Source organism: Mariprofundus sp. EBB-1 (genome assembly GCF_003665155.1).
Taxonomy (GTDB): domain Bacteria; phylum Pseudomonadota; class Zetaproteobacteria; order Mariprofundales; family Mariprofundaceae; genus Mariprofundus.
In genome coordinates this window covers 1-47,859 of the sequence record NZ_RCFQ01000022.1, presented here as the reverse complement: position 1 = coordinate 47,859, position 47,859 = coordinate 1, and the positions used below count along the sequence as shown (strand labels likewise).

Annotated in this window: 43 protein-coding genes; 32 read left to right on the top strand and 11 right to left on the bottom strand. The window is 47.8% G+C overall.

The window, feature by feature from the left end:
- Nucleotides 1–34: 34 nt before the first annotated feature.
- Both D8Y20_RS09625 and D8Y20_RS09620 read right to left on the bottom strand, forming a co-directional pair.
- The gene (locus D8Y20_RS09625; protein WP_236075380.1) at nucleotides 35–727 is read right to left on the bottom strand and encodes a thermonuclease family protein; all 693 of its coding nucleotides are present in this window, start codon (nucleotides 725–727) and stop codon (nucleotides 35–37) included.
- Nucleotides 728–767: 40 nt separating this feature from the next.
- Nucleotides 768–1,709 carry a dihydroorotate dehydrogenase gene (locus D8Y20_RS09620; protein ID WP_121543150.1) on the bottom strand — a complete coding sequence of 314 codons (942 nt, stop codon included), beginning with the start codon at nucleotides 1,707–1,709 and terminating at the stop codon, nucleotides 768–770.
- A 147-nt stretch (nucleotides 1,710–1,856) separates the two neighbouring features.
- On the opposite strand from D8Y20_RS09620, the gene D8Y20_RS09615 reads away from it, so the two are divergent.
- From D8Y20_RS09615 to D8Y20_RS09555, 13 genes are all read left to right on the top strand, one after another.
- Complete coding sequence (locus tag D8Y20_RS09615) at nucleotides 1,857–2,648, top strand: PqqD family peptide modification chaperone (protein ID WP_121543148.1); 792 nt, start codon at nucleotides 1,857–1,859, stop codon at nucleotides 2,646–2,648.
- The gene (locus tag D8Y20_RS09610; RefSeq protein ID WP_121543146.1) at nucleotides 2,645–3,754 is read left to right on the top strand and encodes an ATP-grasp domain-containing protein; all 1,110 of its coding nucleotides are present in this window, start codon (nucleotides 2,645–2,647) and stop codon (nucleotides 3,752–3,754) included. The genes D8Y20_RS09615 and D8Y20_RS09610 overlap by 4 nt, the downstream gene beginning before the upstream one ends.
- A complete protein-coding gene (locus tag D8Y20_RS09605; protein ID WP_121543144.1) occupies nucleotides 3,744–5,159 on the top strand; it encodes an alanine racemase in 1,416 nt (471 codons plus the stop codon). Before D8Y20_RS09610 ends, D8Y20_RS09605 begins: the two co-directional genes overlap by 11 nt.
- Before the next feature lie 3 nt (nucleotides 5,160–5,162).
- The gene (locus D8Y20_RS09600) at nucleotides 5,163–7,334 is read left to right on the top strand and encodes an urea transporter (RefSeq protein ID WP_121543142.1); all 2,172 of its coding nucleotides are present in this window, start codon (nucleotides 5,163–5,165) and stop codon (nucleotides 7,332–7,334) included.
- A 63-nt stretch (nucleotides 7,335–7,397) separates the two neighbouring features.
- Nucleotides 7,398–8,300 (top strand): hypothetical protein, encoded by a 903-nt coding sequence (locus D8Y20_RS09595; RefSeq protein ID WP_147434055.1) that lies wholly within the window; start codon nucleotides 7,398–7,400, stop codon nucleotides 8,298–8,300.
- Nucleotides 8,301–8,323: 23 nt separating this feature from the next.
- Complete coding sequence (locus D8Y20_RS09590) at nucleotides 8,324–8,944, top strand: lipopolysaccharide assembly protein LapB (RefSeq protein WP_121543138.1); 621 nt, start codon at nucleotides 8,324–8,326, stop codon at nucleotides 8,942–8,944.
- Between the two features lie 39 nt (nucleotides 8,945–8,983).
- Nucleotides 8,984–11,701, top strand: a complete 2,718-nt coding sequence (locus tag D8Y20_RS09585) for an ATP-binding protein (protein ID WP_201265606.1) — start codon at nucleotides 8,984–8,986, stop codon at nucleotides 11,699–11,701.
- Between the two features lie 60 nt (nucleotides 11,702–11,761).
- On the top strand, nucleotides 11,762–12,031 hold the full coding sequence (locus tag D8Y20_RS09580) for a VF530 family DNA-binding protein (protein WP_121543136.1): 270 nt from the start codon (nucleotides 11,762–11,764) through the stop codon (nucleotides 12,029–12,031).
- Nucleotides 12,032–12,053: 22 nt separating this feature from the next.
- Nucleotides 12,054–12,284 (top strand): DUF6868 family protein, encoded by a 231-nt coding sequence (locus D8Y20_RS14045; RefSeq protein ID WP_201265605.1) that lies wholly within the window; start codon nucleotides 12,054–12,056, stop codon nucleotides 12,282–12,284.
- A 199-nt stretch (nucleotides 12,285–12,483) separates the two neighbouring features.
- Nucleotides 12,484–13,620 carry an FIST N-terminal domain-containing protein gene (locus D8Y20_RS09570; protein WP_121543134.1) on the top strand — a complete coding sequence of 379 codons (1,137 nt, stop codon included), beginning with the start codon at nucleotides 12,484–12,486 and terminating at the stop codon, nucleotides 13,618–13,620.
- Nucleotides 13,617–15,740: a PAS domain S-box protein gene (locus D8Y20_RS09565; RefSeq protein ID WP_161957616.1), complete on the top strand. Its 2,124-nt coding sequence runs from the start codon at nucleotides 13,617–13,619 to the stop codon at nucleotides 15,738–15,740. The genes D8Y20_RS09570 and D8Y20_RS09565 overlap by 4 nt, the downstream gene beginning before the upstream one ends.
- A 143-nt stretch (nucleotides 15,741–15,883) precedes the next feature.
- Nucleotides 15,884–17,029: a PilT/PilU family type 4a pilus ATPase gene (locus tag D8Y20_RS09560; RefSeq protein ID WP_121543131.1), complete on the top strand. Its 1,146-nt coding sequence runs from the start codon at nucleotides 15,884–15,886 to the stop codon at nucleotides 17,027–17,029.
- A 74-nt stretch (nucleotides 17,030–17,103) separates the two neighbouring features.
- A complete protein-coding gene (locus D8Y20_RS09555; protein ID WP_121543129.1) occupies nucleotides 17,104–17,739 on the top strand; it encodes a carbonic anhydrase in 636 nt (211 codons plus the stop codon).
- Nucleotides 17,740–17,773: 34 nt separating this feature from the next.
- Here D8Y20_RS09555 and tsaE read toward each other — a convergent pair whose 3' ends face one another.
- The 4 genes from tsaE to D8Y20_RS09535 all read right to left on the bottom strand — a co-directional run bounded on the left by tsaE (nucleotide 17,774) and on the right by D8Y20_RS09535 (nucleotide 21,181).
- Nucleotides 17,774–18,211 (bottom strand): tRNA (adenosine(37)-N6)-threonylcarbamoyltransferase complex ATPase subunit type 1 TsaE, encoded by a 438-nt coding sequence (tsaE, locus tag D8Y20_RS09550; RefSeq protein WP_121543127.1) that lies wholly within the window; start codon nucleotides 18,209–18,211, stop codon nucleotides 17,774–17,776.
- Between the two features lie 6 nt (nucleotides 18,212–18,217).
- Nucleotides 18,218–18,685: a CBS domain-containing protein gene (locus D8Y20_RS09545; protein WP_121543125.1), complete on the bottom strand. Its 468-nt coding sequence runs from the start codon at nucleotides 18,683–18,685 to the stop codon at nucleotides 18,218–18,220.
- Between the two features lie 219 nt (nucleotides 18,686–18,904).
- The gene (thiC, locus tag D8Y20_RS09540; RefSeq protein ID WP_121543123.1) at nucleotides 18,905–20,770 is read right to left on the bottom strand and encodes a phosphomethylpyrimidine synthase ThiC; all 1,866 of its coding nucleotides are present in this window, start codon (nucleotides 20,768–20,770) and stop codon (nucleotides 18,905–18,907) included.
- A gap of 120 nt (nucleotides 20,771–20,890) precedes the next feature.
- The gene (locus tag D8Y20_RS09535) at nucleotides 20,891–21,181 is read right to left on the bottom strand and encodes a DUF6172 family protein (protein WP_121543121.1); all 291 of its coding nucleotides are present in this window, start codon (nucleotides 21,179–21,181) and stop codon (nucleotides 20,891–20,893) included.
- A 321-nt stretch (nucleotides 21,182–21,502) separates the two neighbouring features.
- Here D8Y20_RS09535 and D8Y20_RS09530 point away from each other — a divergent pair, with 321 nt between their 5' ends.
- Nucleotides 21,503–24,994 carry an FAD-dependent oxidoreductase gene (locus tag D8Y20_RS09530; RefSeq protein ID WP_201265604.1) on the top strand — a complete coding sequence of 1,164 codons (3,492 nt, stop codon included), beginning with the start codon at nucleotides 21,503–21,505 and terminating at the stop codon, nucleotides 24,992–24,994.
- 256 nt (nucleotides 24,995–25,250) lie between these two features.
- Here the strand turns inward: D8Y20_RS09530 and D8Y20_RS09525 are convergent, their stop codons facing one another.
- Nucleotides 25,251–26,108, bottom strand: coding sequence for a thiamine pyrophosphate-dependent enzyme (locus tag D8Y20_RS09525; protein WP_121543119.1), 858 nt, complete (start codon nucleotides 26,106–26,108; stop codon nucleotides 25,251–25,253).
- 9 nt (nucleotides 26,109–26,117) lie between these two features.
- A complete protein-coding gene (locus D8Y20_RS09520; protein WP_121543117.1) occupies nucleotides 26,118–27,833 on the bottom strand; it encodes a 2-oxoacid:acceptor oxidoreductase subunit alpha in 1,716 nt (571 codons plus the stop codon).
- Nucleotides 27,834–28,112: 279 nt separating this feature from the next.
- Here D8Y20_RS09520 and D8Y20_RS09515 point away from each other — a divergent pair, with 279 nt between their 5' ends.
- Nucleotides 28,113–29,228, top strand: coding sequence for an HDOD domain-containing protein (locus D8Y20_RS09515; RefSeq protein ID WP_161957615.1), 1,116 nt, complete (start codon nucleotides 28,113–28,115; stop codon nucleotides 29,226–29,228).
- Nucleotides 29,229–29,438: 210 nt separating this feature from the next.
- On the opposite strand, the gene D8Y20_RS09510 is transcribed toward D8Y20_RS09515, so the two are convergent.
- Entirely contained in the window at nucleotides 29,439–30,164 is a 726-nt protein-coding gene (locus D8Y20_RS09510) for an SDR family NAD(P)-dependent oxidoreductase (protein WP_121543113.1), read from the bottom strand.
- Nucleotides 30,165–30,323: 159 nt separating this feature from the next.
- On the opposite strand from D8Y20_RS09510, the gene D8Y20_RS09505 reads away from it, so the two are divergent.
- From D8Y20_RS09505 to pgl, 17 genes are all read left to right on the top strand, one after another.
- On the top strand, nucleotides 30,324–31,091 hold the full coding sequence (locus tag D8Y20_RS09505) for a DUF547 domain-containing protein (RefSeq protein WP_121543111.1): 768 nt from the start codon (nucleotides 30,324–30,326) through the stop codon (nucleotides 31,089–31,091).
- 65 nt (nucleotides 31,092–31,156) lie between these two features.
- Nucleotides 31,157–31,738 carry an electron transport complex subunit RsxA gene (gene rsxA, locus D8Y20_RS09500; protein ID WP_121543109.1) on the top strand — a complete coding sequence of 194 codons (582 nt, stop codon included), beginning with the start codon at nucleotides 31,157–31,159 and terminating at the stop codon, nucleotides 31,736–31,738.
- A gap of 21 nt (nucleotides 31,739–31,759) precedes the next feature.
- The gene (gene rsxB / locus D8Y20_RS09495) at nucleotides 31,760–32,344 is read left to right on the top strand and encodes an electron transport complex subunit RsxB (RefSeq protein WP_121543152.1); all 585 of its coding nucleotides are present in this window, start codon (nucleotides 31,760–31,762) and stop codon (nucleotides 32,342–32,344) included.
- Complete coding sequence (rsxC, locus tag D8Y20_RS09490; RefSeq protein WP_121543107.1) at nucleotides 32,328–33,914, top strand: electron transport complex subunit RsxC; 1,587 nt, start codon at nucleotides 32,328–32,330, stop codon at nucleotides 33,912–33,914. The genes rsxB and rsxC overlap by 17 nt, the downstream gene beginning before the upstream one ends.
- Nucleotides 33,914–35,008, top strand: a complete 1,095-nt coding sequence (locus tag D8Y20_RS09485; RefSeq protein WP_121543105.1) for an RnfABCDGE type electron transport complex subunit D — start codon at nucleotides 33,914–33,916, stop codon at nucleotides 35,006–35,008. Before rsxC ends, D8Y20_RS09485 begins: the two co-directional genes overlap by 1 nt.
- Complete coding sequence (locus D8Y20_RS09480; protein ID WP_121543103.1) at nucleotides 35,008–35,634, top strand: RnfABCDGE type electron transport complex subunit G; 627 nt, start codon at nucleotides 35,008–35,010, stop codon at nucleotides 35,632–35,634. Before D8Y20_RS09485 ends, D8Y20_RS09480 begins: the two co-directional genes overlap by 1 nt.
- Entirely contained in the window at nucleotides 35,631–36,308 is a 678-nt protein-coding gene (gene rsxE / locus D8Y20_RS09475) for an electron transport complex subunit RsxE (protein WP_121543101.1), read from the top strand. The genes D8Y20_RS09480 and rsxE overlap by 4 nt, the downstream gene beginning before the upstream one ends.
- Entirely contained in the window at nucleotides 36,305–36,547 is a 243-nt protein-coding gene (locus D8Y20_RS13730) for a hypothetical protein (RefSeq protein ID WP_121543099.1), read from the top strand. The genes rsxE and D8Y20_RS13730 overlap by 4 nt, the downstream gene beginning before the upstream one ends.
- Complete coding sequence (locus D8Y20_RS09465) at nucleotides 36,547–36,885, top strand: phenylpyruvate tautomerase MIF-related protein (RefSeq protein ID WP_121543097.1); 339 nt, start codon at nucleotides 36,547–36,549, stop codon at nucleotides 36,883–36,885. Before D8Y20_RS13730 ends, D8Y20_RS09465 begins: the two co-directional genes overlap by 1 nt.
- The gene (def, locus tag D8Y20_RS09460) at nucleotides 36,885–37,427 is read left to right on the top strand and encodes a peptide deformylase (protein ID WP_121543095.1); all 543 of its coding nucleotides are present in this window, start codon (nucleotides 36,885–36,887) and stop codon (nucleotides 37,425–37,427) included. The genes D8Y20_RS09465 and def overlap by 1 nt, the downstream gene beginning before the upstream one ends.
- A 56-nt stretch (nucleotides 37,428–37,483) precedes the next feature.
- On the top strand, nucleotides 37,484–38,416 hold the full coding sequence (fmt, locus tag D8Y20_RS09455; protein WP_121543093.1) for a methionyl-tRNA formyltransferase: 933 nt from the start codon (nucleotides 37,484–37,486) through the stop codon (nucleotides 38,414–38,416).
- A 3-nt stretch (nucleotides 38,417–38,419) separates the two neighbouring features.
- Nucleotides 38,420–38,842, top strand: coding sequence for a PaaI family thioesterase (locus D8Y20_RS09450; protein WP_121543091.1), 423 nt, complete (start codon nucleotides 38,420–38,422; stop codon nucleotides 38,840–38,842).
- A 52-nt stretch (nucleotides 38,843–38,894) separates the two neighbouring features.
- Complete coding sequence (gene pepN, locus D8Y20_RS09445) at nucleotides 38,895–41,525, top strand: aminopeptidase N (RefSeq protein ID WP_121543089.1); 2,631 nt, start codon at nucleotides 38,895–38,897, stop codon at nucleotides 41,523–41,525.
- 72 nt (nucleotides 41,526–41,597) lie between these two features.
- A complete protein-coding gene (locus tag D8Y20_RS09440) occupies nucleotides 41,598–43,289 on the top strand; it encodes a sulfotransferase (protein ID WP_121543087.1) in 1,692 nt (563 codons plus the stop codon).
- A gap of 175 nt (nucleotides 43,290–43,464) precedes the next feature.
- Nucleotides 43,465–44,391 (top strand): phosphogluconate dehydrogenase (NAD(+)-dependent, decarboxylating), encoded by a 927-nt coding sequence (gene gnd / locus D8Y20_RS09435; protein WP_121543085.1) that lies wholly within the window; start codon nucleotides 43,465–43,467, stop codon nucleotides 44,389–44,391.
- Nucleotides 44,391–45,911: a glucose-6-phosphate dehydrogenase gene (gene zwf, locus D8Y20_RS09430; protein ID WP_121543083.1), complete on the top strand. Its 1,521-nt coding sequence runs from the start codon at nucleotides 44,391–44,393 to the stop codon at nucleotides 45,909–45,911. The genes gnd and zwf overlap by 1 nt, the downstream gene beginning before the upstream one ends.
- Entirely contained in the window at nucleotides 45,904–46,557 is a 654-nt protein-coding gene (gene pgl / locus D8Y20_RS09425) for a 6-phosphogluconolactonase (protein ID WP_121543081.1), read from the top strand. Before zwf ends, pgl begins: the two co-directional genes overlap by 8 nt.
- A 101-nt stretch (nucleotides 46,558–46,658) precedes the next feature.
- Here the strand turns inward: pgl and D8Y20_RS09420 are convergent, their stop codons facing one another.
- The gene (locus tag D8Y20_RS09420; protein ID WP_121543079.1) at nucleotides 46,659–47,441 is read right to left on the bottom strand and encodes a hypothetical protein; all 783 of its coding nucleotides are present in this window, start codon (nucleotides 47,439–47,441) and stop codon (nucleotides 46,659–46,661) included.
- Between the two features lie 2 nt (nucleotides 47,442–47,443).
- Nucleotides 47,444–47,859 (bottom strand): hypothetical protein (locus tag D8Y20_RS13665; protein WP_161957614.1); only part of this gene is annotated, 416 nt, incomplete at its 5' end.

Below are 47,859 nucleotides of genomic sequence, written 5' to 3'. Positions count from 1 at the left end.
ATTTTCAACCAATCTTAATACGATTAGCCTGCTTTCATTTCGGGCGCAGGTCATAAGGGGAGTGTAAACTCAAATATAGATTACCCATGGATGACATGCGAATCACCCCTGCAATGGTCACCTTCTGCCCGGCCTTGGGAAGATCGGAGGGTACAAACCATTGTCGTGCAACGCGCGGTACACTGATCGAGAGTTTTCCCAGTCTAAAACGCCATGGCCGAACGCCATCTACATAACCACGCACCAGATGGAACTGGCCAATGTGATGGTTCTTAACATCAGAGGCATCGAGTACACGCCATCGGGTCGATTTCCACATGCCACGCATCTCATTTCTGGCAGCCAACTCACTCTTTAACAGTGCATCCGTCCAATAGAAATTAGGTGCAAAGGTATATACATGCGCCAAACCTTCTCGCACCATGATCTCATTCACCCAGCGACCATCACGCAAATAGACTTGCGCCAATGTACGACCATATTTATCACGCTTTTCTCTGTCCAAACGCAATTGCACCAATTGATTAGAAAGCAATGCCTTCAGTTGCCGTTTTGCCTGTTCACTATAAAGCTGTGCAGCTTGTTTTCCATGTGCAATTTCCGGGCTATTGATGCCCAACAGACGCACCTTTTCACCGCCACGGGTACGAAAGGTATCGCCATCAAACACGTATGCCACCTGCACCCAACGCGATTGACCAACAACTGAGAGTGTACCTGCCTGCACAGCGGCTGCGTGAAAACACAACAGCCCTACGCATAAGAGCCTAAGCAGGTTGCGTAACAAGAGATCCTACGAGATCAGTGTAAGTATTCATATCATGCTGCTCGAGATATTCAGACATACCATCGAGTAACTTCTTGCACATCAACGGATCATAAAACAGGCCAGTGCCAACACCTATCGCATCCGCACCCACAATGGCAAATTCAATCGCATCTTTGGCATTGGAAATACCACCCTGTCCCAGAATAGGGATGCCATGTTTGGCAGCTACAGCGCGTGTCTGATGAATTTTCCATAGCGCTACCGGTTTAATCGCAGGACCGGACAGACCGCCGGATACATTATCAATGATCGGCTTGCGACTATGAACATCCACGGCCATACCCACCAAGGTATTAATCACAGAGAGACCATCACTACCCGCCTCAATCACTGCACGGGCTGTTTCAGCAATATCAGCATTATTCGGTGAGAGCTTGGTAATCAACGGTTTTTTCGTCATCGGACGCATCGCTTCTACCACACGTGCTGCCATGGCCGGATTATTTCCAAAATGCACGCCACCCTCTTTTACATTCGGGCAGGAGATATTGATCTCAATCGCTGTCACCGGCGAATCATCAAAGATACGCGCCATTTCAGCATACTCTTCAGGGCTGGTGCCATTGGCATTGGCCCAGAACTGTGTTTGGTCATGTGGCAAATGTGGCAGAATTTCATCAATCACATAACGCGCACCGGGATTCTGCAAACCAATGGCATTGAGCATACCCGATGGTGTTTCATACAACCGACGCGGCGCATTACCCATGCGTGGCTCCAGCGTCGTACCTTTAAGAATCACCGCACCAATATCACAGTTATTCCAGCCTTCAATATGGGTGTATTCCTCACCAAAACCGACACAGCCGGATAATAGCACCAAGGGTGTTTGCAGTTGAAGGCCTGCAAAAGAAACGGAGAGATCTGTATGTAGTGTCATAGCCCAAGCATAGCGCCGAATATAGATTCAGCCTATGATGTTTTTTGCCAAAGCCTTAAGCTCTTCGATGAATCGAAAAAAAAGGTGCAAATAATGCTTGTGAAAGTAAACACTCTCATTTTTTATTCGCCCCATGGGTGATCAAAAGTGAAAACAAAGACCGCACAAACGCGTTGGAAACAGGTGCTCAGGGCTATCGATGTAATCGCAGCCAAGGATCAACTGGCGTTTTTAACCACGCAGCGGATATCACAGCAGTCCGGTATATCCGATGGTGTATTGTTTCGTCACTTCTCTTCTAAAGAAGCCATGCTGACGGCCTGGATAGAGACACGAGCAGAGCAATTACGCCTATTACTCGATGCAATGCCTGCCGGCCGAGGTGGACTGATCTATCTGCAACAACAACTGCTTCAACAGGATCCCCTGTTAAGTTTCTTGTGTTGCCAGCCAATGGATACGCCATATTTGCGTCAGGCTTTGGATGCAAGTCGGCTTCAATTCGTCAACGTCGTACAAACTAGAATTGAATTGATGAGTTCAACACCCATAGGAATTACATCAGATGTACTTACCGATCATTTGATGCAATCGATTTATCGTGCCTGGAATCCCGACAACAATGATCGGGACAGGCAAAAGGAGCGTCTTATGAGTCAATTACCATGGGAAAAGAACAAACCAAACGATACCACCTTTCCAGCGCCTGAAGTGATGCAGAGACTAGCCTTGAATGACAGTGGCTTTGTCTTTGATCCGGTCAATGGAAAAAGCTTCACCGCCAATGAAACATGCATTTATGCCTTGCGCTTTCTGCAACACAGCAATGATGCAGAAGCCCTGCTCGTAGCGATTTCACGTGACTTTGAAGTCAGTCAATCCGATGCGGCACGTGATATCACCGAATTCTCCAGCCAGTTGCGTAAATTTCTCCAATGAATCAAACAAACCCAAACCATAAAATAACCATCGCCGTCACAGGTATGAATGCCAAGCCGGATAACCCGGGGCCGGGACTGGCTGTAGCACGCTGTTTGCGTTTAGCGCATGGGGATAATGTGCGCATCATTGGGCTGGGTTACGACGTCCTTGATGCAGGCCTCTATCTGAAAGAACTCTGTGATGCAGCCTATTTGTTGCCTTACCCATCGGCTGGTGAGCAGGAACTGATGGATCGTATGCACTATATTCAGCAGCAAGAGACTATTGATGTACTCATTCCATGTCTGGATGCTGAATTATTAAGCTTTAGTCGTTTGCATCTAGAATTTGAACACCTGGGTATTCGCATGCTCATTCCTGATGTCGCCCAGTTACGTGATCGCAATAAAGACAGACTGGGTGAATTGGCACGCAATGCAGGCATTCGTTATCCGGAAACAAAAAACATCACCAGCGCCGATTTTTTCTATCGTTGCCATGATGATAACTGGACCTACCCCATGGTGGTGAAAGGCATTTTTTATGATGCCACAATTGTGAATAATGCTGATGAAGGGGCTGCTGCATTCAGACAAGTTGCTGCAAGCTGGGGTTATCCAGTGCTAGTGCAACGCTATGTTGAAGGCCATGAAGTTAATCTGACTGCAGTTGGTGATGGTAAAGGCGAACTGCTCGGAGCTGTCATGATGCGCAAACAAGCCGTTACCGATAAAGGTAAAGCATGGTCTTGCATCACCATCGAAGACAGACAATTAGAACATGACGCACTAAAACTGGTGCAGGCACTGCAATGGGCTGGGCCACTGGAAGTGGAAATGCTCAAAGAGAGCGATGGACAATACCTGCTCATTGAAATCAATCCCCGATTTCCTGCCTGGATTTACCTGGCTGCAGAAGCAGGCAGCAACCTTCCAGCCGGTTTAGTGGATCTGGTCATGGCTAAAAAAACCGAATTCAAGAAACCTAAAACAGGCATGATGATGATTCGTTATGCGAAAGAGACCGTCATTGATTTGAATACATTCGAAGCGATGGCAATGCATGGTTGTTATACCGCAGATGTTAAACAGAAGCGTGGGCAGGAGCTGAATGATGAACAATGAAACAAAACCTACAGATGACACTAGCGCAAAAAAAAGGTGGCATAAACCGACATTAACCCCCCACCGTATCGGTTCGCTGAATAAGTTTGGCAGTGTGAGCGGAGGACATTATCAGGACAGTTTTGAAGCTATTTCCATTGCATCTCTCATAGAAGAGTATGGTTCCCCGCTGTTCGTTCTGTCAGAACAACGATTGCGTAACAATGTACGTAAATTATTAAGAGCCTTTGAAACACGTTATGCCAATGTCACCTACAGCTGGTCGTATAAAACCAATTATCTGGCCGCTGTTTGCAACACCTTACATCAGGAAGGTGCATGGGCGGAAGTGGTCTCAGCATTCGAATATGAAAAAGCACGCCAGCTTGGCATGCCTGCAGAAAAAATTCTCTTCAATGGGCCTCACAAAGAACGTCCTATTCTTGAGCGCGTTGTGGCTGAGGGTGGACGCATTCATATTGATCATCTTGATGAATTGTACCTGTTAGAAGACGTTGCCAAAGAAGCAGGCAAGCAGGTTGACGTTACCATGCGGCTCAATTTCGACACCGGTTTCACAGAACCCTGGAGTCGTTTTGGCTTTAACATCGAGTCAGGGCAAGCACTTGATGCCGCACGTATCCTGGGGGACAGTAAACACTTGAATCTGTGTGGCTTGCATAGCCATCTGGGCACATTCATTCTTGATCCACGCGCCTATGGTGCACAGATTAGAATCATGTGCGCTTTTATGGATAAGATAGAACTGCAAACAGGATGTGAAATTGAAAGCATTGATATTGGCGGTGGTTTCGCCTCGATGAATGCGTTGCAGGGCACTTATTTACCACCTGAACAGGTCGTTCCAAGCATGGATCAATATGCAGAAGCTATTTGCACAGCTTTGAATGACGCAACCAGAGAACGTGATATGCAAGGGCGCGGCAGACCACGTCTGATTATCGAAAGTGGTAGAGCGGTGGTTGATGATGCCGAAATTCTTGTCTCATCGGTTGTGGCCAACAAACGCATGCCAGATGGCAGACGCTCTGTAGTCATTGATGCAGGTGTCAATTTGCTGTTCACCGGTTTCTGGTACAATCATCAGGTTACGCCAACCCGCCAGCTCGAAGGTGTGGCAGAAGACACGGTGCTCTACGGTCCTTTATGTATGAATATCGACATTATGCGTGCATCGGTACTGCTACCACCATTGAACGTCGGTGACTCCATGATCTTCAGTAATGTCGGTGCATATAATAATACCCAGTGGATGCAATTTATTGAGTACCGCCCCAATGTGGTCATGATACATTCCGACAAGCAAGTTTCGATAGTACGTGCAGCAGAAGATCTGCATGTCATGACCGCGCAGGAAAGTATTCCTGCCCACCTCTGCTCACTTGAAACACAACAGGATATTTAAGCCTTGTTTCTCACCCCGTTAAAAGAAACACTGGCAGGCCTTTTCAGGGCTTACGGAGCAATTCTTTTTGCACCTAGGCCCTGGATTGGGGCACTGTTTGTGCTCGCCACATTCTGGTTTCCCAATGCCGGCTTTTCCGGTTTATTAGCTGCAATGACAGGCATGATGACGGCAAAACTACTCAAGTTCAGAAACCTTGAAAGTGGCCTGCATGTATACAATAGCCTACTAGTTGGTTTGTCACTGGGGGCATATTACATGCTCGACCTACACCTGGCTGTGTTGATTGCGTTAGGGGCAGTATTGGCGGTATTTGCCACCGTCGCCATGGCTGATATTGCGTGGCGTTTGGGCAGATTACCCATATTAAGCCTACCCTTTGTCATTGTTGCTCTGACAGTGACATTGGCCGCACACAGCTATGGCACCTTGAGCCGTTACCTGCTTCCATTGGCACCCAATGACGGTTTAATTTCACCCTTTATTGATCAATTCCTCACCGCCCTTGGATCGGCCTTCTTCACCCCTCACCCAGTGGCCGGCCTATTACTATTCTTAGGATTGCTCATCACATCCCGCTACCTGGCGGTGCTGGCGATAGCAGGGTTTTTATGCGGATTTTCTGTCTATGCATTTCTATCAGGTAGCCCACACCCTGATCTGGTGGCCTGGAATGGATTTAATTTCATTCTTGTCGCCATAGCACTCGGTGGAGTCTTCACTGTGCCAAGTTTGCAAAGTTTTGCATTGGCTATGGTTGGAGCCGTTATTGCAGCACTTGTCACCTCTGCATCTGAAACCTTCATGCTGGTCTATGGTTTGCCAGTGATGGCACTGCCCTTTCTCATCACCACACTCACGATTCTGCTCGCCCTTACACACAGGCCCGCTTCCGACAGCTTGCAACTGATTCTTGATGCGCCTGCCCTGCCTGAAAAAAGCGCTGAGCGAGCCAGACTAGCTATGGCAAGACACGGTGAATTTAACAGTGTACCCGTATTAGCTCCTTTTTATGGGCGCTGGCAGGTTTATCAGGGCTTTGATGGTGCCCATACCCATCAAGCACCATGGCAACACGCACTGGATTTTTATATTGTCGAAAATGGACAAAGTTATCATACCGATGGCGCCAGTTTGAATGACTACTTCTGTTTCGGACTGCCCGTGCTTTCTCCAGTTGCTGGTTATGTTGTAAAAACGCTGGATAGCCTGCCGGACAATGCCCCCGGCCAGGTCGATCTGGAGAACAACTGGGGTAATCATGTGCTGATCCGCATGTCCAATGGCCTCTGCGCTCTGGTTGCACATCTCAAACAAGGCAGCATCGGTGTGAAAGCCGGAGCTTATCTCTATGCCGGTCAGCCGATGGCTGAATGTGGTAGCTCTGGCCGCTCGCCACAACCGCATTTACACTTGCATGTACAATGGGGGGAAACACTTGGTTTAGCCACTCACCCATTCCACCTGACCACTGTACTGCATCAATCCAATGACCCGCACGCCACATCCCCCAAACAAGCACGCTTTAAGCTCTTTTCTCGCCCTGTTGAAGGCGATCGCATAACCATGCCCAAGATGGATCCGATACTGGTCGAAAGTTTGCGCTTAAATGTAGGCAGGGAATTCAGTTATCAGGTCATTCACAACAACAAATCGGCCAACAGGAGTTTATCGGTAACACTCAATCTGACAGGGCAATTGCGTTTAACATCTGATTCCGGAGCCAGCGCAGCATTTACTGCACAAGATCATCTATTGGCATTTTATGACCGAACCGGGCCTGCCGATGCATTCTTAGACGCATGGCTTTTAGCTCTGGGTTTGATGCCCTTAACAGATGGTGAACTATCTTGGCATGATCAACCTTCAATGCAGCTATTACCGATGACTGCAAAGCAGCGCTGGGTAGGCAAGTGCCTATTCCCTTTGGGCACTGGTATCGACAGTCGATATTTACGCCAATGGGATGGTGAATTCTGGCAGCAATCCGGTCAGCATCGTTTAAACTTCGCTTTCGGGATGCAGATTCATGCTGAATCCATAGTGACTATTGAACCGCGCATAGGCTGCAGAAGTATTAGCATAAAAAGTGACACAGGTACCTTGCAGGCAACACTGCTGGAGGTCGGTCAAAAAGCAGATGCAGGTATTCCGGCCTGGAAAATCAAAGCATGAGTGATGGAATCAACTATGGATCGGTCACTACTCATTCAACAGTTTTAGGAACAGGAGAATAATATGCATATACAGCGAAACGTAAGAGTAATGGCTTTCATCGCCAGCCTGATATGTGCTCAGCACATTGTACTGGCTGCTGAAAGTGACTGGTCAGCCAAAGCAGACCTTCAAGCTCTCTATGGTAGCTATAGCGGCGCCCTATCCCGGAAATCCATCGCCAGTGGCGGTCTGATATTAAGTGCAGATTACCTTGAGCTGGGAGGTTTTGCATTAGGTAGCAGTTATACCAAACTCGCATTTAGAAATGGTACCACCGACATCAATCAACAATCGTACTACGCTAGCCTGCACTACAATCTCTATCTCGATGTTTTACCTGGGCCAATAACACTGCGTCTGGATGGACACGCTATCAACAATAATGATACCAGCGGTAATACAGATAATGTTCGGGTTGTCGCGCCACAACTCTCATTTTTAAATTATAATAAAACCTTTTATGCTGATTTCGGTTATGCCTATTCCATATATCAGAATAACCTCAAAATACACCAGTTCACACCAACACTTGGTTTTGGCTTCAACGATTCAGCCGACTGGGTTCGTCTGCGTGGCTACGTTATAGCCCCCTCCAATGCTTTACGCGCACAAAACAAAAGCAGCACCAGCGCCTTAGAAGCCCAATGGACGCATTGGTTTGCTCCAGATGCCTGGCATAAGCTGAATAATATAAAAATATCCGGGCTTGTAGGTGAACGCATTTACGCTGTCGATAACGACGCTGCCACCGTGTACAACCTGACGGATGTCCAGCGAGGTTCTGTTTCTCTGGCTTTACAATGGAAGTTAACGCAAGCAGTAAGTTTGATGCTCATGGCTGGTAATGAAAATTATTTAAATAATACAACTGCTGATTCTTACAATAATCGTTATGGATATTTGAATCTATCCAGCCAATGGTAAGATTGAATTTAAAGGAGAGTATCATGTTAAAGAATAAATGGCTTCCAATCACATCGATGATGTTTGCACTAATCGGTTTTACATCCGTCGTTAACGGCGCTGAAACAAAAAGCCCATGGAGCACCTCCTACACACTGGAGGCAAATGGTGAGTATGAAAAAGCCGCTTCAGTCATCTATCCATTTACCGACAATAGCGATGAAAATGAATTTGCACTGATTCGGTATGGCTGGCTCAATTATCTGCAAGGCAATTTCAATGACTCCATTCAATCGTACCAGCGCGCACTGGATAGAAACAATCGCTCAATAGATGCACGCTTAGGTATCGCCTTGCCGCTGATGGCACAACGACGCTGGAGCAGTGCGATGAATTATCTGAAACAGATTATCGGGCTCTCCCCCCTAAATTACACCGCCCATGTGCGTTTAATGGTGTGTGAAGAGGGTTTGCGTAACTGGGAAACACTTGAGAAACACGCCAAAGAAGTCAGTGCTAACTATCCTACTGACGCCACAGCAATTGTGTATCTAGCCCGAGCTTATGCCTGGCAAGGCAAAAAGATAGAGGCCCAGGAAGCCTATAAACGCGTACTTGTACGATACCCCGAAAATCTTGAAGCTATCCGTTATTTAAAATCGTAATATACTATCGCTAACTAAAACAAGGATTGCGAATTCTATATGCCCGATAAGGAAATTGTACCTCAGCTAAGCATAAAGCGCGGCATGCGCTGGCACATGATGGTGGCCATGGTCGGGATTATTATGGCCATGATTGTAATGTTGACCGTCCTGCAAGTCTCTGCACAAAAAGACAGCCTTAACAATGCACTGGCTGCACATAGCTCTTTCTTGCAAGAGCAGGTGCATAAGAAAGCGAGTAAAGCCAGTAAGAAAATGTCACTTCAGATCGAAAGACTCGTTTCAACCTACCGTATTCGTCTTACTGATACATACATTAACAATGTTATTAAGGACATTGATGACCTGAAATATGTTATCCTGGTAGAGGGTGAAAAAGCCAAATCAGCCATCGGCAGTGACCTGGTTGATTCTGCTCTTCGTGAATACATCCTCTCAGGTGAGATATCAGCCTTTGCCGCCATGCAAACAGAGACCATGCATCATGACTTCACAGTTGGTAATCATGCTTTTATGGAAAGCGTTGTTCCCATTATGGTTAATCAGAAACAATGGGGCGTCGTTCGTCTGGGGTTCTCTGTCGATGAGTTAAATGAAAACCTGGCTACATCCCGTTTACGCAATCATGCTGCCATTGCAGCAGCTTTAACCAGAGCCTCTGTGACATCATTATTGTTTCTTATTTTAGGAGCCTTCGGAGTATATTATTTTGCCCGCCGATGGACAGACCCTATTCAAAAGCTCGTCCATTTTTCGCACAAACTGGCCAATGGTGACTTTTCCGCTACCGCCCATATCAGCAGCCGTAACGATGATGAAATTGGCCTGCTGGCAGCATCCCTTGAAGACATGGCCGAGTCACTCAAACACTCTTATGCACAACTCGAAGAGCACAGCCACACACTGGAAGATAAAGTTGAAAAACGCACCCGTGAGCTAGCCGAAGCGCGCGACAAAGCGCTGGCGGCGACACGCACAAAAAGTGATTTCCTGGCCAATATGAGCCATGAAATCCGCACCCCTATGAATGCTGTGATCGGCATGACGCATCTGGCCAGAGATGGCGCCACAGACAGTTCACAACGCCAATATCTTGATAAAATACTCACCGCTTCAGAAAACCTATTGCAAATCATCAACGATATTCTCGATTTCTCCAAGGTCGAAGCAGGAAAAATGGAGTTGGATCCGGCCGATTTTTATCTGCAGGAGACGCTGGATCATGTCGATAGCGTGGCCGCAATACAGGCTCACCAAAAAGGACTTGAGTTTATCGTGGATGTGCCGGCTGATATCCCCATGCTGCATGGTGATTCCCTGAGGCTGGGTCAAGTGCTGCTCAACCTGGTCAGCAACGCCGTAAAATTCACGCAAACAGGATATGTACAAATAAAAATATCGCCGATCCAACAAAATGATACGGGCATCGACCTCCGCTTCAACATTTCAGACTCCGGTATTGGTATGTCTGAAGAGCAGATGGCACATCTGTTTGAAGCCTTCAGACAAGCCGATGCATCAACCACACGCAATTATGGTGGAACAGGTTTAGGGCTGGCTATTTGCAAGCAGATGGTAAACTTAATGCAGGGAGAGTTCACTGTAGAAAGCGCCCCTGATCAAGGCAGTAGTTTCCAGTTTGATATTCACTTTGGGCTCGGTGATGCCAATGCCAGAGCACTATTCACCGCTGGCAACAGCACTCCATCAAACAACATGCAAGCACTACAAGGTGCGCATGTGTTGCTGGTGGAAGACAATGAGATCAACCAACAAGTTGCCGATGGACTATTAAGTAAGGCCGGTGTGAATCTGCACATCGTTCATAATGGCAAACAGGCCGTGGGCGCAGTCAAAGCCAAAGCATTTGATGCTGTGTTAATGGATATGCAGATGCCGGTCATGGATGGCCTGACAGCTACGCGCCTGATTCGTGCAGATAGTGCTTTTGCTCAACTACCAATCATTGCCATGACAGCCAATGCCATGAGTGCTGATCAACAAGCATGTATTGATGCAGGCATGAATGATCACATATCCAAACCCATTGACCCGGGCATATTGTACAACACATTAGCGCGATGGATCACGCATTCATCGTCGAATGAAATTGATCTCTCAGCCTCTGCTGCCAGCAACACGCAGCCTGACGATATTGATTTTTCTGCTCTGCAGGGCATAGATATTGATGATGGTTTACAGCGACTGGCAGACGACAAACAACTATATCGACAAATATTGTGCAGCTTCCGTGATTCACAAGGCGATAGCATACAACGCATGCAAGTTGCTGTGGCAGCTGATGATTATGCCTCGGCAGGGTCCATTGCACATATACTGAAAGGACTTGCAGGCAATATAGGCGCCAAAGTACTGATGCAACAGATCGCAACGCTGGAGTCGGCCTTATCAACAGGGGAACCCATTGATGACAACATCTGGGCAACGGCTGAAATGCAACTTTCAACGATTACTGAAAGTTTAAGTGGCCTATGTGCGACGGTAGCACCAGAAGATCAAAGACACGAGAAGAGTGTGGATCGTTATACAGTCAACAACCTTATCGATCAGATGCGTCTGTTATTAGAAGATTATGATGGCGATGCGGTGGATCTACTGGATGAGCTCAGCGTAGCACTTGGGGATAGCAATACGCAGCATATATCATGCTTACGCCAGCATCTCGCCGCTTATGATTTTGATGCGGCTCTGGCTGACTTGAACGCCATCACCTTGCCTGATGACCATGAAACATGAAGACGTTCATATTCACCTCTCTCCTTTTACTATTTGTTAAGCCTTGCATAGGTTTGCCCCATGTCTGACAAACAAACGCAAATCAACAATCCTCTGCATGGCATTACTCTTGAAAAAATGATCACCGACCTGGTTGAGCATTATGGCTGGGGCGAGCTGGGTATCTACGTCAGGATCCGCTGTTTCAATAGTGATCCATCAGTGAAATCCAGTCTGAAGTTTCTACGCAAAACCCCTTGGGCCAGAACAAAGGTAGAAAATTTATACCTCGAAATGCTAAGAGAGAAAGAGCCCTCCGAAAAAAAATCGCCTTGGCCAAACAGAGATTAACAGCCCCGTGATCACTCTCGATATGTTAAGAGTATTTTTTGGCTGGTGTAGTGTCATCAATATTGGGGTTTTAGGAATCTCAGCGATATGTATCATGCTATTTCGCCAACCCATTGCACGCATGCACGCCAGTATGTTCAGCATGGCAGAATCAGACCTGTCACAAGCATATTTTCAATACCTGGCGCAATTCAAGATTGCCGTCATTGTCTTCAATATTGTTCCCTACTTCGCACTGCGTATAATGACCTAGCATTTACCAACACCACAACGCAGCGTTATAGATCAACCATCAATTCCCTATAATCGTTTAAATAAGGCATTGATTCCTACTACATCATTCAAACCCCATCAGCTTTTTTATGGCCTTATGCAGGGGGATGCTGATTTATTTCTGTTACAACAGACGCTACCGTATGCTAAACTCATCAATGCGGGTGGAGGATTAAAGCATGCAAATCGTTGAAGGTTCTTCAAGTAATCCGGATGCATTCGATGCTATTGTTGAAGCGACAGGGCACTGGGCTGATGCTGTGTCGCCCGACATCCTGTTTGTGTTTCACTCTTCAACCCAGCATTCACCCGACGTTGCTGCAGCACTTCACACACGCTTCCCGAACACATTAATCGTCGGCGGCACAACAGCCGGGGAATGGATAAGTGGTCAACATAAAAACAGTTCACTGGTACTCTCAGGCGTCTCAACACCTGATATTCGCTGGGCTAGTGCAGTGATTGAGAACCTCAACGATTCTGCTGACGAGAGTGCTAAATCAGCATGCAACACGATGTTAACCCAGCTGGATATCGCATGGAGTGAACTCAACCCCGAACGCTTTTTTTGTCTGAGTATCTTCGATGGACTGAGTACGCGCGAAGAGCCTGTGATCGCAGCCATGGCCAATGAATTGGGAGATATTCCTTTGCTCGGTGGCTCAGCCGGCGATGATCTCAAATTTGAGCACGCCTTTGTGATTGCCAATGGCAAAGCGTATCAGCATGCAGCACTGTTTATTCTGGCAGAGAGCAGGGTTCCATTTCACGCCATCAAACATCAGCATTATATGCCCGGTGACATGGATGTGGTGATTACCAAAGCGGATGTCGATAAACGGCTGGTATATCGACTTGATGGAATACCCGCCGCCGAGCGTTATGCCCAATTACTCGGCCTTGAAATAAATGATCTGACCGCACAGATATTTTCAGACAATCCACTGACCTACCCTTATGGCGATGAATGTTATGTGCGTGCGCTCAGGCAAGTTTGCGAAGATAACGCACTTAAATTCGGCTGCGCTATCGAAGAAGGCATGGTGCTGAATTTGTGCAAACACCAGAACATGCTTGACGAATACAACACGTTCATCGCAGAGATTAAGCAACAGGCAGGTAAAGCAGAGCTGCTTTTGGTCTGTAACTGTATTTACCGCGCACTGGAAGGTAGTAATGCCAATATAAATCAACTATTGGCAGACAAAACCATGAGCATAAGCAATCATGTGATCGGTTTTGATACCTATGGCGAACAATGGCAAGGCTTGCATGTGAATCAGACACTGGTCGCATTGGCGTTGGGTTCAGCATGAGCGACAAACCTACAGCCGATACATTGCAAAAACAGTTGGATGCGGCACAGGAAACCATCAAAGCATTAAGCAAACGCATGCGCCAGTTGGAAAGCAATGCGTCTCAACTGCCGTTCCAGAAACAACTGCAATCCTACCAGCAGCGCATTGCAGAAAAATCCAAAGCACTGGAAAAAGCTGAAAACTGGTTTGAACTGATTGTTCAAAATGCTATGGATGCCATCATTCGCCTGGATCATGATGGATATATCAAATCATGGAACCCTATGGCTGAGCAAATGTTTGGCTTCAGTGAGCAGGAAGTCATCGATCAACGGCTTGAAGACATCCTCATCCCCAAACATCTACATGCCACCAGCCTGAATTATTTTCATCGTCATTTAGCACGCGGCCGTGGTGCCTTAATGAACCAGAGGGTTGAAGGCCTTGCGCAATGCAAAGATGGCACAGAGCTCCCTGTCGAGTTTGTCGGTTCGGTCGTACAACAGGGGGACACGCTGGCCTATGCCATGGTTCTGCGCGATATAAGCGAGCGCAAAGCTGCCGAGCAAGCCTTGCGGAAATCGCATGCCGATCTGGAAGATCTGGTAGAAGCACGCACTGGTGAAGTCAGGGACCTGGCCTCAATCATTGAAGCCACGCTGAATTTTGTAGGCATCGCTGACTTGCAGGGGCATGTGCTCTACATCAACCCGGCAGGCAGAAACATGACAGGTCTGGATCAGGAGCAGGCAGTGGATGACATGACAGTCGATGCATTCCATAGCCCTGAAACATATCAACTGCTGCAAGAACGTATTTTTCCACAAACCATCAAACAGGGCGTTTATGAATCCGCATGTGAATTCATCGATCAGCAAAGCAATAGTATTCCCGCCGCCTGCACATTCATGTCGTTACCCGACACGCATGGAAACCCGAACCGTCTAGCTGTTATTGCACGAGACCTGCGTCGGGAAATCGCCTTACAACAACAGATGGAGCATGTGGACAGACTGGAATCCATGGGAGTATTGGCCGGTGGCATCGCGCATGATTTCAACAACATCCTTACCGCTATCATTGGCAATACCGGCATAGCCAAGCGCAAAATAGACACTTATTCACCCGGACAGGAATACCTGCAGAGAATCGAGCAATCCAGCCTTCAAGCCGCCAACCTGTGCAAGCAAATGCTAGCATATTCAGGTAAAGGCGATTTTATTATTAAGCCGGTCAACCTTTCCACGCTTGTTGAAGAGATGCACTCCCTGCTGGAAGTCTCCATCGACAAAAGCGTGATATTGAAATGTGATCTCTCTACAACACTGCCAATGGTTGACGCTGATATCACCCAGATACAGCAAGTGCTCATGAATCTGGTCATCAATGCCTCTGAAGCCATGCTCAAACAGAGTGGTGTCATCGTGGTAGCAACGGGGATTATGCAGGTTGATGAGCTCTGTCTAAACAGCTCAATCCATAAACCGGACATTTCTACTGGCCGTTTTGTCTATCTGGAAGTGTCTGATTCCGGCTGCGGCATGGATGCCGACACCAAAAAGAAAATCTTTGATCCTTTTTTCACCACCAAATTTACAGGTCGAGGCTTGGGTATGAGCGCAGTACTGGGCATCGTGCATGGTCATCACGGCTTGCTCAAGCTCTATTCTGAACCCGACAAGGGCACAACATTTAAAATCGCCTTACCCATAACCGAATCACCCAAGCAGAGTGAACCGACCAGCAAAGCTCAGATAGTCTCATCCTCTGGTCTGATCCTTGTTATTGATGATGAAGAAACCATCCGTGAACTGGCCAGCATGATACTCGAAGAGATGGGCTTTGAAGTGATCACCGCTGTCGATGGTCGGGATGGTGTTGCATGTTTTCGCCAGCACCAACACCGTATCACCGGTGTACTGCTTGATATGACCATGCCGCATATGAATGGTGAAGAGTGTTACAACGCGTTGCACAACATAAAACCGGACATCAGGGTGATTCTCTCATCCGGCTACAGCGCCGAAGATGCTACTGCGCGCTTTAAAGGCAAGGGACTGACCGGTTTTATTCAGAAACCATATCTCATCGATCACTTTCAAGAGGTAGTATCCAACTGCTTCAACAGCACATCCTGACAGCCTCACAGAGGCGCACCAAACGCGCGCTGATAGCCTTGACAACAACCAGTCTGATTCAGGATCAATACAGGTCTGGCTAGTTGGTATGTGTTTTGCTTCTTACATCTTGATGATGCGTACACACATCAACGGAGCAGATGATGAACGATGAGATTTCGATCAAACAGTTATTAAAGGTCATGGTAGAAAAAGATGCATCTGATCTATATTTGATGGCTGGAGCACCTCCAGGCTATCGCATTAACGGCGTTATTCTGCGCTTGGGAGAAACCGCTATCAATCCGGCCATTATTGAAAAACTGGCCAACAGCCTGATGAGCGAAAAACAAAAAGCTGAATTTGCTGTTGAAATGGAAATGAATCTCTCTGTCGCCGTACCTTCTCTGGGGCGATTCCGCGTCAATGTCTATCGCCAGCGTGGTTCAGTCGGCATGGTCATTCGTCAAATCACGACAGAAATACCCTCGCTTGATGAACTACATTTACCAGATATTTTTAAAGACATCGCCATGAGTAAACGCGGGCTTGTACTAATGGTCGGCGCGACCGGTTCAGGTAAATCGACGTCACTGGCGGCGCTGGTAGACTGGCGCAATGCCAATCAGGCTGGCCACATCATTACCATTGAAGATCCTGTTGAGTTTATGCACACCCATAAGAAGTGTTTTGTTTCTCAGCGTGAAGTCGGCTCTGATACAGCATCCTTTCGCGCTGCGCTGAAAAACACCCTCCGACAAGCTCCCGATGTTATTCTGCTCGGTGAAATTCGCGAAAGAGAAACCATGGAACATGCCATCTCATTTGCCGAAACGGGTCACTTGGCGATGGCTACGCTACATGCCAATAACGCCAATCAGGCTCTTGATCGCATCATTAATTTCTTCCCAGAAGAACAGCATCAACAGGTATATATGAATCTAGCTTTGAATCTGCGCGCCATTTTATCACAACGTCTGGTCAAGACAGTCGATGGCAAACGCGCTGCCGCCATCGAAATCATGATCAACACCCCCCGCTTATCCGACCTGATTCTTAAAGGCGATGTCAGCGCCATCAAAGAAACCATGGAAGAGAGTGCCCAATATGGCATGCGTACATTTGATCAAGCCCTTTTTGAGCTTTGGAAAGATGGTAAAATCACAGAAGTGGAAGCGCTTAGAAATGCCGATTCAGCCAATAATCTGCGTTTGAAAATGAAAATGGCTAATTTGGATTCAACGTCGAACACCCCCAAAACAGATAGCATTAAAGGTGAAGATAGTGATGGTCTGGAGTTATCCATTTAGCGAACCTATCAATACACCATATCATCGATTTTACTTCCCCCTGCTGATCCACCTGTCTAGTCTTATCCACCATTATGCCATTTCTCGACAAAATGCTTGCTTACAATCACTCATGGGCTGACCAGGTCATACGGGACACTCCTGATTTCTTCAAAAGCATCTCACAAACCCAGAGCCCGGAAACCCTGTGGATAGGCTGTTCAGATGCGCGTGTCGGTCCAGACAAACTGGCAGGGTTGCCAATAGGTTCTGTATTTGTGCATCGCAATGTTGCAAATATCTTTGCCACCAATGATTTAAACTCGTTGGCAGTGCTCGAATATGCCATTGATGAACTCAAAATACCCAACATCATCGTATGCGGCCATTATGACTGTGGTGGTATTCATGCGGCACTCGAACACAGCGGCGTACAGCCAGTAGATCTCTGGCTGGATCAGGTACGTTTTGTTTACAATAGACATGCTTCGGAATTAAAAAAACTCCCTCCTAAGGAACGTTCTGACCGTTTGGCTGAACTCAATGTAGAAGCACAGGTACACAATATTTGCCGCAACACCATTGTGCGTGAAGCGTGGAAACGGGGACAGCATGTGAGTGTGATCGGTCTCATTTTCGATATTCACGATGGTCATCTCAAACAACTAGGGCTTGAGTTTCGCAGCCAGAAAGAGTGGGAAGCCTGTTATGGTGAATCATTTTCCGACTAATCAAGACAAATACTTAAAGATCCCACCGATACACTTACGGCCTAGACGTTGACCCCATAATATTAATCGCGCGAGCATCCAGATCATGCTCTACACAGCGTATTTCAACATGAATAACGCGATCAGAAAGCAGCCTATCTGCTCGCTCTGCCCACTCAATCAAACAGATCCATGGTGGTTGAAAATAATCGCGTACGCCGAGCATTTCAATTTCATCCGCATCCTCGAGCCTATACCAGTCCATATGTGCCAATTTACAAATGGCGCCATCATACTCCTGAATAATAGCAAAGGTTGGACTGGGAAGAGCCTCATCCTGAACGCCCAAAGAGCGCATCAGGGCACGACAAAAAACACTTTTTCCGACCCCAAGTTCACCGGACAAAGCCACCACATCACCCGCTTGAAGTGATGCAGCAAAATCATTGGCGATACCTATCGTGTCTGTTTCGTTACGGGATAAAAAGTTCAAGCTAATTCAGTGAGCGACCAATGCTTTGATCACATCGTGTTTACAAATCATACCAACTACCACATCGCCAGATTCATCCAACACCGGTAAATGATTAATACGATGATCACTCATGATACTGGATACTTCGTTCAAATCCGCGCTATCCTTTACAGATACCACATCATCTTCCACCAAATCACCTACCGTCATGGCCTGCATTTGCTTAAGTTCTTGCTCAAATTTCGCAGCCCCCATGGGGATAACCATATCAAACAATGCAATCGCAGTCGGCAGATGCAGGTTTCGCTGCTGATCGACCAAATTACTTTCGGTGATCACTCCCAACAGACGCTTGTCATCATCCACCACCAACATGCCTGTGATATCTTCATCAGCAAATCGTTTAGCGACCGCTTCCACTGATAGATCCATATGACAATGCGGCGGAGAAGCATTCATAATATCACGCGCAAAAACCTTGGAATATGCCATAACAGTCCTCCTGTGAATCAAAGCGGCAGCATTAACAACCGACTATCATCCATTATACAGTAAAATCACACAGCGTAAATCCATCACTATGTTTACTCAGAGCAATCACATTAAAACTCACCGCAGAATACGCAAAATTCACCCCAGGGTGCCTTCTCTTGTGCAAGCGTTGTCACCTTCTGCGTCCTTTGCGGTGGAAAATGCTGACTAATTTGGTAATCAGGCCTTAATGTAAATTTCTGAACCTGTACTCACAAACGCATCAGACTGCTCAGCCATACCAGCATCAATCGCTTCACGTGTTTCCAAACCATGTTCTTTGGCATATCTACGCACATCATGTGTAATTTTCATAGAACAGAATTTCGGCCCACACATGGAGCAGAAATGCGCTACTTTGGCTGAATCCTTCGGCAGCGTTTCATCATGATATAAACGTGCAGTATCAGGGTCGAGAGCCAGATTAAACTGATCATCCCAACGGAATTCAAAACGAGCTTTCGATAAGGCATCATCACGCAGCTGTGAACCGGGATGTCCTTTGGCCAAATCAGCAGCATGGGCAGAAATTTTATAGGTAATCACACCCGTTTTCACATCATCACGGTTTGGCAAACCAAGATGCTCTTTGGGTGTTACATAACATAACATAGCACAGCCATACCAACCAATCTGGGCAGCTCCAATACCGGATGTAATGTGATCATAACCCGGTGCAATGTCAGTGGTCAGCGGGCCCAATGTATAAAAAGGCGCTTCATCACAACATTCCAGCTGCAGATCCATATTCTCTTTGATCATCTGCATGGGCACATGACCAGGACCTTCAATCATCGTCTGCACATCATGCTTCCAGGCGATTTTGGTCAATTCACCCAGTGTTCTCAACTCACCCAGCTGCGCCTCATCATTGGCATCAGCGACCGAGCCCGGACGCAAACCATCACCGAGTGAGAAAGAGACATCATAGGCTTTCATGATTTCACAAATTTCTTCAAAATGGGTATAGAGAAAGTTCTCTTTGTGATGCGAGAGGCACCATTTGGCCATAATTGAACCACCACGAGAGACAATGCCAGCCAGACGCGTTGCAGTCATCGGCACATAGCGCAGCAGCACTCCGGCATGAATGGTAAAATAATCCACCCCCTGCTCTGCCTGCTCAATCAAGGTATCGCGGAACACTTCCCATGTCAGATCTTCAGCAACCCCGTTTACTTTTTCCAGGGCCTGATAGATCGGCACGGTACCAATCGGAACAGCGGCATTACGGATAATCCATTCACGTGTTTCATGGATATTCTTACCTGTAGAGAGATCCATAATGGTGTCCGAACCCCAACGGGTTGCCCAGGTCATCTTATCCACCTCTTCTTCAATCGATGAAGAGAGCGCTGAGTTACCGATATTACCATTAATTTTCACCAGGAAATTACGCCCGATGATCATCGGCTCAAGTTCAGGATGATTAATATTGGCGGGAATAATGGCCCGCCCACGTGCTACTTCATCACGTACAAATTCAGCTGTAATCACACGCGGAATACTGGCTCCGAAAGATTGACCCGGATGCTGTTTGGTAATTTCACGCAAATGTTCACGCTTCTGATTCTCACGAATCGCCACATATTCCATTTCAGGTGTAACAATGCCCTGACGCGCGTAATGCATCTGGCTCACATTTTTGCCGGACTTGGCTTTGCGTGGCTGTTTCACATGTTCAAAACGCAGATGATCCAGACTTTCATCATCACGCCGTTCGTTACCATAAGCGGAAGATAGACCTGTTAATGGAGCTGTATCCTGACGCTCTTCAATCCAGGCTGCACGCACATCAGGCAAACCTTTCTGCAAATCGAGATCGACATCCGGATCGGTATAAGGCCCTGAAGTGTCATACACCAAAACAGGAGCATTCTCTTCGACACCATCATTCATCTGCGTCGGAGAGAGTGTGATTTCACGCATTGGTACCTGAATATCGGGACGGGATCCCTCAACGTACACCTTGCGCGAGTTCGGAAATGACTGCTGCGCATCGTAGCTGTGTTGGTCTATATTCGGGTTGTTAGCATGTATCGGCATTGTTCCTCCAGAGGTAGCGCTCCTAAGAGCGGGCGGCAACTATAACCAAGTCATACAGTAGGGCATAGCACCGCTATTACCCCTTCAACGATTATGCTTAAGCAGACTTATGCTGAGCCTTCAATTATCCCGTTCTGCTCTGTGACCCGGTTTGGCCAGAATTTCCACATATATTGTCTCAAACTGCTGTTTTTCGGCCTCATCAATAGCTTTTCCAATATCCGCCACTTCAATCACTTCAGCCAGTTCAGCACTGGGTCCGAACTTGCAATCAAAGTCCCAATAGTCCACACCTTCAGATAAATCTTTTTTACGCTCTCTTTTCAAATATTTTTTCACATCGCACCGTACTGCGTCCACCAGCCTTGCGACCTTTTTTTTCGGGTGACTTAATTGGAACGTTTTTTTCATAGCATCCTCGCTTAATTATTGAGCAAGACATATTGGGATATACCAAGGTGGTCATTCAAGCTTATCAATAATCCGCGCAGTATGGCCTGATCACATCCATCTAGCGACCACAATTATACAGAAGCCAATGTGACTGATCAGCCCCCCCCTCTCAGCAACGCACATGTGATAAAACATGATGCATTCAACAATATTTACCACTCCATGCATCAATAGCATCACATTTCAAAAAAGCGATTACGTTTGGCGTTGTTCACCTACTGTAATTTGGATGAGAAAAAGATTATTCTATGCTGAACGCGGACACTTCGGGAGGCTGATTTGCATGAACTGCATCTGAAACACGATCTGGATTTTATGGACCTGTATCATAGCAAAGGCTTGAACCGTATTGATGCGCTGTTTATCGAGCTGCTTAAGACTCAACATTCAGATCTTGCGAATCGTTTCTTTGCCGCCCGATCCAATCCTTCTTCTCTTGATAAGAAAAGTGAATCTGCCCTGTTGATTGAACTGGCTCCACAGCTTGAGACCTTTATCGCAGCACTGTTTAATATTGATAGCGACATCAAACAAATGGCTGAGAAACAACGACAATTGTCTCCACTATATCAGTGCAAAAAACAGTTCGTACAGCGCCTGAACAAACAGACCGATGACGATATCATTGATGATAAGCAAGCAGCCCAGATTGCCGATGAACTCAGCGCCATGTTTGCCGAGACATTTACTGAGCTGGCTTTTGCCACGCATGTCATGGGCTGGCTGCCGGATAAAGACAACAATACAAAAGCACTGAATAAAGCAGCTGCATATGCCCGCTGGGCTGTTCAAAGCTCAACAGGACAAAAAGAACATCGCGATGGAGTGTTATTTAAGCCGGCAAAATCAGTGAACCCTCTAGACTTGGTTCCCGTTCAACATTCAGAAATCAATGCGACGGATACCATGCAAGGGCTAGATGAAACACTGCGTTTACGTGAAGGATTTAAACTCACCGATCACGGAGCGGATCTGAACAAAGCCCTTGATCAGTCTAATTATTGTATCTGGTGTCACAAGCAGGGCCGGGACTCCTGTTCCACAGGTCTGAAAGACAAAAAAAGCGATCAATTTAAAAATAGTCCTTTTGATGTGCCTTTGGCCGGATGTCCTTTACAGGAAAAAATTTCTGAGATGAATCTGCTCGCATCAAACGGACAAAGTCTGGGGGCACTGGCTATGGCATGTGTCGATAACCCCATCGTAGCTGCCACCGGTCACCGTATATGCAATGACTGTATCAAATCCTGCATCTATCAAAAACAGGAGCCGGTGAATATTCCTCATATTGAATCACGTATGCTCAAAGAGGTATTGAATCTGCCTTGGGGCTTTGAAATCTATAGCCTGTTAACGCGCTGGAATCCGTTGAATTTGAGGCGCCCCCTGCCAAAAGCGGCATCCGGTTATAAAGTGCTTATTGCCGGTCTTGGTCCTGCCGGTTTCACCTTGGCCCATCATTTGATGAATGAAGGCCATGGAATTGTTGCCGTTGACGGCCTGAAAATTGAGCCCTTACCTGTTGAAATAGCAGGTAGCAGAAAAGCAGAACAACGCATCAACTTTAAACCCATACGAAACATCTCCGACCTCAATGAATCACTGGATGACCGCATCATGGCTGGTTTTGGTGGCGTTACAGAATACGGCATCACCGTACGCTGGGATAAGAATTATCTCAAAATCATTCGGCTTTTGCTGGAGCGCCGCGATCAGTTTGCCATGTACGGCGGCGTACGCCTCGGCAGCACAATCACGTTTGATGAAGCCTTTGATATGGGCTTTGATCATATCGCCTTATGTCTGGGTGCCGGTGCACCGACGGTCATCTCTATTCCCAATGGCATGGCACGCGGCGTGCGTCAGGCATCTGATTTTCTGATGGCGCTGCAGCTAACAGGTGCAGCCAAGGCCAGTTCGATTGCCAATCTGCAAATCAGGCTACCCATTGTTGTAATCGGCGGCGGGCTAACTGCCATTGATACCGCAACTGAGGCTCTGGCCTACTACCCTGTACAGGTAGAGAAATTTCTTAGCCGCTACGAAACGCTGGTATCAGAGTCCTCTGAAAAACATGTACGTGCAGCTTGGGGAGAAGAAGAACGCATCATTGCCGATGAATATCTGGAGCATGCTCGTGCCATCCGCTCCGAGCATCAAAAAGCATCGGCTGAAGCACGTGAACCGGATATACTGAAACTGCTCAATAGCTGGGGTGGTTCAACCATTGCCTATCGCAGGCGCTTGATTGATGCACCAAGTTATATCCTGAATCACGAAGAGATTAACAAAGCCATGCAGGAAGGCATCCGTTTCTGCGAACTGCTCTCTCCAACGTCAATTGATATCGATCAATACGGCCATAGCAAAGCGATCATATTACAGCGTACCCACCTCAATGAAGATGGCAAACTGGAAACGTCAAATGAATCTGTATGTCTGCCAGCGCGATCCATCCTCGTGGCTGCAGGTACCAAACCGAACACTGTCCTGGCGCAGGAATATCCCGATCAATTTAATATGGACGGCAAATATTTTCAGGCCGTCGATCATAATGGGCAACCCGTAACACCAGAGCGCAGTGCAAAGCCTGAACAAGCTCAGATGTTCACCCATATCCGGCAGGATAATCGCGCCATCAGCTTCTTCGGTGATCTGCACCCCTCTTTCGCCGGCAATGTGGTCAAAGCCATGGCCAGTGCAACGCAGGGTTATACAAGTATCAATCGCATGTTGAAAAAAAGAGCTCCTACCCCTGCCTTGGCAAGCGAGATCATGGAACTATTAAACCATGAACTGCAGGCACACGTGCATGCAGTGCATCGCATGACCCCGAACATTGTGGAAGTGATTGTGCGCGCACCAAGGGCCGCACGGAACTTTCAACCCGGCCAGTTCTATCGTCTGCAAAATTATGAGGTCAACGCCAGGCGCGTAGATGGCACTGTGCTGGCCATGGAAGGCGTGGCGCTTACCGGTGCAGAAGTGGATGTGGAGGAAGGACTGATTTCGCTGATCCTGCTGGAGATGGGAGGCTCATCTGACCTGTGTGCCCATCTTGAACCGGGTGAACCGGTTGTGCTGATGGGACCAACAGGCTGCCCCAGTGAAATTACAAGCAATGAAAATGTGCTCTTAATCGGAGGTGGTCTTGGCAATGCAGTGCTCTTCTCGATTGGCAGTGCGTTTAAAAAGTCTGGCTCCAAGGTACTCTACTTTGCCGGTTACAAACATCTGATTGACCGCTTTAAAGTGCCGGAAATTGAAGCGGCATCTGATCAGATTGTCTGGGTTTGTGATGAATTTCCCGGCTTTGAACCGGGTAGAGAACAGGATATAACATTTACCGGCAATATGCTGGAAGCGCTGGAGGCTTACGGCAAAGGTGAATTGGGAGAAACGGAGATGCCATTGGATAGCATTGATCGCATCATTGTTATTGGCTCAGCAGGACTGATGCGTGTAATTTCCGATGCTCGCCATGGTCTGCTCAAGCCCTATCTAAAACCGGATCATATCGGCATTGGGTCGATCAACTCACCGATGCAGTGTATGATGAAAAAGATCTGTGGCCAATGCCTGCAACCGCACAAAGACGCCAAAACGGGTAAAGAGAATGGTGTAGTGTTCTCCTGCTTTAATCAGGATCAGTTGCTTGACGAGGTGGATTTCCAAGCCTTAATGCAACGTCTTGGGCAACAATCCGTACAGGAAAAACTGACCAGACAATGGATTGACCGCTCTCTGCGTCAGCTTGGTTTGCGCCAGTAACGTATCTTGTCAGAGCAATCGCATTAAAGCAGATAAAACCGTTCACCGCGGAGGCGCAGAGGACGCAGAGTAAAAGCAAAGCGGATGCAATCCTCATATATTACTCTCTGGTTAGCATTTTGTTCATTATTATACCGGGTTTCTCTGCGCACTCTGCGTCCTAAAGGTGAATGTGTTTACACAAGAGAAACTCCCCTGGGGGACTGCGGTAAATGCTTTTAAATTTTAATGCGCTTGCCTTTGGGATCCATCAAACCTATGGCCGTGCAAGGTCAATGATTTTATGGATATCGTACTCTTTTGAACCACCAGCCTGCTCAACCAGACCGGCCATGCACTCATCCAGTGTCGGCCGACGGGTTTGATAGAGCAAGCCTACCGGTTCTTTATCCTTAAATTTATAGATCAGACGCATGGCCTTGCGCAAATCACTCGTATCGTGTGAGGCCGGAATCTCTTTAATGATACTCTTGAAATAATCAGCAGTATCCATCTTATTGAAGGTCGGGCACTGACTAAGCAGATGGATATACGCCATGCCCTGGTGCTCTAAACCACCTTTGATCAGTTCAGCACTCATGATGGCATTACCGGCATAAGCCTGTGCAACATAACTAGCCCCGTAAGTAAGCATATATAACAGCGGGCGCATTGGTTCCTCAATACCACCATAGGGCGTGGTATAACTTTTCATCTCACGTCTGGATGTGGGGGAAAACTGCCCCTTGGTCAGACCATAGATATGATTATCCATCAGCACATAAGTCAGGTTTACATTGCTGCGCCCCAAATGCGGCATGTGCCCACCACCAATAGAGAACCCATCGCCATCACCGCCGGTTACCAGTACCTTCAAATCAGGGCGCGCCAGTTGCAAACCCGTCGCGATAGGCCCCGCCCGCCCATGCAGGGTATGCATTTTATAAGCTTTAAGAAAATAAGGCATGCGAGAAGAACAACCAATGCCTGATACATTGACCAGGTTGGCGGGATCAATCTGTAATGCGGCCAGGGCACGATAGATAGCCGAAAGTGCGCCATAATTGCCACAGCCCGCGCACCAGACCGGCGGGATGCCTGATTTATAATCTTTAGGCTTCATCCGTTCACGCATAATAAACCCTCATAACAGCTCCCTGACTCTGCTTGCGATCATGTCAGGGGAGAACGGCAATCCTCCGCATAAGGTATAAGAGACGGGATGCAGAGAAGTTTCTGCTCTGATCAGATGGGCCAACTGCCCCTGCTGATTCACTTCAGCAACGAGAATCTGGCCGCAACCCTCAGCAAACGCTTCGTATTGCTCAACCTGCATCGGCCAGATCAATTTAGGGTACAAACCCTTCACGCTGATGCCTTCAGTTCTAAGGCGTGCAATGGCCTCGCGCACCACACCGATCGTGCTACCCCAGGCAATTACACCAATATCTGCCTCCGTATCTGCATCACCATCAGCATCCACTTCTGCCGCTTTATAAAGTAAAGGTAACGATTTCAGTTTATCAAAACGTTTGGCAGACATCGCCTGATGATTATCCGGTGTAAATGCAGCCCGGCCATCCTGTTTGTGTTCCAATCCCGTCGCGATATGCATCGCACAGGGCGTCCCGGGATCAGCCATTGGAGAGATACAATCTCCGGTCATCTCATAGCGTTGATATTCACCCTCACCCGTCCAGCGTTTTCGTTCGACCACTTCAATCGCATCAAGATCAGGTACAGCGACAGTCTGAGTCGAAAAAGCTAACGAACTGTCTGAGAGCAAAATCACAGGACTCTGATAGGTCTGAGCAAGATTGAGAGCATCCACGGTGATATGAATACAATCCGCCACATTCTCAACCGACAGCACAATACGTATTGCATCACCGTGACTGCCATACACAGCAGCCAGCAGATCGGACTGCTCATGTTTGGTCGGAAGCCCCGTAGATGGGCCTCCACGTTGTACATCCACCACCACTGCCGGTGTCTCACTCATGAAGGCAAAACCCAACATCTCGCTCATCAGTGACAGGCCGGGGCCACTGGTGGCAGTCATGGCCTTTTTTCCTCCGAATGAGGCTCCAACCACCTGCGAAATCGATGCAATTTCATCTTCAGCCTGAATCATTGTCCCACCTCTCTTCGGCAGATGCAGGGCAAGATATTTGGCAACCTCAGTGGCTGGGGTGATGGGATAAGCCGAATAGAAATCCAGCCCTGCAATCAGTGCACCCAGACCAATCGCCTCATTTCCCGACAGCATAATAACATCCGTCGCTTTTCCAGCTGCGGGTAATTGTAAATCCTGCCTCAGTTCAAAGGCAGCTGCATACCCATAGCCTTGATCAAAAGCCTCGAGATTAGCCTGCACAACCTTCTCACCCTTGTTTCCAAACCTATCGACCAGCAGCTCTTTCAAATGGTTAGCCGCAATATTAAACAGCCGGGACAATGCTCCGAGCGCCACCATATTTTTGGCTTTTTTGAAACCGAGCTGCCTGGATAGCTGTGTCATTGGAATGGGGAAGGCGCTCACTCCTTCTGGAACATCCGGAGAAAAGGTATCGTCATAGACAAAAGCAGTGCCGGGCGACAAATGAACTTTATTGATCTCATAGGCTTCACTATTCAGCGCACAGAATATATCGAAGCCATCACCCTGATTATGCAATGCTTCACTGCCGCTACGCACCTGATACATCGCATATCCACCACGCACCTCAGCAGGAAATGTTTTGAATGTGAATATTCCAAAGCCTGCACGCGCACAGGCTGCGGCAATAAGGTCTCCGCAGGAGATAACACCCTCTCCTCCGTCTCCGGCAATGCGAAAAATCAGGTCATGCTTTGACATATCGTCTATCGCTCTCCCTCTACCAAGTTCGAAGCTATGATAACACTACGTCAAATATAATTCGTTTGCAGCAAAAAACGTAATCGATCCTCTCTTCTATACCCTGAACAGTTCCTATTATTTCGTAGATTTGACGCATTGCCTCTCTATAAGGAAAAATTATCAAAGTGGCACTGAATTTGCTGCCTATTCCCACTACTCGCTGGCATAAAAAAGTACATGTTTAAACATAACACTTTCACACCATCTGACGCTGCAAAGAATACCCTGGAGGCCAACATGTCCCTGTTGAATAAACTGTTTTCCGGCCATGCAGATGCACCACAAAGTAAACCCTCTCAAATACACCACACTCCCTGCCATGAACGGCCTGTTGAAGATACCGGTTTGACAATTGCAGCATTACTGAACCTAAATGCCTGCGCAGCCGCAAAGATGAGTTACGATCTCAATCATCCCCCCTGCCTGGATACCGAAGTGCTTGGCAGACTTCGCCACCATGTCAATACCATTCCCCCGATGCCTGAAACGTGGCATAGGATTCAACGTGCACTGCAGCAACCGGATGCATCAGCCCATGATCTGGGTATTATTATTGCCGATGATCCCATCCTTACAGCGAAAGTGCTGCAGACATGCAATTCAGCGGCCTATACTACTTCAACCAGTGCCAGCATTAGCAACATACCTCTAGCCGTCACCCGCTTGGGACTGGATGAAACCAGTCATATCATTTTTCACACGCTGGCCCCCCAACTGGCTGATGCCAGTGCTGAGAAGAAGTTACAGTCCCATCACATCTGGATGCACAGCCAGGCTATGTCCATGTTAATGCGATCACTTGCCGAACCTTGTAGTAAAATCTCTCACAATGAAGCCAGCCTGATCGGTATGTTACACGACATTGGGAAGCTGGTTATTTTACATATCGAGAAGCAGAGCGTTCTCAATGAACTCATGGCAAGTATAATAAAGGGTTTACCTGCGCTTGAGGCCGAATATCAACATCTCGGCTACACCCACATTGATGCAGGCATGATGCTGGCACTACGCTGGAAATTACCCAATCAGATACAACATTTTATCGCCCACCACCATCATGCATCCCATCTGCCCTTAGATGATATACCGGATAACCTTCAGCACCCTATGATGATGCTCAATTTAGCCCATATGATTTTACAACACTGTCTGGCTAATCATGATGATACCATTTCAAATCACAGAGGCATATGGCAACAGGATCAGCTTAGCTTTATCGGAAGGCCAGATCTATTTATAAAAAATGAACTTGAATTGCCTCTGGAGAGCACCTCCCTGCTAACGCAGTTAGAGCATCAAGTGAAACGTATCCAATTAAACTTTCCAGATATTTACGCTCTATCATCAGAATAGTGACACTTTTGACAGCACCGATGTCAACATCAGCCATACGATTTGGATAGAAGTCCAGAACATCTTCATTACCAGCAGAGAGTTCACCATGCTCCGAAAGCCCAAACTACTTTTTAACGCGCTTGCCTACCTTGCTCACTACTTCGATTCCTGTTTATCCGACAGGGTACTAAAATCATATGAATGCAGGCAAACAATAATCCAGATAATCTATTTTTTGATCAGATCACGCGCGTGCAAGCTCTGACCACGCAGCTCTTTTGACGCATCTGATAGCAGGTAAAGATATGCAGGCACAACGCTACCCGGAGCGGGCACCTCTTTAGGGTGCATACCACCATAAGTACGTTTGAATAAGGCGGTGCGCACCTTACCCGGGTTCAATGTATTGAAACGATACGGTTTATCCTCATGTTCACTTTGCCACATGGCGGCGGCATAGGCCAAAGCCCGCTTCGCCATACCGTAGGCATGCCAGTTGGTCTGATCTTCGTCAACCATATCGCAGCTGGTGAAAATAACAGAGGCGGATTCGGCTCTCTTTAACAATGGCAACATCATCTGAGTGAGCATGTTCGGAGCCGTCAGGTTGATATCAAGCGACTCCCTGAAAGCTTCAGTTTTGATATATTGCATCGGAGTACAGCGATCAATCGATGCTGCACAATGCACCAGACCATCAAGATGCGGAATCTGATCTTTCAAACTCAGGAACAATTTACCATAGCTTTCGAAATCGGTCAGATCAAAGGGAACACAGAGGCAGCGACCACCAAGCTCTTCAATACGTTCAAGTGTTTCCTGCAAACCATCTTCATTGCGGCCAGTAGCGATAACAGATGCTCCGGCGGCCCCAAGGGCTGCGGCAACATGGGAACCAATGCCATCAGATGCACCTGTCACCATAATAATACGATCTTTAAATGCTTTAGACATATTGTCCCTCCGACCTGCGGCATCTTAGGGACAGTTCATATAAAATCCAACCCTGGCTCTGCGGCTGTTTTTGTTTCATTGCATGCCTGTCAATCCGGCGTTTATTTTACAATGGCCATTAAATTGTAAGCTTCCGCACGATACTTCGACTGCTAGCTCATGATAAAACATACCCTACTCAAACTATGCATTGGAATTTTCCTTCTACTACCGACTCAAGCGCTTGCCGCTGAGCCTGACTGGTCAACTTACACACAACTGTTACAGGCGCATGTTGGCCCGGGCAACAAACAGAACATCGCATTAAATCTTGTCGATTATCAAAACATGGCCCGTGATCCACGCTGGCCAAAGGTGTTAAATCAGCTGGCAACATTTGATGTGACATTGCTCGTCTCAGACAAAGAAAAACTCGCCTTCTGGATCAATGCCTACAATATTCTGGCAATCCAAGTCGTGCTCGATCATTGGCCGCTGGATTCGATTCGTGATGCCGGCGGACTATTCTCACCCGTGTGGAAAAAACCCGCTGCCATAGTGGCAGGAAAGATGCGTACTCTGTATCAAATTGAACATCAGATTTTGCGTCCCATGGGAGAGCCACGCATTCACTTTGCCATTGTCTGCGCTTCTGTGAGCTGTCCCGATCTGAAAAACTCAGCCTACACGGCCGCTGACTTAAACAATCAACTTGATCAACAAGCACAAGCATTTATCAATCATCCCGACAAGGGTGTTCGCGTACAAGGCAACAGCATACATACATCAAAAATATTTGACTGGTTTGAAGGTGACTTCAAAACGCGCGGTGGTGTGATTTCTTTTATACGAACATACCGTGAAGATATTGCGTCTGATTCAAAAGCTGGCTCATATCTGGATTACAACTGGGCACTAAATGGACAATCATCAGTGAAAACTCTCTAACAAACAAAAAAGTGTGGGTTTTCAGCAGTGTACGATGATAAGAGAGCGCCCTATACTCCCGCACCATGACTGAATTCGCTTTAATTTTGCTTTCCGCGGTGCTGGTGAACAACTATGTATTGACTAAATTCCTTGGAATTTGTCCATTTTTAGGTACTTCCAGCAAAGTGGAAACCGCTATTGGCATGTCCTTCGCCGTCATGTTTGTGATGACTTTGGCCTCAACTGCATCGTGGCTGGTGCAACAATATGTACTGATTCCGCTGGATTTACAGTATCTACAAACTATTTTCTTTATCCTTATTATTGCATCGCTGGTGCAGCTCATTGAAATGATGATTCATAAAACCAGCCCGGTTCTATATCAGGCATTAGGCATATTCTTACCGTTGATCACCACCAACTGTGCCGTGCTCGGTGTAGCGATTCTCAATGTACAACAGAAACAGACCTTTTTAACCTCAGCACTCTACGGTGGCGGTGCAGCCATTGGTTTTGCCTTGGTACTGATTCTGTTTGCCGGTATTCGTGAACGTATTGATGTCTCTCCTGTACCGACTGCATTTAAGGGCTCACCGTTAGCCTTGATCACTGCGGGTATGATGAGTCTGGCATTTATGGGCTTCTCCGGCCTAGTCAAAGTTTAACAACCGATGCTAATGGAATCCATGAACGGCCTGATTTACGCCCTGGCCAGCCTCGGCGCTTTTGCATTTTGTGCAGGTATTGTGCTGGCTATTGCGCAAAAAATATTTCATATTGAAGGCGACCCGATGATCGACAATGTCGATGCCCTGCTGCCACAAACCCAGTGTGGTCAGTGCGGATATCCGGGCTGTAAACCGTATGCTACGGCTGTAGCCAGTGGAGAGGCAGAAGTGAACCACTGCGTGCCAGGTGGTGAGCGCACCATGCTGCAGATTGCCGATCTGATGGGTGTAGAACCCAAGGAACTGGAACAAGAAGCCAGCGCACCAATGCTCGCATTTGTGCGTGAAGATGAATGCATCGGTTGCACGCTATGCATCAAAGCCTGCCCTGTAGATGCCATTATCGGTGCACCCAAACAATACCATACTATTATCGCGGATCACTGCACTGGCTGCACACTTTGTGTGGAACCGTGCCCGGTAGATTGCATCGATATGCTGGTAAAACCTGAACTCATTGAACATTGGGCCTGGCCATTGCCAGACACCAAACGTTCGCAACTGGGTCACGAAAGGCGGGAACAACATGCCGGCCATGCTTAGAACACTAGCCCAGAAATTAGGACTGATGGCACACACATTTCCCGGTGGCATTCATCCGGACATGCATAAGTTGTCGGCAGCCGCCCCTATTGAAGATGCCGGCATTTCGCCTGTGCTTATTTTACCCATGAAACAGCATATTGGCGTGCCCTGCACATCTATGGTGAAGATTGGTGACAAGGTGTTGCGTGGTCAAAAGATAGCCAAATCAGAAGGCTATCTCTCTGTGCCGGTGCACGCCTCGACCTCTGGTCGTATTGTCAAAATTGAAGAACACGCCATTGCCCATCCATCCGGCATGGGTATGCCATCCATTTTTATTGAAGCAGATGGTGATGACAGGCGCGATGAATCGCTTGAGCCGATCACAGACTGGCGCAATGTTGATCCGACGATCTTACGTGAACGCGCCCGCATGTGTGGACTGGCTGGATTGGGCGGCGCGGTCTTTCCCACCTTTATCAAGCTCGTGCAGGACAGGCGCTTCCCCATTGAAACAGTGATCCTTAACGGCATCGAATGCGAACCCTATCTGACCACTGATCATCGTCTGATGGTAGAACAGGCCTCAGAGATTCTTGATGGTATGGCAATCATCATGCACATGGTCGGCAGTAGCGCCGGCATTATTGCCATTGAAGATAATAAAACCGATGCGGCCGAAGCGATGCAGGAAGCCCTGACCAATAAAGATGGCATGGATGGTGTGCACATAGAGGTGCTACCAACACGCTACCCGCAAGGCAGCGAAAAACAGTTGATCTACACCCTTACTGGACGTGAAGTACCGGCTGGAAAACTACCCATGCATATTGGCGTATTGTGCCAGAATGTAGGCACCACCAAAGCCTTACGTGATGCGGTGATACTGGGTCAAACGCTAACAGAGCGTATTGTTACCATTAGTGGTGATGCGCTACCCAGACCAGCAAACCTGAATGCCCGGATCGGCACCCCCATCCGTTCGCTATTTGCACGTCAGGGGCTGGAAGATTTCAGTAATATTCAGGTAGTGCATGGTGGCCCGATGATGGGCGAACGCCTGCGCCACCCGGATATTCCTGTGGTCAAATCCACCAGTGGTATTCTGGCTTTAAGCCAGCAAGCCATCAATGCCGCCCACACGGTTGAAAATCCATGCATTCGCTGTGGCCACTGCAGTGAAGCATGCCCGGCCTCACTGGTACCCAATCTACTGGCTGATTTATGCCGCAGTGATCAACTTGAAAAAGCTGAAGATTATCAACTGTTTGATTGTATCGAATGCGGAGCCTGCTCGTATGTCTGCCCATCAAACATTCCGCTGGTGCACTATTTCCGTTATGGCAAAGGGCAGATTTCGCTGGCGCGGCGTGAACAGGTCTTTGCAGAAGCATCGCGGCAGCGTTCCGAAGGTCGCGATACGCGCATCGAACGGGAAAATGCCGAAAAAGCAGCCCGCCGTTCACGCGTACGCAAAACCCATGCACCAAAACCGGCCGCTGAACCAACGACCGAAGCAGTCGCCTCCACAGATACTGCTTCCACTACACGCCCGGATACCAAACCAATCCCCGAGGAGAAGAGCTAATGTCTCTGATTATGCTCAGTTCCCCACACGCCCATGGTGGCGATTCCATTCGCATGATGATGTTCACCGTTGTGCTGGCACTGTTGCCTGCTGCTGCCGTCAGTATCTATCTGTTCGGCTGGCTGGCCTTCCTGTTAATCGTTAGCTGCATGCTCAGTGCGCTGCTGACTGAAGCCGTTTGTCTGAAAATGATGAAACGTCCACTCTCTACACTGCTGGATAATTCGGCCGCCCTGACCGGTCTGTTTCTGGCACTCACCTTACCTGCCACTACACCATGGTGGATGGCTGTGTTGGGCAGTGTATTTGCCATTGTACTCGGTAAACAGGTTTATGGTGGACTGGGCCACAATATCTTTAATCCGGCACTTTCTGCACGCGTGATTCTGCTGATCTCTTTCCCCTTAAGCATGACCACCTGGATCATGCCGATGTCATCTGCAGACCCCACCCTGAATCTATTTGACTTCTCTACCTGTGCGACAATCTTTTTCCATGGTACCAATGCATTGCTGAGCAGCAGCCACCTCTCGCTTGATGCTATCACCATGGCCTCGCCATTAGGGCACATTAAAACCGAAGCCACACTCGGTGTACCTATCGCTGATGCCCTGAAAGCCTATGATTACAGCTATCTCGACGCCTTCCTTGGTTTTGAAGCTGGCAGTATTGGTGAGACCAGTGCCCTGGCACTGTTCATTGGTGGTATCTTTCTGTTGGCACGCCACTCCATCACCTGGCATATCCCGTTTGCATATATCGGCACGGTGCTATTGCTGGCTGCAATCTTTAATCAGGTCGCTCCTGATCAGTTTGCCACGCCGATGTTCCATCTGTTTGCCGGTGGTCTGATCCTGTGTGCCTTTTTCATGGCTACCGACCCGGTTTCATCTCCGGTCACCCCTGTCGGACAAATTGTATTCGGTGTCGGATGTGGTGTGATAACGTGGAGCATTCGTAGTTTCGGTGGTTATCCGGAAGGGGCCATGTTCTCTGTTTTATTGATGAACTGCGCGGTTCCATTGATTGACCACTATTTCCGGCCTCGCGTCTATGGCCATCATGTGGATGATCAGGACATGGGTAAAAGCTGATGAAAATCGACAGAGACCAGATCCGTATGGTTATCGCCCTGTTTGTGGTGGCAGTGATTGCTGCTGCAGTTACCGGGCTCACCAATATGTTCACCCGTGAACCTATCGCCAACGCACAAAAAGCAGCACTACACAACGCTCTACAGCAGGTACTGCCTCTGCATGCTAACGATCCTCAAACGGAAAAAGTTACCGTCAACGATACCACCATCTATCCAGCCAAAAAGGCGAATGGTCAACTCACTGGTTTGGCTTGGGAAGTGACCGCACCGGATGGTTATTCTGGCTCTATTCGCATTCTGGTCGGTTTGCGCCCTGATGCTTCGGTGCAAGCCATTCGCATTATCTATCACCGTGAAACACCCGGACTTGGTGACGGTATCGTCAAAAACAACCACTGGCTAGATAGCTTTACCGGTCATGGACTCGACAGCAGAATATGGAAAGTAAAAAAGGACGGTGGTGATTTCGATCAATTTACCGGCGCTACCATTACGCCAAGAGCAGTAGTAAAAGCTGTTAAAGGTGCTTTGGAGTTTTTCCACGTACATCATGACCTTATTCTTGAGCGTGTGATGCTTGCGCAAATACCGGCCAACAACACCACAAAAGGAGGCTTGCATTGAATAAATCAGAGATCTTTGCCGATGGCTTTTGGCATAATAATACTGTGTTCGCCCAACTGCTCGGCATGTGCCCCCTGCTTGGTGTTACAACATCAGCTGAGAACGGTTTCTGGATGGGTGCAGCTACGGTTATTGTGCTGATCGGATCCAATCTAGTGGTCTCTCTGGTTCGTGGCATCATCCCCAAAAACGTACGCATCCCGGCATACATCACCATTATTGCGGCTTTAGTAACCGTAGTTGAAATGGCCATGAATGCATGGATGCATGAGATGTACCTGGTACTCGGCCTATTTATTCCATTGATTGTAGTGAACTGCGCCATCCTTGGCCGTGCTGAAGCCTTTGCCAGTAAAAATTCAGTCATTGATTCCCTGGTAGATGCGCTTGCCATCGGTACCGGTTTCACCTTCGCGCTATTGCTACTTGGTGGCGTGCGCGAGTTACTGGGTCAGGGTGAACTGTTTGGCTTTTCAGTCTTTGGCGCATCTTATCCTGATGTATTGATGTTCATTCTGCCGCCGGGCGCTTTTATTGCTCTGGGGTTCATTCTGGCTGGCGTGAATATATTCAATGCACGCATGCAGCAGCGATCAGATGAACGTGCCCATGCAGCCAATATTGCACTGGCAGCACTGGCCGCCGATATTGCTGCCGTGGAGGTAAGCTCATGAGTGGATTTATATTCTGGTCAGTGATTGCAATATTGTTTGTGCTGCTCTGGTGGGCTGGTTTTTATGCTACCAAAGACATGCGCGTGCAAAAAAATGCTTTGCGCGAAGAGCAGGCCAAACGCAATTTGGAACTGTATGCCCAACAACAAGCCGAAACTGCCGAATCTTCTGTTGCATCCACTCCAGCAACAGAAGAAACAGCGAAAGATCACATTCCCCCTGCTAAGGATATTCATTAATGCCCTGTTTATTGATACACACCAACATCAAAGTAGCGGATAAAGCTGCTTTCCTACGTCGCGCTTCAGCAGCAGTGGCAAATGCACTAGGTAAACCTGAGTCCTATGTCATGGTTGAACTCTCCGATAACAAAGCCATGGTATTTGCCGGGTCTGATGCACCATTGGCATTTTTAGAACTTAAAAGCCTAGGCCTGAGCACTGCACAAACACCTGATCTATCTGCAACATTATGCAATATGATTGAAGCAGAAACAGGAATCGATAGCGCTCGTATTTATATTGAGTTTGCAGCACCGGAGCGCGCTATGTTTGGTTTCAATGGTGGTACATTTTAATGGCTGTTCAGAAAATTCTCATTCACCCGGATGATCGCCTGCGTGAGATCGCCAAACCTGTGTCGTTCCCTCTCTCTGACGAGGTTAAAACCATTATCGAAGACATGGCCGACACCATGTACGACGCACCGGGCGTTGGCCTGGCGGCTCCGCAAATTGGTGTGTCCTTACAAATTGCTGTCACCGACACACTCTGGCGCAGTGATGAAGTGCGTCACGATGCCGATCAAGACGGTGGGCGCCGTGAGCTAAAGGTATGGATCAACCCTGAATTCACATGGTATAGCGATGAGTCAGCCACCTGGGAAGAGGGCTGCCTCTCGATTCCTGAAACCTATGCCGATGTAACACGCCCTTCCGCAGTACGTCTGCGCTGGTTTGATATGGATGGCCAGGAACACGAACAAGATTTTGAAGACTTTCAAGCCGTTGCCCTGCAACACGAATTCGATCACCTGATCGGAAAACTGTTCATCGATCACATCTCCCCTCTCAAACGCAGAATGATCACCAAAAAAATGAAAAAACTATTTAAAGAATAAACAGCTCTTATGTTGAGGCAACACCACCCGTCTAATCAATACATCATGGAGATATTATGCGCGTAGTATTTGCCGGCACCCCCGGCTTTTCTGTTCCCTGTCTGACCGCTTTAATAAAAGCCGATAACATAGATGTAGTTGGCGTGGTTTCACAACCGGATCGTAAATCCGGACGCGGTATGAAGCTCACCCCTTCAGCAGTAAAACAGGCGGCACTGGATGCCGGCATTGATGTCATTACACCAGAAAAACTACGCGATAATGATGAAGCATTGCTATGGCTGCAGGAAAAACAGGCAGATATGCTGATTGTCGTCGCTTTTGGCATGATCCTCCCGGTTGAATGGTTGCATGCGGTATCTATCGCACCAATCAATGTACATGCTTCGTTATTACCACGCTGGCGTGGTGCTGCTCCTATCGAACGATCGCTGTTGGCTGGTGACGGTGAAACAGGTGTATGCATCATGCAGATGGAAGAAGGGCTCGATACCGGTGGTATTTATGCGCAACAGAACCTGCCGATCACAAGCCAAACCACCGGTTCTGAACTGTGGTTCAATCTTTCACCCATGGGTGCTCAACTGCTGATTGAAACCTTACCGAAAATCGCGGCTGGCCTGCAACCACAAGCTCAATTGGCCGAAGGCATTACTTACGCAAAGAAAATCACCAATGAAGAACGTATCATCGACTGGTCAAAGCCGGCCGCAGAGATTGACCGCCTGGTACGCTGCTTCTCTCCACGCCCTGGAGTACGCAGCCGATACAATGGTAAATGGTTAAAGTTGATTGCTGGTGAAACACTCCCCGGCCAACACAAGGCTCCAGTAGGGTCAGTAGTAAGCAACATTGAAGGTTTGGATATCGCCTGCGCTGAAGGCTCTGTCTATCGCATCAAGGAACTACAACCCGAGGGCAAAAAGGCGATGCCGGCAACAGACTTCCTCAGAGGAGCGCAGTTAAAAGCTGGCGACTTGCTAGCTTAAGCCATGCAAATCACCGAACTTCCATTTAATCAGCATATTGATCTACAAATTGATGCTAGCGGGGATGGCGACGAAGTTTTTCTCAAACAGCAGCCATGTCTGCTTAATCATGTAGGCAGCCTGCATGCTTCGGTGATTCATGCTTTAGCCGAAGCTGCCAGTGGTCATTACCTTATTCTGAACCTACTGCCCCTGTTCCCACAATCTACTGTGCTGGTTAAAAAGGCTTCCATTCAATATAAACGACCAGCCATGCAAGAATGCAGGGCAAAAGCAATCGTAGATCCAGCCGCTCTGCAAACGTGTATCGATATATTGAAGCGACGCAGCAGAACCATTTTCAAAATCCCCGTCAATGTCATGTGTGAAGATAAAATCATTGCCACGGCTGAAATTGATTGGTGGTTACAAGTACCCAAGCAATAAAGCATCACTGCAACACGCATAACACACAACACTGTAACCCCAAGGATGAATGATGACCCACAGACAAACCATATATCTGAAAGACTATCTTGCACCAGCCTATCTGGTGGATCAGGTCTGCCTCACATTCACCCTGCAACCCACAACCACAGAGGTTGTCTCCACAGTTCAATATCGCCGCAATCCTGAAGTCAGCACTGCAACAGAGTTAAAGCTCGATGGTCATGATATGGATCTACTCGGTATCAAACTGAATGGTCTTGCGCTGGATCAACATGACTATCATCTGCATGCACAAGGCCTGAACATCGCCAACACCCCTGATACATTTGAACTGGAGATCACCACCCGCATCAACCCGCAGGAGAACACAGCACTTGAAGGCCTGTATCGCTCCGGTGGTAATTATTGCAGCCAATGTGAAGCGCAGGGATTCCGCCGCATCACCTATTATCAGGATCGCCCCGATGTAATGGCCCCCTTTAAAGTCACCATCATTGCTGACAAAACAACCAATCCTGTACTGCTCTCCAATGGCAACCCAACCGGTCAGGGAAGACTGGAAAACAATCTGCACTGGGCCGAATGGCATGATCCGTTTGCCAAACCCTGTTACCTATTTGCCCTCGTTGCAGGTGATCTCTCCTGTTTTGAAGACTCTTTTACCACCGCCTCAAATCGCGCTGTCACCCTGCGTATTTTCACCGAAGCGCATCATATTGATCAATGCGGCCACGCCATGGCCTCATTAAAACGGGCCATGCGCTGGGATGAGCAACGTTTCGGGCTCGAATACGATCTTGATCTGTTCATGATCGTAGCCGTTGATGATTTTAATATGGGAGCAATGGAAAATAAGGGGCTGAATGTATTCAACTCACGCCTTGTCTTTGCCAGCCCGGAATCAGCTACCGACAATGATTATATCGCTATTGAGGCGGTTATTGGCCATGAATATTTCCATAATTGGACTGGCAATCGTGTCACCTGCCGCGACTGGTTCCAGCTCAGCCTGAAAGAGGGATTGACCGTATTCAGAGATCAGGAATTCACCGCCGATATGCACTCAAGAGCCGTCAAACGCATTGAAGATGTGCGCCTCTTGCGCACCCATCAGTTTGCCGAAGACGCTAGCCCCATGGCACACCCGATTCGCCCTGCCTCTTATATGGAGATCAATAATTTCTATACCGTCACCGTCTATGAAAAAGGCGCGGAAGTGGTACGTCTGTATCAGAGTCTATTGGGCGTTGAAGGCTTCAGAGCGGGCATGGATCTCTATTTTGAGCGCCATGATGGTCAGGCTGTCACTACTGAAGATTTCCTTGCTGCTATGCATGATGCCAATGCTGATACTAATATAGCTGATCTTGCACAAATGCAGCGTTGGTATGATCAGGCAGGCACACCGACACTGACTGTGCGGTTGGAATATGATCGGCAGCAACAAATCTGTTCCCTACACTGCTCACAACACTGTACGGATAGCCCCGGCCAGCATGACAAGCAGCCCTACCTGATTCCATTAACCATGGCACTGCTGCTGCCCGACGGCTCAGAACAGGCCTTACAACTAGCAGATGAACAAACAGCAGCATCCACTGAACGCACACTCATCATCACTGAAGCCGAGCAATCATTCCGGTTTGTTAACGTAACAGAAAAGCCCTTGCCATCGCTGCTACGCGGCTTCTCGGCTCCCATTCAACTCGACTACCCATACAGTGCCGATGACGATGCCTTTTTGATGCAGCACGATAGCGATGCATTTAATCGCTGGGCGGCAGCACAACGGCTAGCCATGAGCAGCATGCAAGCCATGCTGGATCATAAGACCACACCGGATACCCGTATAACAACAGCCTTCCGCCATCTGCTGCAAGATGAAAGTCTTGATCCGGCCCTTAAAGCTGAAGCACTGATGTTACCTTCAGAGTCAGATATTGCCGAAGCTAGCACGCCTGCTGACCCCGGCCAGATTCATGTAACACGTGAAAGCTTACGTCACTTCATTGCCACGAACCTGCGCGGTGAATTCGAGCGCCTGTATCACGCACTCTCTCAGGCATCAGACGAACTGAGTGATACGGCCATGCAGCAGCGTAAACTCAAGAATGTATGCCTGTCATATCTCTCGACATTGAACGATGCATCAACCATTTCACTAATGCATCAACAGTTTACTGAAAGCTCAAATATGACCGATCAATATGCCGCCCTCTCTGCTCTGGTTGATTGTGATTGCCCGGAACGGGAAGCTGCCCTTTCCAGCTTTGAAGAGCGTTGGACTGATGATGCCAATGTCATGGATAAGTGGTTTTCCGTGCAAGCCTCATCCGCATTGCCAAACACATTAGCGCAGGTAAAATCACTCATGACACATGATAAGTTCGACCTGCATAATCCGAACAAGGTGCGAGCTCTGATTGGCAGCTTCGCTATGCGCAACCCGGCCGGCTTCCATGCTGAAGATGGTAGTGGTTATGCGTTTATCGCCGAACAGGTCTTGGCTTTGGACAAACTGAACCCCCAGGTGGCCTCGCGCATGGTACGCGCACTGATGCCATGGAAACGCCTGGAGCATAAACGCAGTGCATTGATGCGCAATCAGCTGCAACGCATTGCCGATAGTTCAGGCATCTCTGGTGATGTGTTCGAGATCGTCACGAAAAGCCTAGACTGATCGGCAGAGCTATTATCGGGATAATATTTCCAAACATTTAATGGTATAAATTTTTTTCATCAGAGGTGAACTATGGCGATCAAAAAAATATCCAATAACAAAAAGCGCCGACTGGCCGCTCTCTCTGCTCAAGCCATGAATGCAATCGCTCAAGGTCAGTTGGAAACAGCACAGAGCTTATGCTCCCGGGCCGATGACGAATATAAAAACTTTCCTGATACCATGTATGTCCGTGGTCTGGTCGCCATTAGAAAGTCAGATTTTCCCTTGGCTATTGATTGGCTTACCCGTGCCAGCCAGGCTGCCCCTAAACGACTTGAATTCAAGACCAATCTGGCCGGCAGTATGCTAATGGGAAATCAGGAAGAGAATGCTGCCATACTGTATAAGCAAGTATTGGCCCAATCTCCTCGCTCATACGAAGCACTATTTGGCTATGCTACCGCCTTGGAGCTCATGGGAGAGCTTCGGCACGCTCTTGAAATGTATGAAAAAGCATCACAACTTTTCCCACGTGATGTGGATATCATCCAAAAATTAGCCCATATTCACAACTATCTAATAAACACTGAAACCTCCATGGCATTGATGGAGAAGGCACATACCCTAGCCCCGAACAATGATGAAATTCTCTACAATATGGCCATAAATTTATCTCAGCATGGCAACAAAGAGGAAGCCATGAAACGCTTGAATGAAGCACTGGCCTTAAATCCGAATAATATTGATTCGCTTCTTCTACTGTTTTCAAACTTCCCAACAGATACGGAAAATACACATTTCGCAAAACTAAAAAGCATTTACGCGCAATCTCAACCGGGAAGCTATGAGCGCATATCCTCCGCATTTATACTCGGACATATTGCTGATAAGACAGGCCAATATGAACAAGCCTTTGACTATTGGAGAAAAGCTAACCAACAGCGGCGAAGGCATTTTATAAATTACGATGAAAACGAACAGGAGTCTCTCCATATAGCTGCCAGCGCCGCCTTTCCCAAAGAATGTTTCGATGACGCCATACCCACGCAAGCCAGTCAGGCTACCCCCATATTTATTATTGGCATGCCTAGATGCGGTTCTACCCTGCTTGAGCAAGCACTATCCCGTCATCCGGCACTTCAAACAGTCGGAGAGACTGATGCTATTCCCCAATCAATGATTGGCCGCCATCATAAAGTGCGCAATAACACACTGATTGAGCTACTTAGTACGTTAAATAATAGTGAATTACTGGCTATCGGTCATGAATATGAGCGCCGCTTAACAGATGAATATAGCGCTGCTGGCCGCGTCATTGATAAGGGACTGATCAACTACCTCTATGCCGGAGTCATTGCCAAAGCCCTACCCCATGCACGCATTATCCATATTCGACGCGAACCAATGGCGACCTGCCTTTCCATGTTCAGGGAAAATTTCAGTTCTTCTGTGTACTACTCATTTGATCTTGATGAGTTGGGTCGCCAATACGCACGCTATCAACGCATCATGCAACACTGGCGTTCAGTGCTGCCCGCAGGCGTTATGCTTGAGGTAGGGTATGAAGAGCTTGTAAGCACGCCTGAACCCGTTCTGCGGAAAATATTGCAAGCCTGCAACCTTGAATGGTCTAATGCGTGCCTGAATTCGCATCAAGGAACAGGCCCAGTATCCACGGCAAGCGTACTTCAGGTACGAGAACCCATGCATCAAAAATCCGTAGCGCATTGGCAACATTATGAGAACCAGCTCGCACCGCTTCATCAATATTTTCAAACCTGAACATGCCATGGAAGCATATCTCTCCACCATTAGCCCTCTCTGGGAGCAGTAATAGCATCGTAATTATTTACCCTGCGATGATTAACGATGTTTCTCACGGCTAGAGAGAGTAAGATGTCGCCCGCTTACTATGGTGAGCTTTTAAGAATGATTGTAGTGATAAAAGGAGTCAGCAATGAAGTTGGCAATGATTGGTTTAGGTCGCATGGGCGGCAATATGGTGAAACGTTTGATGCAGGGCGAACATGAAGTGGTCGCTTATGATGTCGATACGGCACCCGGTTTAGCTCTGGCTCAGGAATTTGATGCTGTCAGTGCAGCGCAGAGTTTAGAGGATGTGATCGCACAGCTCCCTTCCCCGCGTGTACTCTGGGTGATGGTTCCGCATCAATTTGTGGATGCGAGCATTGAAAACCTATTGAAAGCAGGTCTTGAACCAGGTGATCTGATTATTGATGGTGGCAACTCCAACTACAAAGAAGGACAGCGCCGTGGTGCTGAGCTGGCTGAAAAAGGTATCTTATTTGCCGACTGTGGTACCTCGGGCGGTGTATGGGGGCTGCAAAACGGTTATTCGTTAATGATTGGCGGCGAACAAAATGCTATTGATCTGATTGCACCTGCGTTGACTACACTTGCTTCTAATGATGGTCAGGGCTGGGGCCATATGGGACCAATTGGTTCCGGACATTTTGTGAAGATGGTTCATAACGGCATGGAATACGGCATGATGCAGGCGTTTGCCGAAGGCTTTGAATTGATGAAAGCCAAAGAAGAGTTTGACCTGGATATGCATCAGATTTCACGTGTCTGGCAACATGGTTCAGTGGTAAGTTCATGGTTGCTCGATCTTACCGGTGATGCGCTTGAACAGGATGGAGATCTCTCTTCTCTATCCGACTGGATGGATGATTCCGGTGAGGGACGCTGGACTGCCAATGAAGCCATTGATCTGGGTATTCCAACACCTGTCATGACACTGGCTTTGCAGATGCGTTTCCGTAGCCGTCAAAAAGATGCGTTTGCTGGTAAAATCGTAAATGCTCAACGCGCCGGTTTTGGAGGCCACCCTATTAAGCCAGCAGATAAATCGGACGCTTAATGGCGCGCGATGATAAATTTGCTTCCATTATAGGGAGTGAGCAGGCTGAACCTGCCAACATCGTAATCTTTGGTGCATCCGGTGACCTGAGTAAACGTAAATTGCTTCCTGCACTGGCGCATATGCATCGCTGGAATCTGCTTGGTCCGCATTCGCGGATCATCGGTGCTTTACGTAACAACTGGACCAAATCGCACTGGATCAATTATGTGCATGACCAGTTGTTACAGTATTTCCCTGATGCGATTTTGAATCCACGTTCATGGCAGCGTATTTCACACAAACTTGACCTGGTTAATGGTGATCTGGCTGACCCTGAGATGTATCAGCGTCTAGCTGAAGCATTACATGAGCAAGGTGGAAAAAAGAATGCTCTGTTCTATCTGGCAATTCCCCCTTCCTGGTATGAGTGTGTAGCTAAAAACCTCAAAGCTGCCGGCTTAGCCGATGAAGCTGATGGTTTTCGCCGCATCGTGGTTGAAAAACCATTCGGCATGGATTTGCAGAGCGCTCAGGATCTGAATCAAAGCCTGCAGCACTATTTTAATGAATCGCAGATCTATCGTATTGATCATTATCTAGGCAAAGAGTCGGTGCAAAACCTGATGGTATTCCGCTTTGCCAATTCGGTGTTAGAGCCGTTATGGAACCGCAACTTTATCGATCATGTACAAATTTCCGTATCTGAAACACTGGGGATCGGTTATCGCGCCGGTTATTATGAAACATCAGGTGCCCTGAAAGACATGATTCAAAGTCATCTCTTACAGGTCTTAACCTTGGTAGCCATGGAAGCACCACTTACATTGGATGCCGATGATGTGCGTGATGAAAAAATGAAAGTATTACGCGCTATCCGGCGTATATCTGTCGATCAGGTCAAGAATATTGCGGTGCGTGCCCAATATGATGCAGGCAATGCCGGTGGTGTGGATATTCCAGCCTATCGTGATGAAGCAGGTGTTGCTGCCGACTCCAATACTGAAACATTTGCAGCAGTAAAATTCCATGTTGATAACTGGCGCTGGCAGGGTGTGCCATTTTTATTGCGTACCGGCAAAGCATTACCTGACCGCGTGTCAGAAATATGTATTCGCTTCAAAGCACCACCACAAACCTTGTTTGACCTGCATGATGGCAATGTACTCAATAACGAACTGATTTTCCGTCTGCAACCTGATGAAGGTATGCTACTTAGTATGACAGCCAAACAACCAGGCCTCTCAACCGACTTACGTGCTGTTCAACTCGATGCAAGTTATGGCATGGATGGTTCAGGTATGCCGGAAGCCTATGAAACACTATTTCATGATGTACTACTTGGTGAAGCGGGCCTGTTCTCGCGTGCTGACGAAGTGGAAGAGTCTTGGCGCATTGTTGAGCCGATTATGAAAGCCTGGGCTGCTGAAGACGCCTCCATTTCAACATATACCGCAGGTACTATGGACATCGATGGCATGCAGGAGCTTATGCATGATTGTGAAGGCGATTGGCGTAATTTGAGTGCAAAGCATGCTTGAAAATCTCATCCACCATGAAAACAACGATGCTGTAGCGCACGCTGTAGCAGGTCGCATCATAGAGGCTGCATCATCAGCCATTGCTGCTCGCGGTGTATTTCATCTGGCTCTGGCCGGTGGAACAACGCCACGTTGCTGTTATACCTTGCTGCGTGATGCTGATATCGCCTGGAACAATCTCCATATCTGGTTTGGTGATGAACGCTGTCTGCCTGTCGGTGATGCAGAACGAAACGATCTGATGGCTGATCAAGCGCTATTAAACTATGTGAACATCCCGTCTCATCACATCCACCGCATAGCTGCTGAGCTTGGCCCTGATCAAGCCGCCACCATGTATGCTGAAGAATTGGCAGCTATCCCCTGCCTTGATCTGGTATTATGTGGCATGGGCGAGGATGGACATACCTGCAGCCTTTTTCCTGATAATCCCGCTCTCGCTGATGAGCGTCCGGTTGTGCCTGTATTCAATGCACCAAAGCCACCTCCTCAACGTGTATCACTGGGTTACAGTACGCTTCATGCTGCACATGAACGCATTATCATGGTGACAGGTGAGGGAAAGCGCGATGTGTTTGAACGAATACGTTTAGGTGAATCGTTTCCGGTGATGATTGCCAATAGTGAGTGGCATAGCACCCTTTAAGAAGCTCAACTGTTATCTAAAAGAGGGCGATCGTATGATTCATACGCATGTCACCACAGGATGTTTGCCTCACCCTCCAGACATCTCTTGCGTAAACTCTGTTAATGGAACCTTAGCTCTAGCATGCGGCCACCGGATGTTTCAGCGATTTTCTGATATGCCACTTTGGTGCTCGAATCACTGCTACCCAATGGTAAGGTAAATACTGGTGCTGGAATGGTATGATAATGTACCGTATCGGTAGGTGGTTCATCACCAATGAGCAAATAAGCACCCGGTGTAGGTGAGTTTTGCGCAATCGCATCAAAGGTATGACCAATGGTCTCATCACTACCGCTAAAGGGAGCCTCCTGCATCAGTTGATCAAACATTGCGCCCATGGAGCCTGTTGCAGTATTGGTTTTCTTGTCCGCATACCAGCTTACTGCAGCCAGTTTCTTACCCGACCTGATTGCAATCACGCGCAGTATCGGAATCAAAAATGAGGTAGCACCATGCATCGATCCTGTAGCATCAATGACCAGATGCAGATCTTTACCCGGCAAGGCACGTAACCCCTGCACCATCAACTCAAAGTCTTTGCGGCCCTGACCAACACCAAATCCTGCCGATGCCAGCACCTTATTCATCTGCTGTTCACTATCGGCACCAACCAGCGTGTTCATCTCCTGCATCAGTTCAACATTACGCGCATTAGACTTCGCCAGTGAATCTTCAAGCGAAGCGATGGCTGCTTTGTCCAGTTCAGAATCGCCATTACCCTGCATTTTCGAGACCATCAAAATCATGGCCAGAATAAAGATAAATGCTGCGAGCATTAACAACGCCATATCTGAAAAGACTTCGTAAATCGATCCTGTCTCCTGATTATTACGCGTGCGCATGATCAGAGCTCGGTTTTTTGATCTGTTTTGCTTGCATTGTTCTTCATGGAATCGATCTGATCTTGATTATTCTTTGGCTGAAATCCCATCGCCATCAACAAGCGCTGTTTAAAATTCGCCAACTGTTTTTGAAGACTTAACTCATAACGCAGTACTTTGGCGTAATGACGATGAACAGCAATCGCTTTAAATACTTCATCATCATCTTCACTTAATCGCGTAGCCTGTTTGAGTTCACGCATCTCCTGTGCAAATTCAGACATGGCATGTTTGCTGGCTTGCATCGATTGCCCCAATGAAGACATGCGCTGCTCCATGCCCGCTAAGGACGCATCAAGCGCAAGGTAATCACGTTGCACTGTGGATGTGAGCTCTACAGAGGCATACACCATGCAGCTGCGCACCAGCAGGTCCTGTA

Bases quoted from the DNA above. Each gene is read 5' to 3' on its own strand.
- D8Y20_RS09580 (WP_121543136.1), top strand. From the start codon at position 11,762: ATGTCTGACAAACAAACGCAAATCAACAATCCTCTGCATGGCATTACT.
- def (WP_121543095.1), top strand. From the start codon at position 36,885: ATGGCTGTTCAGAAAATTCTCATTCACCCGGATGATCGCCTGCGTGAG.
- D8Y20_RS09560 (WP_121543131.1), top strand. From the start codon at position 15,884: ATGAACGATGAGATTTCGATCAAACAGTTATTAAAGGTCATGGTAGAA.
- D8Y20_RS09570 (WP_121543134.1), top strand. From the start codon at position 12,484: ATGCAAATCGTTGAAGGTTCTTCAAGTAATCCGGATGCATTCGATGCT.
- D8Y20_RS09545 (WP_121543125.1), bottom strand. From the start codon at position 18,685: ATGGCATATTCCAAGGTTTTTGCGCGTGATATTATGAATGCTTCTCCG.
- rsxA (WP_121543109.1), top strand. From the start codon at position 31,157: ATGACTGAATTCGCTTTAATTTTGCTTTCCGCGGTGCTGGTGAACAAC.
- D8Y20_RS09480 (WP_121543103.1), top strand. From the start codon at position 35,008: ATGAAAATCGACAGAGACCAGATCCGTATGGTTATCGCCCTGTTTGTG.
- rsxB (WP_121543152.1), top strand. From the start codon at position 31,760: ATGAACGGCCTGATTTACGCCCTGGCCAGCCTCGGCGCTTTTGCATTT.
- D8Y20_RS13730 (WP_121543099.1), top strand. From the start codon at position 36,305: ATGAGTGGATTTATATTCTGGTCAGTGATTGCAATATTGTTTGTGCTG.
- D8Y20_RS14045 (WP_201265605.1), top strand. From the start codon at position 12,054: ATGTTAAGAGTATTTTTTGGCTGGTGTAGTGTCATCAATATTGGGGTT.
- D8Y20_RS09525 (WP_121543119.1), bottom strand. From the start codon at position 26,108: ATGCGTGAACGGATGAAGCCTAAAGATTATAAATCAGGCATCCCGCCG.
- rsxC (WP_121543107.1), top strand. From the start codon at position 32,328: ATGCCGGCCATGCTTAGAACACTAGCCCAGAAATTAGGACTGATGGCA.
- pgl (WP_121543081.1), top strand. From the start codon at position 45,904: ATGCTTGAAAATCTCATCCACCATGAAAACAACGATGCTGTAGCGCAC.
- D8Y20_RS09620 (WP_121543150.1), bottom strand. From the start codon at position 1,709: ATGACACTACATACAGATCTCTCCGTTTCTTTTGCAGGCCTTCAACTG.
- D8Y20_RS09420 (WP_121543079.1), bottom strand. From the start codon at position 47,441: ATGCGCACGCGTAATAATCAGGAGACAGGATCGATTTACGAAGTCTTT.
- pepN (WP_121543089.1), top strand. From the start codon at position 38,895: ATGACCCACAGACAAACCATATATCTGAAAGACTATCTTGCACCAGCC.
- D8Y20_RS09515 (WP_161957615.1), top strand. From the start codon at position 28,113: ATGTCCCTGTTGAATAAACTGTTTTCCGGCCATGCAGATGCACCACAA.
- fmt (WP_121543093.1), top strand. From the start codon at position 37,484: ATGCGCGTAGTATTTGCCGGCACCCCCGGCTTTTCTGTTCCCTGTCTG.
- D8Y20_RS09485 (WP_121543105.1), top strand. From the start codon at position 33,914: ATGTCTCTGATTATGCTCAGTTCCCCACACGCCCATGGTGGCGATTCC.
- D8Y20_RS09465 (WP_121543097.1), top strand. From the start codon at position 36,547: ATGCCCTGTTTATTGATACACACCAACATCAAAGTAGCGGATAAAGCT.
- D8Y20_RS09440 (WP_121543087.1), top strand. From the start codon at position 41,598: ATGGCGATCAAAAAAATATCCAATAACAAAAAGCGCCGACTGGCCGCT.
- D8Y20_RS09555 (WP_121543129.1), top strand. From the start codon at position 17,104: ATGCCATTTCTCGACAAAATGCTTGCTTACAATCACTCATGGGCTGAC.
- thiC (WP_121543123.1), bottom strand. From the start codon at position 20,770: ATGCCGATACATGCTAACAACCCGAATATAGACCAACACAGCTACGAT.
- D8Y20_RS09585 (WP_201265606.1), top strand. From the start codon at position 8,984: ATGCCCGATAAGGAAATTGTACCTCAGCTAAGCATAAAGCGCGGCATG.
- D8Y20_RS09605 (WP_121543144.1), top strand. From the start codon at position 3,744: ATGAACAATGAAACAAAACCTACAGATGACACTAGCGCAAAAAAAAGG.
- zwf (WP_121543083.1), top strand. From the start codon at position 44,391: ATGGCGCGCGATGATAAATTTGCTTCCATTATAGGGAGTGAGCAGGCT.
- D8Y20_RS09505 (WP_121543111.1), top strand. From the start codon at position 30,324: ATGATAAAACATACCCTACTCAAACTATGCATTGGAATTTTCCTTCTA.
- D8Y20_RS09610 (WP_121543146.1), top strand. From the start codon at position 2,645: ATGAATCAAACAAACCCAAACCATAAAATAACCATCGCCGTCACAGGT.
- D8Y20_RS09450 (WP_121543091.1), top strand. From the start codon at position 38,420: ATGCAAATCACCGAACTTCCATTTAATCAGCATATTGATCTACAAATT.
- D8Y20_RS09595 (WP_147434055.1), top strand. From the start codon at position 7,398: ATGCATATACAGCGAAACGTAAGAGTAATGGCTTTCATCGCCAGCCTG.
- D8Y20_RS09535 (WP_121543121.1), bottom strand. From the start codon at position 21,181: ATGAAAAAAACGTTCCAATTAAGTCACCCGAAAAAAAAGGTCGCAAGG.
- D8Y20_RS09565 (WP_161957616.1), top strand. From the start codon at position 13,617: ATGAGCGACAAACCTACAGCCGATACATTGCAAAAACAGTTGGATGCG.
- D8Y20_RS09520 (WP_121543117.1), bottom strand. From the start codon at position 27,833: ATGTCAAAGCATGACCTGATTTTTCGCATTGCCGGAGACGGAGGAGAG.
- D8Y20_RS09510 (WP_121543113.1), bottom strand. From the start codon at position 30,164: ATGTCTAAAGCATTTAAAGATCGTATTATTATGGTGACAGGTGCATCT.
- D8Y20_RS09590 (WP_121543138.1), top strand. From the start codon at position 8,324: ATGTTAAAGAATAAATGGCTTCCAATCACATCGATGATGTTTGCACTA.
- gnd (WP_121543085.1), top strand. From the start codon at position 43,465: ATGAAGTTGGCAATGATTGGTTTAGGTCGCATGGGCGGCAATATGGTG.